Raw genomic sequence first — 51216 nt, 5'->3', positions numbered from 1 at the left:
CGACATCGGTCCGTGTGTCATTCTCGCGTCCAAATATCAAGAGTAAACGCCTTTCTCGGCGAGTTTACAAGCAATATTTACAATCTTTGCTCACCGCGACGTCCCAGCCTTCATGCAATCGCCCTAACGACCCGGGCCTTCCAGCTTGCAACAAATCGAGTTTCAGTGAATACTGTATGCAATTACAGTAGTTGCCCTCAAGCGAGTACAGCAGAGCGCGTGAACGCCCCAGCCCGAAAAATCATCCATTGCGATTGCGACTGCTTCTACGCGGCCGTCGAAATGCGCGACAATCCCGCCCTGCGCGAGGTGGCGCTGGCGGTCGGCGGCCGCCCCGACCAGCGCGGCGTGGTGGCGACCTGCAACTACGAAGCGCGGCGCTACGGCATCCACTCCGCCATGGCCACCGCCCAGGCCCTCAAGCTGTGCCCGGACCTGGTCGTGATTCCCCCGGCCATGGAAAAATACCGCATCGCCTCGCGCCAGATCCTGGCCATCTATGGCGACTACACCGACCTGATCGAGCCGCTGTCGCTCGACGAAGCCTATCTCGACGTCACCGACTCGCCCCACTGCAAAGGCAGCGCCACCCTGATCGCGCAGGAAATCCGCAAACGCATCTTCGCCACCGTCGGCATCACCGCCTCGGCCGGGGTGGCGCCCAACAAGTTCGTGGCCAAGATCGCCAGCGACTGGAACAAGCCCGACGGCCTGTGCCTGGTGCGTCCGGACGAGGTCGACGCTTTCGTGGCCGCCTTGCCGGTCAAAAAACTGCATGGGGTCGGCAAGGTCACCGCCGCCAAGCTCAACAATCTGGGCGCGCATACTTGCGCCGACCTGCGCAGCTGGACCATGCTCGAACTGCAACATTACTTCGGCAGCTTCGGCACCCGCCTGCATGACTTGTGCCGGGGCATCGACAAGCGCGCCGTGTGCAACGAGCGCGAGCGCAAGTCGGTCAGCGTCGAAGAAACCTACACGCCGGACGTGCCCGACTTGCCGGCCTGTATCGCCCTGCTGCCGGAGTTGTTTGACAACCTCAATGCCCGCATCGCCCGCGCCGGGGCCCTGAAAAGCGTGCAAAAGTTGTTCGTCAAACTCAAATTTTCCGATTTTCACCAGACCACCGTGGAATGTGTTGGCACCGCGCCACATGTGGGGCAATACGCCAAACTGCTGGAAACCGGCTACGCGCGCGGCATGCAGCCTGTACGCTTGCTGGGTGTCGGCGTGCGCCTGGGCGAGGCCGAAAACCTCGAACAGTTAAGCCTGTTCGCCGATGCGGACGTGTAAAATGTCGTTCCCTTCGCACAGATGATTTGTCGCGGACGACGCAAGTCCTGTCAAAAAAGCATTGTCGCCCCCGCGCAGGCGGGGGTCCATGGCACCTGTGCGCAGCGGTGCTATGGATTCCCGCCTGCGCGGGAACGACGGTTTGAAGTTCGACGGCGGCTCGACAGCGCTGACGTCAACGACATTCGCTCAATGAACAGGCCGTTACGCAGGAAGTGAAAGCGCTGTTGCGCGCCTTCCTGCTTCACCCCGCTGTAAATACTGACTCAAACAAGGTAAAGCATAATGTGGTTCAAGAATCTTCAGATTTACCGTCTTCCCGCACCGTGGGCATTCACTCCCGAGCAACTCGAAGCGGCGCTGGCGCCCATGAGTTTTGTTCCGGCCACCAGCAACGAATTGCTGCGCCAAGGCTGGGATTCGCCGCGCAACAACGGCATGCTGGTTCACACCGTCAACAAGCAGATGCTGATCCTGCTGGGCACCGAAAAGAAGCTGCTGCCATCGTCGGTGATCAACCAGGTGGCCAAGGCCAAGGCGGCCGAGCTGGAAGAAGCCCAGGGCTTTGCCCCAGGCAAGAAAGCCATGAAGGAACTCAAGGAGCGCGTGGCCGATGAATTGCTGCCGCGCGCCTTCAGCATCCGCAGCAACACCTTTACCTGGATCGATCCGGTCAATGGCTGGCTGGTGGTCGATGCCGCCAGCCCGGCCAAGGCCGACGAAGTCATCAAGCTGCTGCTGAAAGCGGTCGACCGCATGCCGCTCGAAAGCCTGCGCGTGCAGCGTTCGCCGGTCGCCGTCATGACGGCCTGGCTGGAAAGCGACGAAGCGCCGGTGGGGTTCACGATCGACCAGGATACCGAGCTGCGCGCCACCGGCGAGAGCAAGGCCGCCGTACGATACGTGAAACATGCGCTGGAAGTGGACGATATCCGCCGTCACATCGCGGCAGGCAAGCAATGCACGCGCCTGGCGATGACGTGGGACGACAAGATTTCGTTCGTGCTGACCGAGTCGCTGGCGATCAAGGGCATCAAGCCGCTCGACGTGATCAAGGAAAGCGACACCAGCACCCGTAACGATGAAGAGCGCTTCGACAACGACATGATGCTCATGACCGGCGAACTGGCCAAGATGATGAGCGAAGTGGTGGAAGCGCTGGGTGGGGAAGCGAAGGCGTAACGGTGTTTTGACGGGCTGCCTCGGCGGCCTGTTCTGGCTCCGATGCCGCCCGACCTATCCGCTTTTGCCGCGACATTCAAAACCGTCATTCCCGCCAAGGGGGCCGCCGAGGCCGGGAATGACGGTTTGTATGTAGCGCAAATATTTGCTTGAGTCGTAGCGGCCCCAGATAGCACGCTCGGACGCCGTTGTCCCAACCGAGGTTACAGCGGCTGAAACACCCCCGCCGCGCGATTCTTGGTCACGTTATCCCACGTGAAAATCTGCCCGTTCATCGCCACATACACACCCGGCGGCAGGATTTGCGCGGCGGCGCTTGCGCAGCCGAGGTTGAACAGCGCATCCGAATTCGCAATTTCGTACGGAATCATTGCACCAGTCAACACAATGCTTTTACCGAGCGCGGCGGCGCCGAGCACGGCCGCCGTTTCCGGCATCGTATCGGTGCCGTGTACGATCACAATCGCCTTCTCCGGCGCCGCCTGGCAACTGGCCAGCACGCGCGCGCGGTCGGCGTCCTGCATGTCGAGCGAGTCGAGCAGGGGAAGCTGCTCCAGTTCAACGGGAACCGTCATGCGCGTGCGCGCCAGCACCGCAGGCAGATGGCTTTCCGCAAAGCCGAGCTTACCGGTCAGTTCATCATAATGTTTATCGAAGGTGCCGCCGGTGGCGATGATGCGCAAGCTCATAGTGATCTGGAATTCGTAAAGAGAAGGTGCCGTATGATAACGTGTAGCGTTGGCCTTGTGCGCGCAAAGCAAAACGCGCAACTTGCCGGTGCGTTAGAATCGTTGTCTGCGCATGAGTCCACTCATTTTTTGTCCTTCAAGAAGCCATGAAAGCCCTTGCCCCAGGAACCGTTATTTTCCATCGCCATCGTGGCTATGGCGTCATTACGCACGTCAACCTGCTGACCGGCTGGATCTGCGCGCGCTTCGGCAGCGAAGCGCGCACGCTCGACCTGAATCTGTCGACCGACGACGTGCAGCATGCCGATGGCGAAGCGATCCTGTTCCGGCGCGCCCCGCCCGACCGCATGCCGCACGCGCGCCTGATGGCGATGGTGCGCGCATTGCACCAGGCCGGTTACGAAAAACTCTATCTCTACTCCTGGCCCAAGCCCTCGGGCCTGCACTGGCGCTGGCATTTGTTCACCGCCCAGCGCGACTGGATGCAACGCCCCTGGCGCGAGGGCTGGTACGGCTCGGGCGCCGATTACAACGTCAACCCGGTGATGGGCTGGGGCGATTCGCCTGGCGCCACCACCGATGAACTGGTCACCGCGCTGGCGCGCTTCGACCCGCAAGGCCTGGCGCAGGCGCTCGGACGCGACGAAGACCACACGGCGTGGTTCGAAGGGGCGTGCAAACTCCTGCTGCCAGGCTATATGTACAGCCTGAACGCGGAGCGCCCCGGCGCCGGCGGCTTGCAGGAAGCGCCACCCGTGCCGGTCATACCGGTGCGCGCCAGCCTGCCGGCCTACGACGGACCGGCACTCGGCTGGCCGCCCGGCTGGGCCGGCCTGTGGACGCGCGCGCATGTGATGCCGGCGCCGCCGATCGATATCACCGGCGAGCGCAAGCTGCGCGAGACGTCGTAGCGGGCGGCAGTTGGTGACACCGGCTCAGACCCCTCCCTGCGGCGAGACCGGTGACACCGGGGGCAGACCCCTCCCTTCGGCGAGACCGGTGACACCGGGGTCAGACCCCCAACGGAAAAACCGGGGTCTGACCCCTGCGGCGAGACCGGTGACACCGGGGTCAGACCCCCAACGGAAAAACCGGGGTCTGACCCCTTGCGGCGAGACCGGTGACACCGGGGTCAGACCCCTTGCAACGCTTCCGGGTTCAAAATATTGGATGGCGCGCCGTTGGCGAAGTTCAGCACATTGTCGAACGCGGCCTGGAAGTACAACTCGTAACTGTCCTTTTCCACGTAGCCGATGTGCGGTGTCGCCAGCACGGTCGGTATGCGCAGCAGCGGCGCGTCCGCCGCCAGCGGCTCGCTGGTGAACACGTCGATGGCCGCATTGCCCGGCCGCCCCAGCCGCAGCGCCGCTTCCAGCGCGTCGCTTGCCACCAGCTCGGCGCGGCTGGTGTTGACGAACAGCGCATCGGGCTTCATGCGCGCCAGGTCCGCAGCCGTGACGATGCCACGGGTGCCGTCGGCCAGCCGCAAATGCAGGCTCAACACGTCGGCGCGTTCGAACAACTCCTCGCGGGTGGACGCCGCCTCGAACCCATCGGCCACCGCCGCCGCGCGGCTGGCCTCGCCACCCCAGACCAGCACCCGCATGCCGAACGCCTTGCCGTAGCCGGCGATCATGCGCCCGATCTTGCCGTAGCTCCAGATCGCCAGGGTGCGTCCCTTGAGCGTACGCCCGACGCCGTTCAGCAGCGGGTTGACCGAAGCCGTCTGCCATAGTCCGTCCTTCAGATTATTCGCGTAGGGCACGATCTTGCGGCTGGCCGCCATGATCAGCGTCCAGGTCAGCTCGGCCGGCGCCACCGGCGAGCCGACCCCTTCGGCAATGGCCACGCCGCGCGCCGTTGCGGCGGCCACATCCACATGCCCGGCCAGCTTGCCGGTCTGCGAAATAAGCTTGAGGTTCGGCAGTTTTTCCAGCAATCCTGCCGGAAACGCCGTGCGCTCCCGGATCAGCACCAGCGCCTCGAACGGCGCCAGGCGGATGCCTAATTGCCCCGTACCACGGGCTGAACTGTTAAATATTTTGACATCGTGGCCGTCGAGCAGCTTGAAGCAGTCGAGTTGACGCACCGCGTCCTGATAATCATCGAGAATAGCTATTTTCATGGGAGATGGCAGAAGTTCAATAAATCTTCGTAGGTAAATAACACGATCCAGAATAATCGAAATAGCCTACTACATTGCTCAACTATTATTCCTACATTTTTGACGTTTGAGCATTTAAAACAGCTAATAGCGGGTGTACAATCGCCCCTCATTTCGGGATTTGGCCCCGGCTGCGGACCCTGATTTCCGCCCTGTCAAGTCCCCCGCACTACCGTTCCACCAGCCTCGCCGTCATCCGAGGTTGTCGACATGACCGCCGTATCGCCGAACCTTTCTTAGGGAATGGATTCTCGAGCGCAAGCTGAAACGCTGACGACGATCCTGCCGTGCCGGGACAAGAAAGAATTCTTATTGGCATTGGAGGTACTATGAATCAGCCCCTTATGGGTGGCGTTGCAACACTCAACGTCCCAGCTTACATCAAACATCAAAAGCTCATCAATTGGGTCAGCGAAATTGCTGCCCTGACCAAGCCGGCGCGCATCTATTGGTGCGACGGCTCGCAAGAGGAGTACGACCGCCTGTGCGCCGAGATGGTGGCCGCCGGCACGATGACAAAGCTGAACCCGGAAAAGCGCCCGAATTCCTATCTGGCGTGTTCGGATCCAACCGACGTGGCGCGCGTGGAAGACCGCACCTACATTTGCTCGGCTACCAAAGAGCAGGCCGGCCCGACCAACAACTGGATGGCCCCTGCGGAAATGCGCACCACCCTGAGCGGCCTGTTCGACGGCTGCATGGCCGGCCGCACCCTGTACGTGGTGCCGTTCTCGATGGGGCCGCTGGGTTCGCCGATCGCCCACATCGGCGTCGAACTGTCCGACTCGCCTTACGTGGCGGTCAACATGCGCATCATGACGCGCATGGGCAAGGCGGTCTATGAGGTGCTGGGCGCGGACGGCGAGTTCGTTCCGTGCGTACACACCGTCGGCGCACCGCTGGCGGCCGGCCAGAAAGACGTGGCATGGCCATGCAATGCGACCAAATACATCGTTCACTATCCTGAAACCCGCGAAATCTGGTCCTACGGTTCCGGCTACGGCGGCAACGCGCTGCTGGGCAAGAAGTGCTTCGCGTTGCGCATTGCCTCGAACATGGGCCACCAGGAAGCCCAGGCCGGCGGCACCGGCTGGCTGGCCGAACACATGCTGATCCTCGGCGTCGAATCGCCCGAAGGCAAAAAGCACTATGTCGCGGCGGCCTTCCCATCGGCCTGCGGCAAGACCAACTTCGCCATGCTGATTCCGCCAGCGAGCTTCGGCGGCTGGAAAGTGACCACCATCGGCGACGACATCGCCTGGATCAAGCCGGGCGCCGATGGCCGCCTGTACGCGATCAATCCGGAAGCCGGCTACTTCGGCGTGGCGCCGGGCACCAACACCCGCACCAACTCGAACTGCATGGCCTCGATGACCGAGAACACCATCTTCACCAACGTCGCGCTGACCGACGATGGCGACGTCTGGTGGGAAGGCCTGACCAAGGAAGCGCCGGCGCACCTGATCGACTGGCAGGGCAAGGACTGGACCCCGGCCTCGGGCGCCAAGGCCGCGCATCCGAATGCGCGCTTCACGGTGGCCGCGACCCAGAATCCGGTCATCGATGCGGCCTGGGACGATCCGGCGGGCGTGCCGATTTCGGCCTTCATCTTCGGTGGCCGCCGTTCGACCACGGTGCCGCTGGTGACCGAAGCGCGCAACTGGGTCGAAGGCGTGTACATGGCCGCGACCATGGGTTCCGAGACCACCGCCGCCGCCGCCGGCCAGATGGGCATCGTGCGGCGCGATCCGTTCGCGATGCTGCCGTTCATCGGCTACAACATGAGCGACTACTTCCAGCACTGGCTGGGCATGGGCAAGAAGATCGAAGCCATGAACCCGGCCGCGCTGCCGAAGATCTACTGCGTGAACTGGTTCCGTACCGATGCCGAAGGCAAGTTCGTCTGGCCTGGCTTCGGCGACAATATGCGCGTGCTCAAGTGGATGCTGGAACGCATCGAAGGCAAAGCGGGCGGCACCGAGAACGTGTTCGGCACCACGCCGGAGTTCACCGACCTGAACTGGGACGGCATCGACTTCACGCAGGAGCAGTTCGACACCATCACCTCGATCGACAAGGACGCCTTCAACGAAGAGCTCAAGCTGCACAACGAGCTGTTCGAGAAGCTGGCCTATCATCTGCCGCAAGAATTGGTGGAGACCAAAGCCACGCTCGAGAAGCGCCTGGCTGCATAACCGGCTGAGAACCCGGCATCGACCCCGGCTCAGACCGGATGAAAAAAGCGCGTCTTCGGACGCGCTTTTTTTCGTCCGCACGCCACCCCGGTGTCCGCCACCCCACCCCGGTGTCAGGTCTGACATTCGGACACGACCTCGGCTATTCGCCACCCCGGTGTCAGGTCTGACATTCGGACACGACCTCGGCTATTCGCCAAGCGATGCCATTTTTACAGCACAGCTCGTGTCCGAATGTCAGACCTGACACCAGTTGGGTTGACAACAAGCCGGTCCGCACGCTTGACTGCCGGCGCGCTACGGTTGCAGGCAATTTATCCTATAATTTTCCCATTATCAATCCCAGAGCCGATGCGCTCGACATCGCCGGCCCATCGCCCGGAGTCCGCCAGCATGGCAGCAGCGCCCCAGTACCTGAAACCGACTCCCGCCTGGGAAGAGCACGAAAAACCCACCATGCCGGGTTCGGCGTCGATGCCCTGGCATCCGCCTCATATCCGCTTTGCCTACGCTTGCGTGGCGCTGCTGGTCGGCATTACCGGCGGCCTGGGCAATGCACTGGTGTCGGCCAACCTGCCGGCCATCCAGGGCACCCTGGGCCTCACGCCAGCCGAAGCGGCCTGGCTGCCGGCCGCCTACATCATGGTCAACGTGACCTCGAACCTGATGGTGTTCAAGTTCCGCCAGCAGTTCGGCCTGCGCCTGTTCGCCGAGATCGGCCTGTCGCTGTACGCCTTCGTCACCCTGCTGCACCTGCTGGTGGGCGGCTTCGAGATGGCCATCCTGGTGCGCGCCGTCAGCGGCCTGGCCGCCGCCACCACCAGCACCCTCGCCATGCTCTACATGCTGCAGGCCGCGCCCAAAAAATATACCGGCAAGATGCTGGTGCTCGGGGTGGGCATCGCGCAGATCGCCACGCCGCTAGCCTGGCTGATGTCGCCGGCCTTGCTCGACATGGGCCAGTGGCACAACCTGTATCTGTTCGAAGCCGGCCTGGCCCTGTGTTCGCTGGCCGCGGTGGTGGTGCTCAAGCTGCCGCCGGGGATCCACATCAAGGTGATCGAGCCGCTCGATTTCATCACCTTTGCGCTGGTCGCGCCGGCCGTGGCCATGATCGTGGCGGTGCTGGCGCAGGGCTTCACGCGCTGGTGGTTCGATACGCCCTGGCTGGCCTACCTCCTGATCGCCGCCGTGCTGCTGTTGACGGTGGCGCTGTTCATCGAGCACCACCGCGTCAATCCGCTGATCCAGACGCGCTGGCTGATGATGGGGCCCACCATCCGCTTCATGATCGGGGCGTTCCTGATCCGCTTCTTGACGTCCGAGCAGACCTACGGCGCGGTCGGCCTGCTGCGCACCCTGGGCATGGGACCGGACCAGATGCAGCCGCTGTTCGCGGTGATTTTGGCCGGCACCATCTGCGGCATGGTGGCCAGTTCCATCACCTTCAGCCCCAAGACCGTGATTCCGCAAATACTGTTTTCGATCCTGCTGTTCGGCGTGGCCGCCTGGCTCGATTACGGCCGCACCAGCCTCGATCGTCCGCACGACTTTTTTGTCAGCCAGTTCCTGGTGGCGCTGGGCGCCGGCATGTTCATGGGGCCGATGATCATGATCGGCATCATGCAGGCGCTCAAATTCGGCGCCGACCATGTGGTGACCTTTGTCGTCATGCTGGCGATGACGCAAAGCCTGGGCGGCTTTACCGGCGCCGCCGCGCTCAGTACCTACCAGCTGCACCGCGAGCATGTGCATTCGACCGAGATCAACGCCCAGCTCAACCCGGCCGATCCGGTCGTCGCCCAGCGCCTGCGCCTGCAGCAGCAGGTCTACCAGGGCGTCAACACCGATCCCGCCCTGCGCGCCGCCCAGGGCGTGGGCCAGCTGGCCCAGATCAGCCGGCGCGAGGCCAACGTCCTCGCCTTCAACGATGTCTTCGCCCTGAGCGGCGTGATCGCCATCCTTTTCCTCGGCTGGTCGCTGTTTGTCGCCGTGCGCCTCGCGCGCCGCCAAAAGCGCGAAGCCGCAGCCTTACTCAACCAGGCACCTGCCAGATAAAAATATGAGCAATCCACTTCCTCCTTCGCGCAGCGAACCCGCTGTCGACGACACCCCAGACGAAGCCAATCCACCGGTGCCGGGCGACTCCAGCAACACCGCCGCCCCGATCCCGCCGGCCGCCGTGCCGGTGGCTCCCGCGGTACCCGACGCGCCACCCAAGTACATCAAGCCCAAGCTGTGGAGCGTGGTGCTGATGGCCGTCGTCGCGCTGGTCGGCATTGTGCTGATCATGTGGGCATGGCGCCTCGGCCCCTTCAACAGCACCCTGGTCCAGACCGACAACGGCTACGTGCGCGGCCAGATCACGGTGCTTGCGCCGCAGGTCAATGGCTACGTGGCCGAAGTCCTGGTCAAGGACTTCCAGTTCGTCAAGGCCGGCCAGCCGCTGCTGCGCATCGACGAGCGCATTTACAAGGCGCGCGTGGAACAGGCCGAGGCCCAGCGCGACGGCGCCATCGCCGCGCTCGATAACTTCACCCAGACCCAGGCCCAGAACCGCGCCCGTGGCGGCGCCGCCCGCGCCACCCTGGTGGCGGTGCAGGCCGAGCGCAATCGCGCCGCGGCCGAACTGGGACGGGTCGAGGAACTGGCGGCCAAGGGATCGGTGTCGCTCAATGAGCGCGACCGCGTGCGCATGACGACCCAGCTGGCCGGCGCCAATGTGTTGAAAGCCAAGGCCGATATCGCGATTGCCGAAGAAACCGTCAAGGCCACCACCGTCTCGCGCGGCGGTCTCGAAGCGCAGGTCAAGAACGCCGAAGCGCAACTGGCGCTGGCCAAAATCGATTTATCGAATACAGTGGTCAAGGCCCCGCGCGACGGCCAGGTGAGCGAAGCGTCGGTGCGCCTGGGCCAGTACGTCACGGCCGGCTCGCAGCTGCTGTTCCTGGTGCCCGACAGCATGTGGATCGTGGCGAACTTCAAGGAAAACCAGACCTGGAAAATGCGCATCGGGCAGCGCGCCACGTTCACCGTGGACGCCTTCAACGGCGCTGCATTGACGGGCCATATCGAACAGATCGCGCCGGCCACAGGCTCGGAATTTTCCGTGCTGCGCGCCGATAACGCCAGCGGCAACTTCACCAAGGTGGTCCAGCGCCTGCCGGTGCGCATCGCCATCGATCCGGGCCAGGAGCTGGCCAGGCGCCTGCGGCCCGGCATGTCGGTGATCGTCAAGGTCGATACCGTCGGCGCGGCGGAGCAGCAGCCGTGAGGCGCCGCGTCTTCCTTGTTGCAGGCATGGCCTGCGGCCTGACTGCCTGCGTGCCGGCCCTGCGTCCCGCGCCGCCGCTGTCGAAAGTGACCGTGCCCGAGGCCTGGCGCGACGGCCCGGCCGGGCCAGCCGCGGTCGATGCGCAATGGTGGCGCGCCTTTGGCGACCCGACCCTGAGCGCGCTGGTGGAAGCGGCGCTGGCGCACAACACCAACGTGCTGGCCGCCGTGGCCCGGGTCGACCAGGCGCGCGCGCTCGTCGCCGTGGCCGATGCGGCGGCGCTGCCGGCCGTGAACGCGGTGCTGGGCGCCGCATCGGCGCGCGCCCCGGCCGGTGCGGGGCTGGTCAATTCGCGCTCGCTGCAACCGGAACTGCAGGCGAGCTGGGAACTCGACCTGTTCGGACGCCTGCGCGACCAGTCGCGCGCGGCGTCGCTGCAATACCAGGCCAGCCAGGCCGAACGCGATGGCGTGGCGCTGTCGGTGGCGGCCGGCACGGCGCAGGCCTACGTGGGTTTGCTGGCGCTGGACGCCCAGCTGCAGATCACCAAAGGGACGGCGGCCTCGCGCGCGGAAGCGCTGCGGCTCGCATCCGACCAGGCGCGCGTGGGCTACACCTCGCAGCTGCAACTGACCCAGGCGCAGAACGAAAACGAAACGGTGCTGCAAGCGATTCCCGAACTGGAACTGGCCATCCGGCGCCAGGAAAACAGCCTGCGCGTGCTGGTGGGCGAGCTGCCCGGCGCGGTGCTGCGCGAACGCCGCTTCCAGGACTTGCCGGTGCTGCCGGCGCCTGCGTCGATTCCGTCAAGCTTGCTGGCGCGCCGGCCCGACGTGGCGCAAAGCCAGTTGCTGCTGGCCGCGAGCGATGCCAGCCTGGCGGTGCGACGCGCCGATTTTTTGCCGCATGTGACCATCAGCGCCAAGTTCGGCAGCCTGTTGACCAATGGGCGCGATTACGATCCGGTGACCTTGTGGAGCCTGGGCGGCAGCGTGCTGGCGCCGGTCTTGTCGAGCGGGCGCTTGAACGCGCAGGTGGACGCGGCCACCGCGCAGCGCGACCAGGCGGCGTTTGCCTATCGCGGCGTGGTGCTGACGGCTTTCAGCGAAGTCGAAAACGCCCTGGCCGGCGTGACGCGCCTGCAAACCCAGATGGCGCACGCGCAAAAGCGCCGCGACATCCTCACGCGCACGCTGGACTTTGCCAAGGACCGCTACCAGGCCGGCTACGCCTCGTATCTGGAAGTGCTCGATGCGCAGCGCAATCTGTACCAGGTCGAACTCAATGCGGTGACCCTGCGCCAGAACCAGGTGAACAATATGGTGGCGCTATACCGCGCGCTGGGCGGCGGCTGGAGCGCCGGAGCGCAGTAACCGTGGTGCGAGCGCAGCCTGGATGCGCCCGGCCTGCCGGCGGTGTTCGGCGACGAGCCGGCGCCGGCTTGATCACGCCCTGTTCAGGCGGCGTCGCCTGACAGCGGCGCGTCTTCGCGCTTGGCGCCCGGGAAGGCGTCGTACACGCGGCGGTGAAAGGCATACGAGCAGGTGTCGTCGCGCACATCGTACTCGCTTACCCACTTCAACAGGTAGGGCAGCATGTTGTCCTGTTCTTCCTTGGACGCGTACTTGTGCGGCTCCCACGGCCTCTGCGCGTTGTTGGCCAGGCAGGCGTCCCGGCCCGGATTGATGAACACCAGTTGCGTGCAGAACGGCAGCGCCTGTTCGATCAGGTCTCCGTAGCAGCCTTCCACCACCCAGTCGGGATGGCTGCGCACGAAGGCGAACAGGTCGGCCAGCACTGCGTAGGACGGCCGCGCCACCGCCACCTCGCCCGGCACCCAGAAAATGGTGTCGAGATCGAGGTGCATCAACTGGTACTGCGCGGCCAGCTGGCGCGCGCGCGACGACTTGCCCGATCCCGAATTGCCCATGATCAGAACCCGCATCGCAGTTCCTTTACGCCAGCAGCGGCACCAGGTATTTGCCGGTGACGCTCTCCGGATTGGCCGCCACGTCTTCCGGCGTGCCGGCGGCGACGATCCTGCCGCCGCCCGCGCCGCCTTCGGGACCGAGGTCGACGATCCAGTCGGCGGTCTTGACCACGTCGAGATTGTGCTCGATGATGACCAGCGTATTGCCCTGGTCGCGCAGGCGGTGGATCACCTTGAGCAGCAGGTCGATATCGTGGAAGTGCAGGCCGGTGGTCGGCTCGTCCAGGATGTACAGGGTGCGCCCGGTGTCGCGCTTGGACAGCTCCAGCGACAGCTTGACGCGCTGCGCTTCGCCGCCCGACAGGGTGGTCGCGCTCTGGCCGAGGCGGATGTAGCCCAGGCCCACGTCGAGCAGGGTTTGCAGCTTGCGCGCGATCAGCGGCACCGGCTTGAAGAATTCGTGCGCCTCTTCCACCGTCATGCCCAGCACTTCGGTGATGTTCTTGCCCTTGTACTGCACTTCCAGCGTTTCGCGGTTATAGCGCTTGCCGTGGCAGACATCGCACGGCACGTACACGTCCGGCAGGAAGTGCATCTCGACCTTGATCACGCCATCGCCCTGGCACGCTTCGCAGCGCCCGCCCTTGACGTTGAACGAGAAGCGCCCGGCGCTGTAGCCGCGCTCCTTGGCCGCCGGGACGCCCGAGAACAGGTCGCGGATCGGCGTGAACAAGCCGGTGTAGGTGGCCGGGTTCGAGCGCGGCGTGCGCCCGATCGGGGCCTGGTCGACCGAGATGACCTTGTCGAAGTGTTCCAGGCCGCTGATGGAGTCGTGCGGCGCCGGTTCCGTCTGCGAGCCATACAGGTGGCGCGACAGGGCCGGGTACAAGGTGTCGTTCACCAGCGACGACTTGCCCGAACCGGACACGCCGGTCACGCAGGTCATCAGGCCGACCGGCAGCTTGAGCGTGACCTTTTTCAGGTTGTTGCCGGTGGCGCCGGTGATCACCACCTGCTTGTTGGCGTCGGCCACGTGGCGCTTCTTGGGCACCGCGATCTTGAGCGAGCCATTCAGGTAGCGCGCGGTCAGCGATTTTTTGTTCTTGAGGATGTCCTTGAGCGTGCCTTCGGCGATGATCTCGCCGCCATGCACGCCGGCGCCCGGCCCCATGTCGACGATGTAGTCGGCGGTGCGGATCGCGTCTTCGTCATGCTCGACCACGAGCACGCTGTTGCCGATGTCGCGCAGGTGCTTGAGCGTTTCGATCAGGCGGTCGTTGTCGCGCTGGTGCAGGCCGATCGACGGTTCGTCGAGCACGTACATCACGCCGGTCAGGCCCGAACCGATCTGCGAGGCCAGGCGGATGCGCTGCGCTTCGCCGCCCGAGAGGGTATCGGCGCTGCGGTCGAGCGAGAGGTAATCGAGGCCCACGTTGTTGAGGAACTTGAGGCGCGAGACGATCTCCTTGACCACGCGGTCGGCGATCTCTTTCTTGGCGCCCTTGAGCGTGAGCTTCTCGAAGAACTCCAGGCATTCGCGCAGCGGTTTGCGCGCGACCTCGTAAATGGCGCGCTGCTGCTTGCCGGTGCCGACCTTGACGTGGCGCGCCTCCACGCGCAGGCGCGCGCCTTCGCACGACGGGCACTGCTTCTCGTTGATGAACTTCGCCAGCTCCTCCTTGACGGCCATCGAATCGGTTTCGCGATAGCGCCGCTGCAGGTTGGTGATCACGCCTTCGAACGTATGCTCGCGGATGACGGTGCGACCGCGCTCGTTCACGTAGGTGAACGGAATCGAGGTCTTGCCGGAGCCGTACAACACCGCCTGCTGCGACGCCAGGTCGAGCTGCTCGAACGGCATGTCGATATCGAACTCGTAGTGCGCCGCCAGGTTCGACAGCATCTGGAAGTAGAACTGGTTGCGCCGGTCCCAGCCCTTCACCGCGCCCGAGGCGAGCGACAGGTTGGGGAAGGCGACGATGCGGCGCGGGTCGAAAAATTCGATGTGACCGAGGCCGTCGCATTCGGGGCAGGCGCCCATCGGATTATTGAACGAGAACAGGCGCGGCTCGAGCTCCTGCAGCGAGTAGCCGCAGGTGTTGCAGGCAAACTTGTTGGAGTAGACGTGTTCCTGGGCTGTTTCCATTTCGAGCACCACGGCGCGCCCGTCGGCCAGGCGCAGCGCGGTCTCGAAGCTCTCGGCCACGCGCTGCTTGATCTCGGCGTTCACCTTGACCCGGTCGATGACCACGTCGATGGTGTGCTTCTCGGTTTTTTTCAGTTTGGGCAGGTCGTCGATCTCGTAGATCTTGGCGTCGTGGGTGCCGCTCTGGATGCGAAAGCGCACGAAGCCCTGCGCCTGCATCGACTCGAACAGGTCGCTGTGCTCGCCCTTGCGGTTGGCCACCACGGGCGCCAGGATCATCAGCTTGGTATCTTCGGGCATGGCCAGCACCGCGTCGACCATCTGCGAGACCGTCTGCGCGGCCAGCGCGTGGTCCGGGTGGTTGATGCAGTAAGGCGTGCCGACGCGCGCGTACAACAGGCGCAGGTAATCGTGGATCTCGGTGACCGTGCCGACGGTGGAGCGTGGATTGTGCGAGGTGGCCTTCTGCTCGATCGAGATGGCCGGCGACAGGCCTTCGATCAGATCGACATCGGGCTTTTCCATCAACTGCAGGAACTGGCGCGCGTAGGCCGACAGCGATTCGACATAGCGGCGCTGCCCCTCGGCGTACAAGGTGTCGAACGCCAGCGACGACTTGCCCGAGCCGGACAAGCCGGTGATCACAATGAGCTTGTTGCGTGGCAGGTCGAGATTGATGTTCTTCAGGTTGTGCGTACGTGCGCCGCGAATGCGGATCTGTTCCATGTGTTGTGTGCCTTAAACGGGTCAGCTCATACTATAGCTGTGTTTCGAAAGCGACGTCTGCGGGGACGATTGCCGCGTCCACAGGTGCGCCAGGGGCGTATTGAGTTTGCTCAGGGATTTTGCAGCGTTTTACTGTGTTCTACTGTACATAATACCAGTATTCATGCCGCCGGCAAACGGATGACGAGTCGGCAAGGCTTGAACTCCGCGCCGGTTTTGTTGTCTGACTTGACAAGTTGTGGTGTCAGGCGGCTGGACGGGGAGGGTGCGCGTGCGGGTTAGAATAGACATTTGGCATCCCGGCTGACATATAATCCTCGTCTGGCAAAAAATCATCGCGCCGCGGGACGCACGCCGCAGCAGTTCAACAGGAGTAATACATGGCATCAGTCAATAAAGTCATCATCGTCGGCAACTTGGGGCGCGATCCGGAAATCCGCTACATGCCCAGCGGTGACGCCATCGCCAACATCGCCGTCGCGACCTCGTACAAGTCGAAGGACCGCAACACCGGCGAGCAAAAAGAGCTGACCGAGTGGCACCGCATTTCGTTCTTCGGCCGCCTGGCCGAAATCGTCGGCCAGTACCTGAAAAAAGGCTCCTCGGTCTACGTCGAAGGTCGCCTGCAGACCCGTAAATACACCGACAAGGACGGCGTCGAGAAGTACGCGACCGAAATCGTCGCCGAACAGATGCAGATGCTGGGCGGACGCCAGGGCATGGGCGGCGACGCCGGCGGCGGCATGGACGATGGCGGCGGCTACGATGCGCAGCCGCAGCAGAGCCGTCCGGCGCCACAGCGCCCGGCCCCGCCTGCGCCGGCGGCCCGTCCGGCGCCGAAGCCGGCGCCGAATTTCTCGGACATGGATGACGACATTCCATTTTGAGACCGGTGACGCTCTTTTGATGAAAAAGCCCCTGTAACGAATGGACGTTACAGGGGCTTTTTTTCATGTGCGGGTTGTTCCTGCCAGCGCTGCAGCCTGGGCATGGGCATGGGCATTGCGCGCCTCTGCATTTGGCGCCGCCCGACTGCATTTCGCGCCGGTATCCGGTGATTCGTCGCATAACTTTCCTCCGCGCTCCTGTCGCTGGCAAAGTGGCACCAACTTAAGCAACTTTGCGGAGCCTACCATGCTGATTCAGATCCTGACCCACACCCCATGCTACGTTTGGGCCATTCTGGCCATGCTGGTGTATCGCGGCGTCATCGCCATGCGCGACCGCGAGATGGCGATCCGCAAGCTGTTCATCATTCCCGTCATCATGCTGGCATTGTCGTTGCAGGACATCGTGGCAAAGTTCGGTGCCACTTTCCTCCCGCTGTGCGCCTGGGCTGGCGCCACGGTTGCGCTGACCTTGCTCGTTGCGAAGTTCAGCAGCGCAGGGGCGAGCGCTGGCGCCACGCCCGGCAGCATGCGCGTTCACGGCAGTGCGATGCCGCTGGTGATGATGATGGCGATTTTCTTCACCAAGTACGTCACGGCGGTGACGCTGGTGATGCATCCTGGCGCCAGCCACAATGCCTTGTTCTCGACCTTGGTGTGCGCCTTGTTCGGCGTCTTTAACGGCTATTTCCTGGGCAGCCTGGCAGGCAAGCTGGTGATCTGGCAATCGGTGCGCGCATCGGCCAAGGGCAGCAACTACTTGACGGCCGCAGCCTGAATGGCGGGCATGTCACGACGGATAACTGCGCCATGACCCGCTGGGGTTCTGTTGGTGAAAAAGCCCTGTCACTATCTCAAGTGACAGGGCTTGTCGACTTCTGGCGCAGCTTAGCGCGCCTGCTTGCGGCGCCGTGCGATACCAATCCCGGCAATACCCAGGCCGAGCAAGGCCAGCGAGCCTGGTTCCGGCACAGTGTTGGTCGGCAGCGCGGTCAGGCCGGCATTGTAGTAAAAGGTGCCGCTCATGAGCGCGCCGCCATCGCAAGACTGGTTGAACGACGCGTCGAACATATCGATGGCGCCGGACTTGAAGCTCAACTGCTTGACGGTGAAACTGCCTTTGACCTTGTTGCATCCCCTGTGGTTGTAGCTCACGTCCAGGCCGGGATGGCCCGGCGAAGCGAACGATGCCCGCTCCGCATTCGTATACGTGACCCCGGCCTGCAAGGGAACACCCAGTGCCTCACTCGAAAAATCCAGCATGGCGTATTTGGTTTCAGGTTTGTCAAACATGAACAAAAAACGCAGGAAGTCGGTCTCAGGAGCAGCGGCCGTACCGCTATTGTTGAAGAAGCTAGCCTTGTCAAAGACGAGCAGCGGATCGTTGGACGAATACACATTGTCAACCAGCTTTCCTGCGCTGATATAGTCCCCTGGTGTCGCCGCCATGGTGAGGTGGGCCACCGAGGCCTGGCTCGATGCGGCCAGCAGGGTCGATGCGATGAGGAGGGCTTTGCCAATCTTGAATTTCATTACGCTTGTTCCGATGAGATAAGTAATCATCTGTACAAGCAAATTTCATGCCATTCACACAAGCAATAAATATGTTGTTAAAAATCAATAAGTTGCGATATGGATAAATTGATGGCCGTGTCACATCTTCCTGGCAGTGTAAAGTTTTCCGACACTGCCGCTGCGCACGTCGCGACAGCCGTTTTTTGACGCGGCGCGCTATCGTGTACCTACTTTCCCACTTCGGACAAGGGCCCTCCCATGCATGCGCTCACGCTCCACTACCACCCCCACCCCCACCCCCTGTCATCCTGCTGCCACAAGGTCTTGATCGCGCTCGACGTGCTGGGCATCGAGGCCGACAAACGGCTGCTCAACCTGGGCGACCCCGACGGGCGCGCCGCGCGCGCCGTGGCAAAGGCGCGCGATGACCTGGCGTCGGCCTACGCGTTCATCGAGCGCCAGCTGGCAGGCCGCACCTGGGTCGCCGGCGACGCTTTCAGCATGGCCGACTGCGCTGCCGCGCCAGCCTTGTTCTATGCCGTGGCGTACCTGCCGCTGCCGCCGCGGCATGGGCAGCTGGCGGCCTATGTCGAACGCTTGATGGCACACCCCTCGGTCGCGCTCACCATCGAGCAGGCACGGCCCTACTTCAAGTTTTTTCCAGGGCGCCGCGGCTTGTCGCGCAGCTACTTCGACCCGGCCGCCGCCTGAGGAGGACGCTGGGCGCGGGGTGACGACGGCGCGATGCGCTTACGGGACGGGAGCGCTTGCCGGCGCTTGCAACAACCAGCCTTTTGCCGGTTGCGACTTGAAATCCCTGAACGTGCCTTTTTCGGCCTCGGTAAGTACACCCAGGACGGCGCCGGTCAGGGCGCCCGCGACCAGGCCAGCGCCGCTGTTCAGCGGCGTGAAGGCCAAGGTCGTCTTCGCGCCCGACATCTCGTCCGGGCGCGGCGCGAGCGGCGCAACTGTCGAAAAATCGGGCCTGTCGTCCGGGTGGAAGACCGTCAAGGGCCGATTTGTTCCGATAATGTGGAACACGGTCGCTTCATTGCCCGGCTTTTTCGGCAGCAGGATGCCGCACTCCCACGCGCTGCCGGCCAGGGCGTCTTCCTTGCGCGGCCGGCCAGCCAGATACACGCACATGGGGGGACCGACGAAGTAGCTTCCTGCCTCATCCTCGAATTTTCCAACATACGTTCCGGGCACGAGTGTGACATCCCAAAACCCCAGCTTCCATTTCACCTCCTCCTTGACCTGCAACACCTGCTCGTTGGCGGGCCGCCGCAATGTTTCCGGCCTGGCGGCGCAACCCGCAACGAGCAGGGCGGTGAACAAAGCCAGTGCTGCGCCGGGACGATTTTTTCGGGGGAACATGGGGTGAGGTACTTTCACATGCCAAAACGATGGGACGGCGGTCATTCTACGATCGCCCGCGCTCGACATCCATTCATGCCCGGTCCGCCCACGCCAGCGGCAACTCGACGATCGCCGCCGCGCCGACCGCCACCAGGCTGGCGCGCGACCTGTCATGGTAGCGCGGCGTAAAACCGGGCAGCGCGGCGATGTGTACGCGCGCCGCCAGGTCCCATACGGTGCTGCCGGTATCGGCCGCGATGACCAGGCGCCGGCCGTCGCTGAACAGATCGGACACGCGCAGGTTCTCGTCGAGCGCCATCGGCCAGGGCGAGCCGGCAGGCGGCGCCGTCTCCACGCTCGCATCGACGATGCGCACGCCCGGGCCTTTCCCCCTTTCCTCGAATTCGTCGAAGACCCACTCGCCGGTGCCCCACAGCGCGACGTGGCGCTCGCTGATCCAGCAGGCGGGCGTGTTCCAGTCGTCGCGCTGGGCGTCTTCCACCATCGAGGCGCCATCGTCGCTTTCCCACGGATTGACGCCGAGCCAGTCGGCCACGCACCAGGTCCGCATTTTCGCCACCGGCGCCCAGATCCATCCATCATCGAGCAGGCGGCTGCCGTCCGGGCTGGGCCGGAGTTGTCCATGGAAGTAGTCGAGGCAATGTTCAGGGGAGCCCTTGCCAGCCTCAAAGCCTGCAATGACGCGTTCGGTCAGCGATTTTCCGCTCGCCGCATCGGCAACGTCGAGGCGGTTCCAGGCGCTGCGGTGGACGATCACGTTGCGCCCTTGATGGCGCAGGAAGCACGCACTGAAGGGCACCTGTTCGGGGTGGTAGTCGCCGCAGTCCAGCCGCATCGTGATGGCGCCGGACTGCGTCTCCAGCACGATCCCGTGCCGGCCGCCGTCGACCACCACGGCCGCATGCGCGCCGTCCGCAGCCGCGTGCAGGCGCAGGCCCGGCTGGAGGCGGGCCGTAGGGACCGGCACTGCCGGAACGTCCACCCGGCACAGTTCAACGCTGGTTCCGTGCGCGAGATCGACCCCGTGCAGCGCGCCGTCCGTGGTCAGCACCAGCACCTGGCCGTAGGGCGCTTGCACCGGGCAGGCATCCACGATGGGCGGGCCGGGCCATGCGAGCGAGCGCAGCGGATAAGCCGCGCCATGTGCCGCCTGCAACAAGCTTTCATTGATCGTGAAATGCATGAAAAAGGCCGATGAAGCCGCAAGAATGGGCAAACTGATCACGTTGCAATAATGAAACAGAAATCGCAAAAATGCAATAATTAGCGGGCGTATTGACGAGCTATATGGGATACTTGTTGCGTTTTTAACTACACAATATCCGTGAGTCATCATGAAGAAACCGTTTCTTACCTTACTCGTCACCTTTGTCGGGTTCTTTGCCGCGTTCGTCTCGATGAACATCAAGAAGATCGATACCCACAGCGCGATCGCCAAGGCGCCGGTATTCGTGCTGGCCACGCCGGATGGCATCACCAAGAAAACCAAGAAGCTCAGCACCAGCTATCAGGTCAATTACACGTATGTCGTCGATGGCGCCACCTACAAGATCGACACGGACTGGGTCAAGACGGTTGAGCAAGCCGAAAAGATGGCGTCCGAGCCGGTGCAGGTCGCATTTGCCGCCGGCAAGCCGGACAATGGCATTTTCAAGACTGAATACGATACGCATGATCGCAGCGAAAGTGTCTGGGGCGCAATTTTGATGGCGGCCGGCATGGGCCTGGTGGCTGCGGCCGGATTTACCCTGGTTTTGCTCTGGAAATTCCCCTGGCTGCGGCGCTGATGCGCGCCAGCGGCGGCCCCCGCCGCCGTCAATAAAAAACCAGCCTCGCGGGGCTGGTTTTTTTGCGCCGGCGGCAAGCTCATGCCACCGCGCGCAAGGGCCGCAAGGCCGCCATGATTTCGCCGGCCAGGCACGCCACCGCCGGGGTATCGCTGCTGCGGCCCCGGATCAGCACCACCTCGAGCGGCTCGAGCGGCGGCAAGCCTTCTGCGTCGCCCAGGCGCGCCAGGTGCGGCGGGATGCTGCACTCGGCCAGCGCGGCCACCGCCAGGCCCGCATCGACCATCGCCACGATGCCCAGCAGGCTCGGGCTGCTGTACCTTGCCCCATACGGCCTGGCGCTTTTTTCCAGCGCGGCCAGGGTGTGCTCGCGCGCCACGCAGCCCTTGTCGAACAGCGCCACCGGCAGCGGCGATTTTTTCCACACCGCATGCCGTTGCGAGCCGACCCAGACCAACTCTTCACGCCGGATCAAGGTCCCTTCCAGGTCGTCGGCGCGGGTCACCAGCGCCAGGTCGATCTGCCCTTTTTGCAGCAGCGGCTTGAGCAGCGTGCTTTGCAGGCACACCAGCTCGATCTCGACATTGGCGAACAGCTTGGTGAAGCGCTCCAGCACCGGCGGCAGCAGGGACGCCACGTAGTCGTCCGGCGCGCCCAGCACCACGCGCCCGACCACTTCCTGGGTGCGCAGCGCGGCCAGCGCCTGCGCCTCGAGCGCCAGCATCTGGCGCGCGTACGGCAGCAGGCGCTCGCCGGCCGCCGTCAGTTCGATGCGCCGCGTGTGGCGCGCAAAGAGCGCCTGGCCGAGCGTTTCTTCGAGCTTCATGATCTGCATGCTCACCGCCGCCTGCGAACGATGCACGGCCTCGGCCGCGCCGATGAAACTCATGTTGTCGGACGCGGCAACGAAGGTGCGCAGCTGGTTCAGGTTCAGGTCGGAAGTCATGGTTTTGATTATCGAATGAATTTCATCAAATAAATCAGCTTGTTTGATGTGTGGCGCTGTCCGATCATAGCCTGAAACCACGCACAGGAGAGCATCCATGTCCCATCCCGCCGTCTCGTTCGCCGCCGCCATGATCATGCTTGGCACGCTCGGTATTTTCTTCCACCAAGCCGCCCTGGCGCCGGTGGCGACCGTGTTTTTTCGCTGCGCCTTCGGCGCCATCATCCTGCTGGCGTACTGCGCTTGCAAAGGCTTGCTCACGAAAAAGAATGTCTCGCTCAACAACCTGGCACTGGCGCTCGGCAGCGGCGTCCTGATGTGCCTGAACTGGGTGATGTTCTTCGAAGCCATCGCCCGCATCGGCATTTCCATGACCACCATCGTGTACCACGTGCAGCCGTTCCTGGTGCTGATCTTCGCTTCGCTGCTGCTCAAGGAACGGGTCGGCGCCAGCAATGTCGGCTGGGTCGCGCTGGGATTCGCCGGCCTGGTGCTGGCATGCGGCCTGACAAGCGCGATGACGCCCGCTTCCGCCTACCTGGCCGGCATCGCCTTCACGCTCGGCGCCGCCATCGCCTACGCCGGGGTGACGCTCACCACGCGCGCCATCCGCGGCATGCCGCCCCAGCTCACGGCCCTGACCCACTGCCTTACCGGCGCCGTGCTGACCGCCGGGTTTGCCGGCATGCCGGCCGGCGGCATTGCTGCGGCCCAGTGGGGCTGGCTGGCCGGGCTGGGCCTGATCCCGACCGCGCTCGCCTACGTGATGGTGTACGGCGCCACCCCGCGCATGCGGACCGCCGCCATCGCCGTGCTCACCTTTTTGTATCCGGCCTGCGCGCTGCTGCTCGACTACCTGGTCTACGGGCATGCGCTCGGCGCCTTGCAACTGGCCGGCTTCGGGCTGATCGCCTGCGCCACGCTCGGCGTCAACCTGGAATGGCAGTTGTTTCCTGCCGTGAAGGGGGCATGATGCATCCCTACCGCACCCGGCGCGCGCAGCTGATCGCGCAGATGCACCAGCATGGCGGCGGCGTGGCCGTCATTCCCACCGCGCCCGAAGTCATGCGCAACAACGATGTCGAGTATCCGTTCCGGCACGACAGCTATGTCCATTACCTGTCCGGCGTGACCGAACCGGAAGCGGTGATCGTATTGGTCGCCGGGGCGCAGTTGCGCGCCATCCTGTTTTGGCGCGACCAGGACCCGGCGCAGGCAATCTGGCATGGCGTGCGCCATAGCCCGCAGCAAGCCGGCGCGCATTTCGGCTTCGACCAGGCGTTTCCGATCGCCGCGCTCGACGAGCAGATGCCGGCCCTGCTGGCCAACGCACCGGCCCTGTTCGCCGGTATGGGCCGCAACGCCGCCTTCGACGAGCGCCTGCACGGATGGCTGCGCGGCGTGCGCCAGGCGGGACGCGCCGGCGCGCATCCATGACGTCCACATGCTGCTCGACGAGATGCGGCTGCTCAAGGATGACGGCGAACTCGGCCTCATGCGGCGCGCCGCCGCCGTCTCGGCCGGCGCCCACCTGCGCGCGATGCGCATGGCCCGCCCCGGACTGGCCGAGTACCAGGTCGAAGCCGAGCTGCTGTACGAATTCCACCGCCAGGGCGCGGCCGCGCCGGCCTACCCGTCGATCGTGGCGGCGGGCGCGAACGCCTGCGTGCTGCACCACAATCCGGGCCGCACCGTGTTGCGGGATGGCGAGCTGCTGCTGATCGATGCCGGTTGCGAGCTGGACAGTTACGCGGCCGACATCACGCGCACCTTCCCCGTCAGCGGGCGGTTTTCGCCGGCGCAAAGGCGGATCTACCAGATCGTGCTCGATGCGCAACTGGCCGCCATCGCCGCCGTGCGTCCCGGCGCCCATGTCATGGCGCCGCACGAGGCCGCGCTGCGCATCCTGGCCCAGGGCATGCTCGATACCGGACTGTTGCAGGCCGACCGTGCCGGTACGCTGGACGACGTCATCGGCAGCGGCGCCTGGCGCCAGTTTTTCATGTGCAAAACCAGCCACTGGCTCGACATCGACGTGCATGACGTCGGCAGCTACCGCGAGCCTGGCGCCGACGCCTGGCGCATCCTGCAGCCCGGCATGACGCTCACCGTCGAACCGGGCCTGTACATCCGGCCGGGGCCGGGCGTGCCGGAGCCGTACTGGCACATCGGCATCCGCATCGAGGATGATGTGGCGGTGCTGCCGGCGGGCCGGGAAGTGATGAGCGCCGGCGTGCCCAAGGCGCTGCATGAACTCGAAGCGCTGCTGCGTTGACAATGCCGCACTCTGGTTTTGCTTGCTGCGCAGTTTGCCAGGCGGCCGAAGCGATCGACGACGCCCTCATCGCGGCGCGGCATTGTTGACGTCATATGGGCGGCGTGACCCGGCCGCCCAAGAGAAGCTGATGGCAATGTTTGCTAAAGAGCAAATTTATTTCGAATTTCTGTTACATTATGAGCCTGAAGAACCGTTTTCCCGTCTTAAATATGGGATCAAGTGACAATCTCTGACGGCCTGCCATCGTCAACGCAGACTGTCACAGAATCGACCGTTTAAGTGACCTTTCTCACGACTGACACCATGCACCTCCCCCGGAACACGACCCCGACCAAAGCGCGCGCTGTGGCCATGCCCAGCAACACCGTGCTGGCGCCGCTTTACGCGAACGCGAACCTGTTGGACGCCTTTGCCATTGCACTGCCTGCGCAGGCGAGCGACGACCTCGAGGTGCTGGCGCGCATCGCCTTAGAGCGCCAGGCGTGGTGGATTCGTGCGCTCCTGTGGGTCCGCGATGCGGTGATGGCGACCGTCGGCGTCACATCGTCGCGCGCCGTCGGTCTTGCCGGAGCGGCGCGTGGGCCGGTGATCGGCTTCTTGCCGCTGCTGTCAAAGAGCGCGACGGAGGTGATCCTGGGCGCGGATGACCGGCATCTCGACTTCTGCGTCACCATCCAGTTTCGCGCCGATGCGGCCCATGGTCGCGAGCTGCTCGCGGGCACGGTGGTGCATTGCCATAACAGGCTGGGACGGATCTATCTTGCGACGATTGCGCCGTTTCATCGCGTGATCATGCGGGCGAACCTGGAAAGGGCAGTCAGGGAAATGAGGACTTGAGCATGCATTGGCGATACGACGCCAGGAAACAGGACTGAGCGCGTCGCCCTGCCGGCAAGCCGCGCTACATCTGGCGGAAATGATGCAGGTAACTGCGGCTGACCGGCAGCACCTCGGTCCGTCCGCGCAGATGCACTTCGGCCGTTTCGTTCACCCCGCGCACCACTTCGCTCACGTAATGCAGATTGACGATCGCCGAACGGTGGATCTGCACGAAACGCTCCGGATCGAGTTCATCGCCGAGTTCGCGGATACTCTTGCGTATCAAGGCCTCGCCGTCGGTCCACACGACCGAGGTGTACTTGCCCTGCGCGCGCATGAAGGCCACCTGCTCCACCGGAATCAAGCGCACGCGGCTGCCGACCGAGGCCTTGATCCACTGCAGCCAGTTGCGCGGCCCGCCGCGCTGGCGCAGCTCGCTGGCCATGCGCTCGAGCACGGCGTCGAAGGCCGGGCCGGCGGCGGGCGCCGTTTCCAGCCGCGCCTGCAAGCGCCGCACCGTGTCGGCCAGGCGCGCCGCATCGACCGGCTTGACCAGGTAATCGATCGCGCCCTGCTCGAAGGCCTGCACCGCGTACTGCTCGTAGGCGGTCACGAACACGATGTGCGCGCGCCGCGCCAGCGCCCGCGCCGCCTCGATCCCGTTCAGCCCCGGCATGTGTACATCCAAAAACACGATCGCCGGCGCATGCTGGTCGAACAGCTCGACCGCCTCGGCGCCGTTGCGGGCGTCGGCCACGATCTCCAGTTGCGGCCACAGCCGCGCCAATTGCGCGCGCAGGTGCTCGCGCAGCAGCGGTTCATCGTCGGCGATCAGGGCGGTGGGGTGGCTCAAGCGGCTCAAGTGGCTCATGTAGCGCTCCGTGGCGTAAAAGTGAGTTCGACGTGGACGCCGTGCGGCGTTTCTTCATGCAGGTCGAGGCGCGCGCCGGGACCGTAGAACGCTTGCAGGCGCGTGCGCACATTGGCCAGTCCCGTGCCCGGCTGGGCCGATTCCGACATGCCCTGCCCGCTGTCGCCCACCCACAGGCTGACGCGCCCGCTGGCGGCATCGGCCTTGCCGCCGACCTCGATGCGCCCGCCCTCCAGGCTCGGATCGATGCCGTGGCGCACCGCGTTTTCCACCAGGGTCAGCAGGGCCATCGCCGGAAACGGCAGGCTGTTCAGTTCCGGCGCCACCCGGACGCTGAAGCGCAAGCGGTCGGGCATGCGCATGTGCATCAGCTCCAGGTAGGCGCGCACCAGCTGCAGTTCGGTCTCGAGCGTGGCGTCGGCATCGTTCAGGCGCGGCATGGCGGCCTTGAGGTAGGCGATCAGGTGGCGCAGCACCGGGCCGGCATTGTCGGACTTGGCCTCGACCAGCGCGGCGATATTGGCCAGCGTATTGAACAGGAAATGCGGCTCGATCTGTGCCTGCAGCAAGCGCAGGCGCGCGGCCGTCAGTTCGCGTTCGAGCGTGTCGCGCTCGCGCTCTTCGCGCAGGCGCGCGGCGCGCTCATTGGCCCTGCGTTCGACCCGTAGCGCCGCCAGCGTCGCCAGCGTGCCCACCACGACCGACAGGATGGCCAGCATGATGTAGCCGAGCACCAGCGCGCGCCGGGCCGGAATGCGCTCGCTCAGCACGAAAATCGCCAATGTGGCCACTGGCGCCACGAGTACCACCGCCAGCAGCCGCGCCAGCGCTCGCCAGCGCAAGGCGCCGCTCGCCGTGTACGTCAGCAGCAAGAGCGCGCCGATGAACCCGATGCGCAGCAGCACCGACAGGAAAGGGCCGGACGACAAGGCCGACAGCACCCACGACAGCTGCAGCGTGATGAGCAGCGCCACCAGCGCCTGGCGCAGGGTCGGCAGGGCTGGATGGCGCGCGGGCGGGCAGCGGAGCGGCGGGGTGGTCATCCCGTCACAATAACCGTTCGGCGCGCGTCGTTCAAGGCCGGAAAACCGCCGCCCGTCGCGCCATTCGCCGCGCCGGGTCGCCAGCGCCGCCGCCTGCTTCTACTGTGCGGGTACAGACCATCACACCACAAGGAGCATCCCATGATCATGTACACTGCCGCCGGCCAGCCGCGCACCGCGCCGCTTGAGGCGGGTACACCCGGGCGGCGCGCTACCAGCGCCGGCGCGCTGGCGTGGTCGGCGCGCCTGTGGTTCGGCGTGGCCGTGGCCGGGCAACTGCTGTTTGCCTGGTACGTCGCCGTTTTCTACGGCGGCGCGCTGGTGCGTGGCGAGCTGGCGCAATGGAACAAGGTCATGCCGCGCGGGTATGTCGCCGGCGACACGGCCGGCAATGCCGCCATTGGCGTGCATGTCCTCGTGACGGTGCTGATCACCATCGGCGGCGCCCTCCAACTGCTGACGCCGCTGCGGCGACTGGCGCCGGCGTTTCACCGCTGGAACGGGCGCGTCTACGTGCTGCTGGCGGTGGGGTCGAGCCTGATCGGCCTGTACATGGTGTGGTGTCGCGGCGCGGCAGGCGGCCTGGCGCAGCACGTGGGCATCAGCGGCAATGCCGTGCTGATCGTGCTGTGCGCGGCGCTGGCCGTGCATCATGCGCGCGCCGGCCGCATCGCACCGCACCGGCGCTGGGCGCTGCGCCTGTTCCTGGCGGTCAGTGGCGTGTGGTTCTTCCGGATCGGCCTGATGGCATGGATCGTCGCCAACCGCGGGCCGGCCGGATTCGATCCGGAGACCTTCCAGGGGCCGTTCCTGAGCTTCCTGTCGTTTGCCCAATACCTGCTGCCGCTGGCGGTGCTGGAGCTGTATGCGCGGGCGCAGGCGAGCGGGCGGAGGGCAGCGCGCATCGCGATGGCCGCCGCCATGCTGGTGCTGAGCGTAGCGACGGCGGCCGGCGTGGCGGCGGCGGCGATGATCCTGTGGCTGCCGCACCTGTGAGGCGCGTGGCGGCGGCTGAGTCAGCCGGGGAAGGCCTCGGCCGTCGTACACACGGCCAGGGTGCTGCCGGCGGTCACCGGCAATCCTGCCCACACCCAGTTGTGATGGGCGATGATGGCCGGCGCCGCCAGGTGCGGGCGGTCGGCGGTGGTATGCGCGTCCGCCAGGGCCACCACCTGCAGGGGGCGCGAGGCTGCCGCGCGCACGGCGGTATCGATGCAGAACTCGGAGGCGAAGCCGCAGATATACAAGGTGGAGGTCGCGCTGGCTGCAAGCTGGTCGGCCAGGTCGGTCGCGGCGAAGGCATCGGCGGCCAGCTTTTGCACGGTGCCGTCGGTGGCGGCCTGTTGCAGCGCCGGGATCACTTGCCACGGCGGCGAGCCGAGCGGGGCATCCGCATTCACATGCTGGACGAAGATCACCTTGCCGCCCTGCGCACGGACGTGTTTGGCGGCATGATTGATGCGCTCGACTACGCCCTCGGTGTCGTGGCACGGGCTGGCCGGATTGTCAAGCCACGCGTTTTGCATATCGATGATCAGTAGCGTTTTCATAAAACCTTTGGAACAGTGATGAGAGAAGCATCAGTGTTACCCAGAGTCCCGGTCAGATAAACTGGCGCCGGCTTCGCAGATTCCAAACCGCCAATTACGAATACGCCGACACGCCGATCAGCATCCCCCTACAACCGGGGTCAGAGCTTTAATTGGAAACAAAAGTTCACCCGGAACGAAAGCGGTCTACAAGAACGGTCATACCGCGCTAAACGCGCCAGTTTCAGTGAAAATGGCTTAAAACCAAGCTCCGGTACCTGTCAGGCAGCAAAAAGTTGCAAGTTAAAGCTCTGACCCCGGTTGGGGGAGGGCGTCGGCGAGTTGGCTGCCGAACGGCGTACGCGACCATTGCTGGCGGTTGCCGATCACGTACAGGCGCCGCTTGGCGCGCGTGGCGGCGACGTTGATGATGTTCGGCTTGCCCGCCGCCCATTGACGCGCGCCGTCGCTGTTGCCGCCCAGGACCAGCAGCACCGTCTCGCTTTCCTTGCCCTGAAAGGTGTGCACCGTGCCGACGTGCCCTTGCAGCCATGCGCCGACAGCGTCGTCGCCCGCCTCGCCCGCCCATTCGTCCACGCGCGCTTTCAACAAGGCGGTCAGCCCTTGCGCCACCGACTTGAACGGGGTAATCAGGAACAGGTCCGGCAAGCCGTGCGCTTTGCCAACCCAGCCTTCGCTGGCGTAGCGCACCACGATATCGGCCGCGAGCGCGCCTTCGCGCCCGTTGTAGTGCTCGTCGAATTCGCCCGCGCCGATATCGTGCCAGCACGAGGGGCCGAGCAGCGGCCGGCTGGCCGTGGCCTGTTCTTCCTCGGCGCGCGCCGGGCCGTAGACCATCTTGCCGTTGTAGGCAATCTGGTTCGACAGCGAAAACATCGGGTCGGCGCAGCGCCGGTGTACGCGCAGCGGCGCACCCACCCACAGGTCGCTGCCGTCGTACTGCACCACGTTGGCGCCGAAGCGGTTGCCGCGGTCGGCCAGGTGCTGCGCCGAGTAGGCCGTCAACTGGTGCCCGGGCGGCGCCCCGTGGTACGACAGGATGCCGTAGTCGAGCTGCTTGTCCATCGTGATCACCGGTTCGACTTGCAGCGGGTCGCCCACGATCAGCGCGCGCTTGGCACGCCAGATGGCGCCGAGCGCGTGCGATGGCACCGCCTGCCCGGCTTCGTCCACCAGCAGCAGGCCGATCTCGCCTTCGCCCAGGTCGGCAAAGCAGCGCGACACCGACGCGAAGGTGCTCGAGACCACCGGCACCGCCAGGAAGAAGCTGGCCCACAGGTGGCGCGCCATGGCCGGCAGGTGCGGCTTGATGTGGCTTTCCTGCGCCAGCATGGACAAGGCCAGGCGGAAGTTGGTCTCGAACGGTTTGCCGGCGTGCTTGAGGAACGCCTTGTGCAGGTGCATCGCGGCGATGAACACGTCGGCCCGCGCGGCATGGTAGGCGGCGTTGCTGCGCGGGAGGGACTTTTGTTGTTGTTCGACCGGCAGCGCGGCGAACGCGGCCGGATCGAACGCGGCCTCGCCCAGGCTGGCCGCGAGCGCGTCGACCCGTTCGGCCACCGTGTGCAGCGCTTGCGCGCGGTTGTCGGCGTCGCGCCGGGCCGATTCCCAGCCGGCGGCGCAGGTGCTGGCGCTGCTGTTCGCTTCAAGGCGCGCCAGGGCCAGGCGCGCGCGTTCGCTGCGCAGGTGGTCGTATTCCTCCGACAGCGCTTGCTGGCGCGCCACGAAGGCGGCGTAGCGCGCCTTGCCGAACAAGCGCGCCAGCAACTGGCGCCAGGCGGGCCATTCGCTCGCGTGCAGTTCGCGTTCGCGCAGGTTGGTGGCGAGGGCGGCGGCGTTGCCGGCCGCTTGGGTGTCGAGCGCTGTCAGCGCCGCGCCCGCTTGCGCGTTGCGCCGGCCGGCGAGGTCGGCGGCGGCGTCGGCGGCGGCGCACAGGGATTCGGCCGCCTTGCGTTCCGGCAGCGCGCTGTCGTACGCGAGGATCGCCGCCTGCATCGCGTCGACCCTGGCCACGGCGCTGTTGAAGTGTGCGCGCGCCGCTTCCCAGTTGAGCGAGGCGCCGGCGCCGGCCAGTTGCTTGGCCAGTCCCAGTTCCTTGAAAAAGCCCAGGCGGTTGGCGACCAGGTTGCGGTTGGATTTTTTGCCGAGCGGGACCGAAATCAGGCCCCAGCAGCGGATTTTGCCGTGCTCTTTATCGTCGTCTTCCGCTGCTTCCTCGCTGTCGGCCTCGCCCGCCTCGCCCGGCATTTTTTTCTTTTCTTCGTTGAGGATCGATTCGGCGCTGGCGCCAAAGTAGTCGAACGGTTCGCCGTTCATCAGCAGCGGCTGCGGCGCGACTTTCTTGATGCTGGGCAGGTCGAGCGTGATGTTTTCGACCGCCTTGTTGTTGGCGCTGGCAACCACGATGCCGGTGTCGAGCAGGCGGTCGTCGAGGTGGTAGCTATTGCCCTTGAGCGTGACGCCATTGCTGTTGGCGGGATACGCGATCTGGTGCTGGCTGCGCGAAAACGCCGCTTCCGGATGGGCGAATTCCGCCAAGATCCTGGCGCGCTCGACCACGCGGGCGGCGATCACGTCCATCAGCAGGGTGGTCTTGCCGGTGCCGGGCGGGCCGTTGACCGAAAAAATGCCGCCCTCGGCCAGGGTTTCCAGGCCGATGTTGACGGCCACCTGCTGCATCAGGAACAGCGGGAAGGGGCTCGGCCAGCGTCCCGCCGGAAAGCGGCGCGGGTCGAGCGCGGCGTTGACCGGGCCCGGGCGCGTGATGTCGCGCCGGGCGCCGTCGCGCCGGGCGGCGCTGCGCTGGTGGCCGTCGAGGTAAGCCTGGATCTGGGGCGAGCCGGGGCCGCTCTCGGCGTCCTGGCGCAGGCGTTCGAGGTCGTCGAGGTAGAAGGAGTTGATCGGGTCCATCTCCGGCTCGCGCGACAATTTCTTGCCGCGCCGGTCGATCAGCGCGACTTCGTGCGTACACAGTTGCGCGCGGGCCAGCAGGGAGCGCGGTTTCCAGTCCAGCTCGGTGAGGAGGTGGTCGGTGACCTGGGCGAACCAGTCGGCGTTGGCCACGCCATGCTTGCCCATGGCCAGTTCGTGCAGCTTGTTTTGCAGGCCGAACAGGGTGCTGCTGTAGCCGATCGGGGCCTTGTTTTTCTTTTCGGCAAAGGCGACCGCGAACGCGCCCAACTGCAAGGTGTCGACGTCGGGCCGGCCATCCGAGCCGATTTCTATCGCGCAAAGAAAGGTGTTGCCCCTGGCCGGGCGCAAGTGGTTGCCGCTGAATGTGTCCGGGCTCGACTCGAGCGGGAACAGCGCGGCCAGTTCGGTTTCCAGCACGCTTTTTTCGACCAGGCCGAACCAGACGAAATACTTGTGCTGGCCATGCACGGCGTCGGCGGCCAGGCTGCCATGCGGCGCGGGCAGCCACGGCAGCGGCTCGTCGTAGCGCTTGAAAAACGCCGGCCGCTTGCCTGCCTTGGGAATGTCCGGGTACATGAGTGCTTCGACATCGAACCAATAGCGAAGCGTGTTGACATACTGTGCAGGCATAGGATTTTTCCGGGAGTGTGGCCGGGCGATGACAGCGCGGGCCGGCCAGCTTGCATGACCGCGCTGGCGATCATTTGACAAGGCGGAATTGTAACTTCACTCGCGGCAAAAAAGCCTTGATTTCACAATCGCGGGCGCAGCGGCCATTGCGGGCGGCGCCGCGCATCCCGGCCGATGCGCGGCGCCGCCCGCAAGCGCTAGCCGGCGTAGTCGACCGGGTCGCCGGCCAGCGGCGCGGGCTCGCCGCTGGGGCCGGCGCTGGCCTGGTCGACCATGTGCGCGTAGCCGCTGAAGTCGGCGACTTCGAAGCCGAACGGCAGGCGCGCGGCCGCCTTGTCGTAGTTGACGTAGGGACGCACGGCCTGGGCCAGTTCGTCGCGGCCCCAGCCCATGTCGATGGCATGGGCGATCAGGCGGCCCTGTTTTTTGGCGATCGGGGCCGGGCTGCCCCACAGCGCCGGGGCGCCGGTGAACCACAGGCCGGGGTAGCGCGCGTGCAGCACGTTGCCGACCAGCTGCTGCTGCGGCTCGCTGCCTTCGGCCAGGATTTCCTGGCTGCGGTAGCCGGTGCAGCAGACGATCACGTCGGCCTCGCAACTGCTGCCGTCGACGAAATAGACCGTGCGCTGGTCGACCTGCGCCAGCGCCGGGCGCAAGGGTACCATGCCGCTGCGCACCGGTCCGAGCATGCTGTCGCTGACGGTGATGCGCTGGCGCCCGACGTCGATTTCGTGACTGGAAGGATCGACCGCGTGGCCGATCGCGCCGTGCTCGCGGCAGGCGTCCCACAGCCGCGCCTGATAGCTGTGGCGGAAGGTTTCCTTCAACGCCCGCGTGGCGACGTCGATCGGGCTGCCGTGCAGCAGGCGCGGCACCAGCCAGGTGGGACTGCGGCCCGACAGCACCAGTTGCTGCGCCACCGGAAACAGCCTGGCGGCGCATGCCATCGCGGTATTGCCCAGGCCGACGATGAGCACGCGCTGGCCGACGAAGCGGCTCAGGTCGCGCACGTCGGACGAATGGATGATGCGCCCGGCAAAGTTGGCGCCGCCGGCGATCAGGGGCAACTGCGGTGTGTGGTACAGCCCGCCGGCATACACCACGTGTTCGAAGTGGCGCAGCAGCGGCGCGGCGGCCTGGCTGGCGCTGGCGATCAGCAGGTCGGCCCCGCCGTCATACAGCGAGGGCGTCACGCACAGCACCTTGGTCGAGGTGAAGATACGCGAGGCCAGGCCCTGGCGCTTGATGGTGTCGAGGCATTGTTCGGTGTACGCGGCCCAGCTGGCGGCGCCCGCATGCGACAGCGGCAGTTGCGCGGCGGCGCTCTGGACCAGGTCCGGATACAGCGCCGACAGCGGATCCTTGCCCCATATTCCGCCCGGCTCGGAACGCGCTTCGAACAGCACCGGATCCAGGCCGCGTTGCAGCATTTCGGCGGCGGCCGCCATGCCGCTGCTGCCGGCGCCGATGATGGCGATGCGCGGCCGGCTCATCACGCCGCCGGCCACGCGCGCGGCCAGGTCGGCAAAGGTGGGCAGGGCGGCGCTCATCGGCACCCCCCTGCGCGCCGCGCGGCAGGCGGCGCCGCAAGCGGGGTGGCAAGCGGGGTGGCAAGCGGAGGGGCGTCGCACGGTGCTAACGCCAATTGCCGGGCTCGGCACATTACATCGACAGATTCGATTATGGACATCGTATTCATCACTCGCAGGACGGATCAATGAAAGCGGCAAGCGGTTTGCGCATGCCGGGAACGCGGTGTTAATGCCGGATCCGGCATTTTTTTTCGAAATATTGTTATTTCGTCGGGGCGATTAAAAACGATTTGACATCGGAGTGTCAATCAATATTGCAGCGCTATTACCAACGGTAATTTGTGTCGCATAAGAAACTGCTATAAGTGATTGAATTTAAACGGCTTTGGTTTTCGCTTCTATTTCGTGCTGTTGTTGTTGCGCCAATTGGGATCTTGAAAATTTGCGCATCGGCGCGAAGCCGCGAAGGAAGCAGTTGCAGCGCTGGCGAGGCGCCCGGATTAATTAATTGAACATTAATTGTTATGGTAAAAAGACCATAATTGTCATCCTCGCGTCATAATCATCTGCCTGTTTATTGTGCTGATCCAGATTACATCAGCGGAAGCGGAATGAAAAAACCGCAGCGCTATGCCAAAAGGCACATTTAATGGTTGTATTGACGCATATTCGACATGATATTGATCTGAATCATACTGGAGAAGAAAAAGTGATCCCGTTTGCATAAAACAGACGGGGGAGCACCCGTTCCCGGCGCTAAAAATCCTCATCGGAAACTTGTTAATCGATTGCAAGCTATGATGAATGATCCCTTGCACATCCTTATCGAGGAGTCATTCAATGCTTGAGGCAATCCGCGTTCCCGACATCGTCCCGCTCGAACACATCCTGCCGGATGAACCCTTATTGATGATGGGCGCCGGTCCGGTGCCGATTCCGCCGGCCGTGGCGGCCGCCAATTCGATCGTCATCAACCACCTGGGCGACACCATGAACCAGGTCATCGCGCAGGTGAAGGAGATGGGGCGCTACGTGTTCCAGACCCGTTCCTCGCATGTGATGGGCGTCGGCGGGCCGGGCTCGGCGGCGATGGAAATGGCGATCGCCAACCTGGTCCATCCGGGCGACAAGGTCTTATGCATCTGCAACGGCTACTTCAGCAAGCGCATGGCCGAGATGGTCAGCCGGGTGCGCGGCGAGCCGACCTTGCTGCACATCGAGAACAACGAAAGCGCCAGCGTCGAGCTGGTGCAGCGTACCCTGGCCAAGGGCGACTACGCGGCCATCACCCTGGTGCAGGGCGAGACCTCGAACACGGTCTGCAACCACAGCCTGGGCAGCATCGCCCGCATGGCGCACGAGCATGGCTGCCTGGTGATCGTCGACGCCGTCTGCACGTTCAGCACGATGGCGCTCGACATGGATGCCTGGCAAGTCGACGCCGTCATTACCGGCGGCCAGAAGGGGCTGTCCTCGATTCCGGGCGTGTCCCTGCTGGCGTTTTCGGAACATGCCTGGGCCAAAAAGATTGCCACGCGCACCCACCAGCCGTTTCACTGGTGCCTCGACGCGCAGCTGGCCGACCAGTTCTGGAACCAGAAATCGTATCACTACACCGCGCCCGTGTCCGGCATCCTGGCGCTGCACGAAGCGCTGCGCCTGGTGTGCGCCGAAACCTTGCCGCGCCGCTTCGCGCGCCACCAGCAATGTTCGGAAGCGCTGCAGGCCGACATCGAAGCGCTCGGGCTGGACTTGCTGGTGCCCAGGCAGCACCGGCTCAATTCGGTGATCGGCATCGTCACGCCCGATCACGTCTCGTCCGACGTGGTGCGCGCGCACATGTCGCGCGTACACAAGGTCGAAATTTCCGGCGCCTTCGGCCTGAACATCTTGCGGATCGGCCAGATGGGCGAGCAAAGCCGCGCGCACAACCTGTTCCGCACCTTGCACGCCTTCGGTTCGAGCATGCAGGCCGGCGGCGCCAGCCTCGACCTGCCGGCCGGCATGGCCGAACTGGAGCGCTCGCTGTCGCGCCACGCGATCGCGCAACCGGCATAGCAAGGCTGCCAGACTGGCGTACACCTGCGCCGGCGTGCGCCCGGCATTGAAAGGAGACATTGACGACGCTTAAACCGGCACACGGAACTTCGCGCACGCCGCACCACTCCAAGCTGTACACGGTTGCGCTGGCATCCGGGTGTTTTTCCCAAGGAGTTTGCGATGCTCGAGCATGTCGACGCCGTATCGTTGGTGCAGTGGCACGACGCCAGGCTGGCCGACGCCCGCTTGCCTGCGCCGGCGAACACGCGCTTGTGGCGCTGGATCGAGTCCAATCACCGTCACAACTGCCTGCTGTGGGATGAAGAAGACCGCGCCCGCCGCACCGATGCCGGCAGCGCCGCCATTGCCGCCAGCAAGCGCCTGATCGACCAGCACAAGCAGTAGCGCAACGATGCGGTCGAATTCATCGACGAAGCCTTGCTTGCGCAGCTGGACGGCATCGCGCTGCACATCAGGGCTGCGCAATCCATGCTGTAAAAATGCGGTATGCTGCCTGCAGTCCACAACATCCACAAGGTTGGCCGCATGCTGCAAATGCCCTCATCGTTTACGCCGCTGATTACGGCGCAATCCCATCCTGACCCGCTCACGTTTGTGTTCCACGGCAGCCGCCTGTTGCTGCGCGAAGCGGATCTGGCGGTGCCTTCCGCAGACGAGCTGGTCCGGCTGGCCCTGGCGGGTACACCCCATCCGGTTGGCCTGTTGGGAGGGCGTTATTGCCAGACATTCTGGTGCGACAATGAGGAGCTGGCCTTGCCGGGTTACGCCTGGCGCAGCATGCGCTCGCTGTTCGGCGCGCTCGATGACGACTTGCTCAGTGTGGCGGGCCGTGCCAGCCAGATTGCCGAATGGGCGCGCACGCACCGTTTCTGCGGCGCCTGCGCCCAGCCGATGCAGCTCAAAGCGGGCGAGCGCTGCTATGTATGCAGCGCCTGCGGGATGATGGCGTATCCGCGCATTTCCCCGGCGATGATGGTGCTGATCCGCAAGGGCGACCATGTCTTGCTGGCATTGCATACAGCATCGGCCGCCAAGCGCTTCACGCCGCTGGCCGGTTTCCTCGAAGCGGGGGAATCGGTGGAAGAAGCGGTGCATCGCGAAGTGTTCGAAGAAGTCGGTTTGCGGGTCCACAACCTGCACTATTTTTCGAGCCAGTCGTGGCCGTTCCCGCATTCCCTGATGATTGCCTTCACCGCCGATTATCTCGACGGCGAGATCCGGGTCGACCCGAGCGAAATCATCGAAGCGCGCTGGTTCGGGCCGCATGACGAATGGCCCGAAAAGGTGCCGCATTTTTCCGTCTCCACCATCCTGGTCGACGCCCACCGCCCGGCCTGACAAGCCCAGGCAGCGGGGCGGGTGCCGGCCCTATGGCTTCGGCCCGGTGCCGCGTATCTGGACCGTGCGCTTCATCAGGTCGAACCAGAACGGGGCGCCGAACAAGGCCGTCGAGGCGGTCAGCGCCCAGCCGGCGATACGGAGCGCGAACTGCCGGTCCATGACCGGCGGAAATTGTTCCCAGCCAATCGGCAAGGCCCACAGCATCTGCAGCGCCTGCGGGTTCAGCGTGGCCGGGGCCGCGCCGATCTGGGCCGCCAGCGAGGGGTGCGCCCACAGCGTGCGGAACAGGTGGATGCTGTCGATGTTGAACAGCGCCGCCAGCAGCAGCGACAGCAACACGCTGATCATCATCGAACGCCGTTTGTAGACGCCCGACACGCGTTCCATCGCGCTGTCGAACCAGCTTTCCACCGAGGCCTGGAAACGCGTCATGTCGCCCCCGGCGCGCTGGTAGATGCTCTGCAGCGCACGCTTGATTTGCGGGTCCGGGAGGGCGTCGATGTCGCGCCCGAGCTGGTCGTAGTCGCCCGGAATCGACTGCACCGCGTCGATCAGGGCAATCGCGAAATGCTCGGGCTTGATGTAGGACGGCTTGGCGCCGATGTGTTCTTGCCCCGGCCGGGCCGGGTTGCCGTGCGGATTGACCAGCGCGTGCGCGTACAGGGTGCGCGCCAGGGCGCTGAAATCCGGATCGTTGAGCATGCTCTTGATGCCTTCGAGCAGCCCGCGTGCGCGCAGTTTCAGCGCCGACGCCAGCGCTTCCTGCACCGTGCTGACAATCAATGCCACTGTCGCGTAGCAAAAGGTCAGGCCAACCGCCACTTCCAGGACTGTGCTGCCGAACATAGATCCTCCCGATGAGTTTGCAAGGGGTTTGCTATCTCCGACGCTAGCCCAAAGGCGAGCTGCACGGCACAGCTTTGCTCAACAAAACGGGGCGCTGTAGCGCGCCTGCCACGCTCAACGGGGGAACAGTCCGCCGAGCGCATCCTTGACGCGGTCTTTCAGTTTTTCCTTGCCGCCAGCCGGGATGCCGGCGCCTGCCTTTTGCGCCGCTTCGCTGCCGAGCGCGGCCACATCGACTTGCCACGTCATCTGCGCCAGCGGGCCGCTGAGCGCGACCGGCACCGTCAGAGCGCCCAGGGTGCCGATCGCGGGACTGTCCTGGCCGCCGGGGCCCGGTATCACCGTGCAACGCAAGCGCGCATCGATGGTGGCATGCGCGAGGTCGAGCTGGCCTTCGCCGCCAATGCGCAGCAGCGCGGTGCTCGCAGTCAAATCGGTATTCTGGGCAACGCCGCGCTCGATCCGGAAACTCGCGCTCAGTTCGCCAAAGCCGGTCGATTCCGCCTCGCTGCCCACGCCGGCGGCCGCCTTGGCCTCGCGCACCAGCCGGCCCAGGTCGATGCCGGCGATGACGCCGTCGCGCAGGTGCAGCGCCGCCGTGCCAGCGAGTGCTTCGCGCAGGGCCGTGCTGCTGGCGCCGCGCGTGTTCAGGTCGAGCTTGACATCGCCACGGCCGCTCAGTGGCGTCTTGCCGGTGGCATCAAGCAACAGGGGACCGAGCGAGATGCCGCGCAAGTCTTGCACCAGCGCCATGCGCGGCGTGCTGGCGTCGTCCGAGAAATCGATGCTCAGCGCGCCAGTGCCGTTGCCGCCGTACAGCGTGGCCGAGAGCGGCTTGATGCTGGTCTTGCCTGCGTCGGCCAGCAACACCGCATGCACGTTCGCGGCGCGCAGGCCGCCCACGGTCAGCTCGCCCACTTGCAAGGTGCCGCTGGCGCGCAGCCGGGCCAGCGCCGACAGGTCGATGGGCTGGTCCGGCGCGCTGCTGCCTGCCGTGTCGCCAGCCGTCGCGCCAAGCGGCGCGGTAGCCGAGGCCGCCTCCACCGTGCCCGTGCGTGCGCGGTAGCGCGCCAGGTCGACCCGGTCGATATCGATGTCGAGCTGCAGCAGGCCGCCGCGCAGCGCGCCTTTGCCGCTCACGCTGCTGTCGTCGATCTTGCCTTTGAGCGCGGCGGCGATCGCTTCCTTGCCGAAGTCGATCTCGATGCTGCCTTTCAATTTGGCGCGCGACTCGATACCGGCCCGGCTGGACAGGTCGAGATTGGCGTCGAGCTCGGTCATCGCCACCCGGCGCGTGTCGCGGTCGAGCGAAAAGCCGCTTTCGAAAATGAGCACGGTGTTGAGCGCCGGCTTGTCGACGCCGATATTGGCCGACAGCGCCACCCGGCTCGGCACCCCGTGCGCGATCGGCCCGGAATCGATGTTCAGGCGCGCGATGTCGACCACGCGCCCGGCCTTGCGGTCGTCGAAGCGCAGGTGGGCGTTGTCGACCCGGATGCTGTCGACCGCGAAGCGCACCTTGGCCGGGCCGGCGCCGGCATTGCCGGCCGCGCCCGCCTGCTGGCCGGGATGTTTGACGCGTGCGGCGGTCAGGTCGTCGATATTCATGCTGCCATCGGTCTGGCGCACCAGGGTGGCGCGCATGCCGCGCAGTTCGATGCGGTCGACCACGACTTCCTGGCGCAGCAGCAGCGGCAGCAGCGCGAACGACAGGCGTACGCTGTCGAGTGCGGCGAATTCGCCCTTGCCTCCCAGTTCCGACAGGCTCGCCTTGCCCAGGTTCACGCCCAGGCGCGGATACAGCGCCAGCCGGATATCGCCGCCGATGGTCAGCGTGCGCCGGGTCTTTTCGTGTACCCGCTCGACGATGGCGCTCTTGTAGGCGTTCGGGTCGAAGCGCGCCGCCACGATGCCCACGGCGCTGCCCAGCACCAGCACGGTGGCGCCCAGCGCGATGACGGCGATCCTGATGCGTGCTTGCATGGCGAAACTCGGAGGCTGGAAAGGCGTCGAGTGTAGCACCGGGCAAGCCCGATGGCATGCCCCTGTTTTCGATATACTTTCGCCATTTTCAACACTCCCGGAACCGGAATATGGCGAACGACGCTAACGCGCAGGCAACCACCGTCATCGGCTGGCATCACGATGCCGACGCCGCTTTTGCCGAGGCGCGCGCCACGGCCAGGCCGGTGTTCCTGTATTGGGGAGCCATGTGGTGTCCGCCCTGCAACCGGCTCAAGGCGTCGGTGTTGTCGCAGCCCGGCTTTGGCTCGCTGGGGACTGCGTTCGTCCCCCTGCATCTTGATGGCGATGCTGCCGGCGCGCAGCGCGCCGCCGATCGTCTGCAACTGCGCAGCTATCCGACCCTGGTGCTGTACCGCCCCGACGGCGCTGAAATCACGCGCCTGCCATGCGAACTGACAGGGCCGCGCTTCCTTCACCTGCTGCAACTGGCGCTGGCGGCGCCGTTGACCGCGTCGGAATCGCTGCAGGCCGCCCTGTCGGGCCAGCGCGCGCTGGCGGCCGACGCATGGCGCCTGCTGGCGTGGTATTGCTGGGATACCGACGAAGACCGGTTGCTGGCCGGCCGCGACCTGGCCGCCACCTTGGCCATCTTGCGCGCGGCTTGCGACGAGCCCGCATCGGCACTGCGCCTGGCATGGCACGCGCTGCACGCGGCGGTCGCGGCCAAGGCCGCGCCGGACCAGTACCAGGCCAGCGCCATGCTGCTGCGTACGCTGGCCGACCCGCAAGCGGTGCTGGTGCAGGTCGACCTGGTGACCGGCTACGCGGTCGAGCTGGTGCGCGGCTTGACCGCGCCGCAGTCGGCGCCGCGCCTGGCATTGACGGCGGCATGGTCGGACGCGCTGGAGCAGCTGGCATCATCCGACGCCCTGAGCCCGGACGATCAACTGTCCGCCTTGCGCGTACGGGTGCGCATGGCGCGCCTCGGCAGCCCTGTTGCCGGGCTGGACGCGGCATCGCTCAACGTGCGTATCGGCATGGCCCTGGCCAGCGCCAATGACCACGTGCGGCGCCATCAGATCCTCAACACCGCAGCCGGCCTGCTGGTCGATGCCGGCCTGCCGGACGAGGCCGAGGGCCTGCTGCTGGCGGCCGTGGCTTGCTCGCTGGCGCCGTTCTACTTCATGCACACGCTGGCGAGTGTCGCCAAAAAACGCGGCGACACTGTAGCCATGCTCGACTGGTACCAGCGCGCCTGGGAACAGTCCAGCGGCCCCGCCACGCGCCTGCAATGGGGCGCCACCTTCCTGCTGGCGCTGCTCGAGGCCACACCGGCCGAGGCGGGCCGCATCGGCGCCGTCGCCGCCGCGCTGCTGCCCGGGCTGGAAGGCATGCTCGACGCCAACTGTGGCCGCAACGGCGCCCAGCTCACACGCATGTTGAGCAAGCTGACCGGCTGGAATGGTGCCAGCGAGCAAGTCGAAATGTTAAAAAAGTCCTTGTCGGCGCACGTCAAGGAATAAATTTAGGGAACCTGTTCCAGATCAGACCCTCAAATGATATTTGAGGTGAAAGACGATGGCACGACCCGAGTTCGCGAGCGACGTTTCGCGCGAAGAGTTTGAAGCGGTACGCGGCATGCTGGAAGCGGCGCGCCGCAAGACGCGTCCGCGCAAGCACGATTTGTACGATGTGTTTTGCGCAATGTTGTACTTGCTGGAAACTGGCAGCGCCTGGCGCGGCGTGCCGGAGGGCTTCCCGCCCTGGCGCACGGTGCATGAATATTTTACCCAGTGGACGGCGCGCCGGCCCGGTGAACCGATGTTGCTGGAAGTCGCGCTCGAGCAGGCCGGCCGCCCGGCCACCGTCGCGGCCCTGCACAAGGTACTGGGACGCCGTTAGCCTGGCGCCGGTTCGGCCCCCGCAGCAGCCGCAGGCGCCGCTGCGGCTGCCTTTTCGAACGTCACTGTTTTTTCATCGATGAAAAAGGTGCCGACCGGCTGCCCCAGCGCAGTCGGCTTCGGCTCGGCCAGCTGGGTGCAGGTGAGCGTATCGATCTGGATCAACTCGCCGCTCGAGCGCACCGAATACACATCGTCGCCGTTCGAGAACAGTTCGACCGACACCTCCTCGAGCGGTACGCTTTCCATCGGAAACGCGCGCTGGCATTCCGGCATGTGCGAGGCCACCAAGGTGAGTGTCATCTGCTTTTTCCAGAAGTATTCCTGCTCGGCGCGCACGGTGATCACGTGCTCGTTGCTGCTCTCGGTAATGTAGTAGGTGGCCGAGCCCTTGATGCAGCCGGCCAGCAGCAAGGGCGTCAGTACAATCGCGAACCTGCGCATGATCGCTTTCCTGTGGAGTAATGCCAGCAAGTATAGATCAGAACTCGGTGCCCATGGTCAACGACAGGCCCGCGCGGCGCGGCCTCGGCAACGTGCTTTTGAACTCCGGCGAACGGCGCGACACGCGCAGTTGCAGGAACCAGGGGCCGTGCCGCCCGCTGCGCGTGTAAGGGAAATTGAAGCGCATGCCGGCGCTCAGGGCGCGTACAAAATTGCGCCGGCCCGCCATGGCGTCGTCGCCGGCATGGCGGTCGTTCAGGAAGGCATGTTGCTCGCGCATGCGCGCTTCCAGGCTGCCGAACGCGGCGCATTGCAGCCACGGCACCACGCAGGTCGGGGACGAGGACGAGGACAAGGAGCTGGTGGCGAACGGCGGCAAGGGCGTGTCCAGGGCGCTCCGTGCCAGCAGGCGCGCCATTTCCAGCGGCGCGGCGGAGGCCCCGTCGTGCCCCAGCATGATCGTCAGGCCGCCCACCGCGTAGTTGCTGTCGTTGCCGTTAGCCATGCCCCACCAGGCGCTGGAGGACAGGCGCAGCGCGCGTCCGAGTCCGACTGCGGCCGGCTTCGTGATGCGGGCCGCCGCGCCGGTGTAATAGCGCGGCGGCTCGGTCAGCCAGGCGCTGTCGGCGATGCCGAAGCGGGCCGGGTCGTCCGGGAAGCGCGGCTGCGCCATCGCAGCGCCGCAGGAAAGGGTGAGCGTGGCCGCCAGCCACGCTAAAGATGCACTGGGTAAAGTAGCCATGACCGTCACCGCCTCGTTGAAAAATACTACGGAGGAGTTCGATTTTAGGCGCGCCGCGCCGGCCCGGTTTGGCATGGCGCAGGTGCGCCGCGATGGCCTGCCGACACAGTAAGATTAGTGCCGCTTGTGCTTCCAGAAGCGATCGAGCAGCGGCTTGACGCTGGTGCCATGCACGACGATCGAGAGCATGATGACAACCACCGTAATCTGGATCAGCTCGCGCGTAAGCGAGGCCGGCAGGCCGTGGTTGAGGGCATACATCAGGTAATACAGCGAGCCGATGCCGCGCACGCCGAACCAGGCGGTAATGCCGCGGATGCGCAGCGAGCTGTCCGAGCCGGCCAGGCCGATCATCACGCTCAGCGGCCTTGCCACGGCGAACAGGAACAGGGCCGTGCCGACGCTGCGCCAGTTCCAGTCGTGCAGCGACACCATGCCGCCCAGTAGCAGCACCAGGGTCAGTTCCGACAGGCGTTCCAGATGCTCCTTGAACACCAGCGACTCGGCGCTGACGGTCAGCGGCACCTCGACCGGCGGCGCCTCGGCGCTTGGCGCTCCGGCGCCCGGATCTTCCCTGGCTTTTTCGGGCACCAGCAAGCCCTGGCGGTCCTTGTGGGCGCCGGACAACACCAGTTCCGTCTGGCGCAAGGCCACGCCGGCGAAAAACACGGCCAGGAACCCCCAGGCCACGAACACCACGCTCAGGCCGTAGACGACGCCGATCAAGCCCAGGCCGACCAGGTCGTCGAGCACTTCGTGCTTGGGGTCTTTGCCGCGCAGCATCCATCCGATGCGGCCCAGCGCCGCCCCGCCCAGGGTGCCGATGGCGATCGCGGCCAGCGTGGCCCAGAGCACGTCGACCAGCACCCAGCGCCAGCCGAAGTCGCCCAGTTCATGCGCGCCGAGCAGGCCCAGGCCCAGCATCACGAAGGGGAAGGCCGAGCCATCGTTCATGCCCGCTTCGCAGGTGAGGGTAAAGCGCAGCCGGTCGCGGTCGTCCGGATGGCGCACCTGGACGTCGGTCGCCAGCACCGGGTCGGTGGGCGCGAGGATGGCGCCGAGCAGCACGCCCGCGCCCAGCGGCAAGTCCAGCACGTAGTAGCAAAAGGCGGCAATCAGGCCCACGCTCAGGCTCATCGAGACCCAGGCCAGGCGGATTGCCGGCATCCAGCGCTGGCGCGAGATCGGCACCGGCATCTTGACCCCGGCCGAGAACAGCGAGACCAGCACGGCGATTTCGGTGAGGGTTTCGAGCAGGTGCGCTTGCTCGACCGGGCTGAAGGTGAAGATGCCCAGCACCATCGGCCCGAGCCCGAGCCCCACGCCCAGATAGACGATGGCCGACGTGAATGGCAGGCGTGAAATGCTGGTGGCCATCAGGCCCCGCGCCAGCATCAGGCAGCCGATCAGGATGAACCAGTGGGTAGTCGTCATGAGAAGCTTCGGCGCGAGGATGGGAGTGGGCCGATTCTACAGAAGACAACTGTTTCCCTGCACGCTGTTGCCGTACGGATCGAAGCTCCCGTGGCGTGCGCCCGCCAACAAAAAAGCCGGGACAATTTCCCCGGCCGCTCCCCCGGCGCGCAGGCTGCCAGCGCGGCACCAGGCGGGTTGCCTGGCGCGTCGCCTAGCGCTGGTAGGCGCCGATATCGATCGGCGCGTCCTTGTCGCGCGGCTTGCCGGCGATGTCGGCCGCAGCCGCGTGCTCGCCGGTACCGTGGCCGACCCCGGGCGAGCCGGCGCGCAGGCGGAAGTCGGGCAGCGCGCCTTTGCCGTAGCGCATGAACTCGGGCGCTTGCGCCACCGTGCCCAGGTGCTTGAGGCCATTGTTCAATTGCCAGTCGGCGGCGGCGTTCAGGTACACCAGGTTGTTACGGTAGCTGTTATGCGGGCCGGTCGATCCCTGTTCCGAAATGCCGTATTTGTTGTCGTACACGATGTTGTTGTGGACGTTGGTGAAATCGTTCGGCCCCTTGATGTAATAGGCGTCGCCGCCGCCGACCAGGATGCCCGTCATCGAGCGCGCGATCGTGTTGTGGCTGACGATGACGTTGGTGGCGTCGTGCCACATCTGGATGGCCGCGCCGCCGATGGTAAACAGCACGTTGTTGGTGACGCTGCCGGTGGTGCTCATGTTGATGCCCTGCACGAAGCGACAGTCGGTCGGGCCGATGTCATGCACGGTATTGCCGCTGACCGTGCTCAGGCGGCCCTTGTAGTAGCTGTCGACGCTGATCCCGGCCGCGCCGGCGCTGGTGCAGGGCACGTCCTGGCCGACGTGATGCACGTGGTTGTTGCGGATCTGCGAGTCCGAGCCGGCGTTGTAGATGCCGTAGGTCCAGCGCACGCCGCCGTGGGCGTTGCGCCCGTCGACCTGGAAGCCGACGATGTCGACGAAGTCGCCACGGTTTTCCCAGGCCATCTTGGTGAGCGAGCCGCGCGGCGGCACCAGGCGGGCGCCGCCGCGCATGGTGGAGATGTACGAAATGCGCCGTCCGGCGCTGCCGCTCATGGTGGTGCGAAAGCCGCCCGCGTAGGTGCCCGGCGCCACATGCACGGTCGTGCCGGGCAGGGCGACCCTGGAGGCGCGCACGATGGTTTCGAAGGGCTGGGTCGCGGTGCCGGGATTGGCATCGGAACCGTTGCTGGCGACGTAGTAGTGGTAACTGGCGCCCTGCGCGGCAACGCTATCGGCAGAGGCGCTGGCCGCTGCAAGCGGCAGGGCCAGGCCGACGAGCAGCGCCGCCGGCAGAAGTGGGTGGTGGGGCCTGGATCGGTTCATCAACAAAGTCCTTTTTGCCGGATCGTGCTGGGAGGTGGAGGCGGATGCCGGAATCGAACCGGCTTCCCCAGCTTTGCAGGCTGGTGCATTGCCATTTTGCTACTCCGCCATGAAGCTAGTGTCCACCCGCGCCGGTCCGCGCTGTGCCGACTGGATCAAACAAACTGTTTGTACGGCGCCCAAAGAAAAGCGGCCCGCGCGGGGCCGTTTTTGCTGTGGCAGCCAAAGAAAAGCGGCCCGCGCGGGGCCGCTTTTGCTGTGGCAGCCAAAGAAAAGCGGCCCGCGCGGGGCCGCTTTTGCTGGAGTGAACGCTGCCGCTTACTGCGCGACCGCCTGGTCGTCGGCGCCGGTCGCGCCGCCTTCGGCACGGTGGTAATTGTTGATCACATAGCGGCTGGCGAGGTTGGCCACGCGGGTGAGCATCAGGTTGTCATGCACACCGAGGGTAAAGCCGGCCGACATGGCGCCGGCGCGCTGGAAGAATTCGGGATTGGCAATTTTTCGGCCCTTGTTGTCGGTGATGTTCAGGCGCAGCAGCACGCCGGAACTGCCGGCCAGCGGCCCCAGGAACACGCGCTTGGCGCCGCGCTTGAAGCTCATCTGTTCGATGACGGGCTGGATCACCAGGGTGCGGCCGTTGGCCTTGCGCGCGTTCCATTCCAGCAGCGAGGCCGACAGGTCTTTTTGAATATTCGCCTCGATCTTGTTCAGCCCATCCGGATCGGCCCTGGCATCGGGTCCGAACACCACCGGCCGCACGTCGATCCGGCCGAACCCCGAAAACGCTTCGGAGGGCGGCGGATTATTGGTCGAAGAAGCCTTGATTTTGGTGGCGCCGCAGCCTTGCAGCAATACCGCACCAAACAGGCATGAAGCAAACAGCACTGCTTTGGAGGTAATGTTCATGTAATTCCTTCGTGTCGTCGTTTGTATAAGGGGCCGGCAGGTGCGGACAGTGGCGATAATATAGTAAATCGATCAGCATTCACGAATAAATAACTTCCCGGCGGAAACACAACACAGGCTGGAACAAGCCGGGCCGGGGCCCGTCTTGCCTAGTGTAAGCGACACCATGAAGGGCGGGAATCAGGTATATTTCATTTTTACCGATAGCTATCAGAATCGTCAGCGGAAGATAGCGGCGGGACTGCGCCAGACGTGTATTGAGCGCCCCTGGCTTGAATGTCCGGGGCCGGCGCCATACCTGGAAACCATGATCGTGCTTGATGCCCCAGTCCCCGCCGATGAAAGCGCGCGCATGGCCGCACTGTGCGGCCTGAATATCCTCGACACGCCGCCCGAAGAGCGCTTCGACCGCATCACGCGTACCGCCCAGCGCACGTTCGGCTGCCCGATCGCGCTGGTTACCCTGGTCGACAGCGAGCGTCAGTGGTTCAAATCGCGGCGCGGTCTCGAGGTGCCTGAAACGCCGCGCAATATCTCGTTCTGCGGCCACGCGATCCTGCGCGATTTTCCCTTCATAATTCCCGACGCGGCCCTCGACCCGCGCTTTGCCGATAATCCGCTGGTGCTCGGCCCTCCGCATATCCGTTTTTATGCCGGCATTCCCCTGCGCGCCGCCAATGGCGCCTTGGTCGGCACCCTGTGCCTGATCGACCAGGTCTCGCGCAGCTTTTCCGACGACGATCTGGCCACCCTGTGCGACCTGGCGCAATGGGCCGAACTTGAACTGAATGTATGCACCATCAAGCAGGCCACCCGGATCAGCCGCGAAAAGGAAGCGCGCCTGCAAGCCATCGTGGAACACGCGGGCGACGCCATCATCACCATCGACGATCACGGCCTGGTCGAAACTTTCAATCCCGAGGCGCAGCGCCTGTTCGCTTACCGGGCCGACCAGATGATCGGCGCGCCATTCAATGTGTTAATCGCGCGGCATTACCGCGCCGCCGCCGGCGCTTATGCGTACGCACTGGCGCGCGACGGCATCGGCGAGGGCGTGCGCATCAACCGCCAGGTTGTCGGGCAGCGCAGCGACGGCACGCGTTTTCCGGCCAACCTGGTGGTCAGCGAAATGCATATCGACGGGCGCCGCGCTTTTACCGGCCTGGTCCGCGATATTTCGGCGCGGCGCCGCAATGCCGATGAAATGAAACGCCTGAACCGGCGCCTGGCGGAAACGCTCAGCCTGCAGCAGGCGATTTTGAACAGCAATAACTACGCCATCATTTACGTGAATGCGCATGGCCAGGTCATCATGTTCAACGATGGCGCCCAGCGCATGCTCGGTTATTCCGAAGCCGAGATGCGCACCCAGGCTTCGCTGCTGGTGCTGCACGACCCGGCCGAGCTGGAAGCGCGCGTGCATGCGCTCTCGCTCGAACTGGGGCGCCCGATCCGCCCCGGCCCCGAGATGTTCATCGCCAAGGCGCGCGCGGGCATTCCCGATGAAACGCAATGGACCTATATCCGCAAGGATGGCAGCCGGCTGCCGGTGCTGCTGTCGATTTCCGCCGTCTGGGACGATGAACACGCGCTGGCGGGCTTTGTCGGCATCGCGCAGGACATCAGCGAACGCAAGAAAATGGAAAACATGAAGAATGAATTCATTTCCACGGTCTCGCATGAACTGAGAACCCCGATGACCTCCATCAAAGGTTCGCTCGGCCTGCTGGCCGGCGGCGCGGCGGGAGAAATACCGGTGCGCGCCAAGGTCCTGCTCGATATCGCCAGCAAGAATTGCGACCGCCTGGTGCGCCTGATTAACGACATTCTCGATGTCGAGAAAATCGAATCCGGGAACATGCGTTTCGAACCGGTGGTGCAGCCCTTGCGGCCGCTGGTGGAGCAAGCCATCGCCGCCACCCACGCCTTCGCCTCGCCCTTTCGCGTCAGTTTCGACCTGCGCTCCGATAACGGCGAATTGATGGTCGCCGCCGATTCCGACCGGCTGATCCAGGTGATCGTCAACCTGCTGTCGAACGCCGCCAAATTCGCGCCCGCCGGCGGCGTGGTCGAGGTGCGCTTGCTGCGCCTGCCCGGCTATGCGCGCCTGTCGGTGACCGACCACGGCCCCGGTATTCCGGTCGGGTTCCGCGAGCGCATTTTCCAGAAATTTGCCCAGGCCGATGCGTCGGACAGCCGTCCGAAAGGCGGCACCGGCCTCGGCCTGAATATCTCGAAAGCGATTATCGAGCGGCATCGCGGGCGCATTGATTTCGTCAGCGAATGCGGCGTGCGCACCGAATTTTTCTTTGACCTGCCGCTCGCGGCGCTGGCGCCATCAACGCCTTTTTCCAGGACGCCCCTTTCATGACCGACCTTTCCCTTGTCCTGTACGTCGAAGACGATCCCGATATCCAGACCGTGGCCCAGATGGCGCTGGAGATGGTCGGCGGCTTTACTTTGCGTACCTGCAGCTCCGGGCGCGAAGCGCTGCTGGCGGCGGCCGAATGCCAGCCGGACCTGCTTTTGCTGGACGTCATGATGCCGGGGATGGATGGCATGGCGACCCTGGCCGAACTGCGCAAGCTGCCCGGCACCAGCGCCACCCCGGTCATTTTCATGACGGCCAAGGTGCAGGCCAGCGAAGTGGCGCATTACCGCTCGCTGGGCGCCATCGGCGTGATCGCCAAGCCGTTCGATCCGATGCAATTGCCAGTGCAGGTGCGCGCATTGTGGGACGAGGCCATGGGATGAGCGCGCCAACCGACCTGCAAGCGAAGCTGGCCTTGCTGGCGCAGGGATTTCGCACGCGCCTGCCGGCCCGTTTCGCGCAGATGAATGCGGCGTATGCGCTGTGCCAGGGCGATTTGACCGACAGAACGCACTGGGAGGAGCTGTACCGCTTGTTGCACTCGCTGGGCGGCGCGGCCGGCACGTTCGGCGCGGCCGAGATGGGGCTGGCGGCGCGCCGCATCGAAAAAAAAATCAAAACGATGCTTGCCCAAACCGATTGGAGCATCGAGAATCTGAATGATATCGGCGCCGACCTGGCAGCCCTTGCGCACATGATGCCGCCCGCGCCGGCCGCGTGAAGACATCGCAGGCACGAAGAGGACATCATGGATACATCGACGATCTACAGCAAGACTTCCAAAGGCATGACGGAGCTGAAAAACGGGTGCAAGAACCTGTCGCGCGATCCGGCCCGCGTGCTATCGATGATTAACGGACGTTCCAGCGTACACGATTTTCTCGCGCTCGGCGGGATGCCGCTCGTCAAGCTCGTCAGCGAACTCGACGCGCTCGCCAAACAGGGCCTGATCCGCGTGTTCGGCGGCGCGCAGCACACCCTGCCCGCCGCCCGGCAGCAGCTAGCCTTGCACGAGGATGGATTCGCGTTTTCGGACATCCTGCCGACCCTCGACGTGACCGAGCTGAGCCCGCAAGAAAGCGTGGAAGCCTGGGCCCAGGCGCGGCGCGGCGCCACGGAGTTGAAAAATACCGGGTTCTATTCTTACGGGAACAAGGCGCAAATAGGCGCGAGCAAACATGCGCTGACCGCCCTGGTGGTGGAAGATGATGATGAACTGTCGGAATTGCTGGTGGTGTTGCTGAGCGAGAAGGGCTTTACCGTGCATGCGGTCGGCGACATGAACGATGCGCTGGCGGTGATGCACACCGCGATGGCGCCCGATCTGGTGCTGCTCGACATCGTCTTGCCCGGGCTCCCCGGCAAGGATGGCTTCGACCTGCTGGCCGCGATCCGCCGCAACGAGGGCTGGGCCAAGGCGCCGGTGGTGATGGTGACCTCGGAGGTATCCGACGACCAGGTCATGAAAGGCTTGAAGACCGGCGCCGATGCCTACATTTTCAAACCCTTCAAATGGGAAACGCTGTATTCCTGCATCCAGAGCGTGGTCGGGATCTGAGGCGGGCGCGCAGGGCCGGCTTGCCGCCCCGGCCTTGTCCTTCATTGCAGTGAGCGCGCAAGACGTCGCATCGCATTTCATCCGCATCGTTGATCTCCTCCCCGGCCCGTCTTTGTCCCCTTGCGCACATAGCGCCCGCTGCGATTCATCGCCAGCCAGAAAGAAAGCTTGCGTGTTGGCTAGCGAGCGCTCAGAAAATGCCTACACAGCTAGCCTGAATTTTGCACAAAAAAGGGCAAGAATGCCGTAAGTGATTGATAGAATGGGAGTTATCTAAAAACCTACCCTATCAGCACGAACACACCTTGCCCGACATGAATTCTACCCTAGAGCAGCTCCGTTTTGCATCCATTCCCGCTCATAGCGTTCGCGCCGATTTCGCCGGCGGCGGCTTGTCGTCCGACCTCGGTCCGGTTTTGCTACGTGGTGTCGACCTCCAGATTGGATTGACCAAGCGCCTCGCCGCAGCCTTGCCTGACCGCCGTCATCAGAGCTATGTCGACCATTCTTATCACGATATTTTGACGCAACGTATCTACCAAATCGGCT

44 protein-coding genes, 1 tRNA gene and 2 pseudogenes are annotated in these 51216 nt (G+C 64.8%); 26 read left to right on the top strand and 21 right to left on the bottom strand.

Annotated features, from left to right (window positions below; genetic code table 11):
* The first annotated feature begins 219 nt into the window (after window positions 1–219).
* Together dinB and F1735_RS18135 are read left to right on the top strand one after the other, a co-directional pair.
* The gene (dinB, locus tag F1735_RS18140) at window positions 220–1293 is read left to right on the top strand and encodes a DNA polymerase IV (protein WP_167238239.1); all 1074 of its coding nucleotides are present in this window, start codon (window positions 220–222) and stop codon (window positions 1291–1293) included.
* A gap of 285 nt (window positions 1294–1578) precedes the next feature.
* Entirely contained in the window at window positions 1579–2475 is an 897-nt protein-coding gene (locus tag F1735_RS18135) for a recombination-associated protein RdgC (RefSeq protein WP_167238238.1), read from the top strand.
* A 203-nt stretch (window positions 2476–2678) separates the two neighbouring features.
* On the opposite strand, the gene F1735_RS18130 is transcribed toward F1735_RS18135, so the two are convergent.
* A complete protein-coding gene (locus F1735_RS18130) occupies window positions 2679–3164 on the bottom strand; it encodes an asparaginase domain-containing protein (RefSeq protein WP_126074765.1) in 486 nt (161 codons plus the stop codon).
* 146 nt (window positions 3165–3310) lie between these two features.
* On the opposite strand from F1735_RS18130, the gene F1735_RS18125 reads away from it, so the two are divergent.
* On the top strand, window positions 3311–4075 hold the full coding sequence (locus tag F1735_RS18125) for an L-asparaginase (RefSeq protein ID WP_167238237.1): 765 nt from the start codon (window positions 3311–3313) through the stop codon (window positions 4073–4075).
* Between the two features lie 221 nt (window positions 4076–4296).
* Here F1735_RS18125 and F1735_RS18120 read toward each other — a convergent pair whose 3' ends face one another.
* Window positions 4297–5289, bottom strand: a complete 993-nt coding sequence (locus tag F1735_RS18120; RefSeq protein WP_167238236.1) for a D-2-hydroxyacid dehydrogenase family protein — start codon at window positions 5287–5289, stop codon at window positions 4297–4299.
* Window positions 5290–5657: 368 nt separating this feature from the next.
* On the opposite strand from F1735_RS18120, the gene F1735_RS18115 reads away from it, so the two are divergent.
* The 4 genes from F1735_RS18115 to F1735_RS18100 all read left to right on the top strand — a co-directional run bounded on the left by F1735_RS18115 (window position 5658) and on the right by F1735_RS18100 (window position 12170).
* Complete coding sequence (locus F1735_RS18115; protein ID WP_167238235.1) at window positions 5658–7523, top strand: phosphoenolpyruvate carboxykinase (GTP); 1866 nt, start codon at window positions 5658–5660, stop codon at window positions 7521–7523.
* A gap of 351 nt (window positions 7524–7874) precedes the next feature.
* Window positions 7875–9581 carry an MFS transporter gene (locus F1735_RS18110; protein WP_222853020.1) on the top strand — a complete coding sequence of 569 codons (1707 nt, stop codon included), beginning with the start codon at window positions 7875–7877 and terminating at the stop codon, window positions 9579–9581.
* 4 nt (window positions 9582–9585) lie between these two features.
* Window positions 9586–10797, top strand: a complete 1212-nt coding sequence (locus F1735_RS18105; protein ID WP_167238234.1) for an HlyD family secretion protein — start codon at window positions 9586–9588, stop codon at window positions 10795–10797.
* Window positions 10794–12170: an efflux transporter outer membrane subunit gene (locus tag F1735_RS18100; protein ID WP_373888542.1), complete on the top strand. Its 1377-nt coding sequence runs from the start codon at window positions 10794–10796 to the stop codon at window positions 12168–12170. Before F1735_RS18105 ends, F1735_RS18100 begins: the two co-directional genes overlap by 4 nt.
* Window positions 12171–12253: 83 nt before the next feature.
* Here F1735_RS18100 and F1735_RS18095 read toward each other — a convergent pair whose 3' ends face one another.
* Together F1735_RS18095 and uvrA are read right to left on the bottom strand one after the other, a co-directional pair.
* On the bottom strand, window positions 12254–12742 hold the full coding sequence (locus F1735_RS18095; RefSeq protein WP_167238233.1) for a shikimate kinase: 489 nt from the start codon (window positions 12740–12742) through the stop codon (window positions 12254–12256).
* A gap of 10 nt (window positions 12743–12752) precedes the next feature.
* Window positions 12753–15599, bottom strand: coding sequence for an excinuclease ABC subunit UvrA (gene uvrA / locus F1735_RS18090; RefSeq protein WP_167238232.1), 2847 nt, complete (start codon window positions 15597–15599; stop codon window positions 12753–12755).
* A gap of 380 nt (window positions 15600–15979) precedes the next feature.
* Here uvrA and ssb point away from each other — a divergent pair, with 380 nt between their 5' ends.
* Together ssb and F1735_RS18080 are read left to right on the top strand one after the other, a co-directional pair.
* Window positions 15980–16486 carry a single-stranded DNA-binding protein gene (gene ssb / locus F1735_RS18085; protein ID WP_167238231.1) on the top strand — a complete coding sequence of 169 codons (507 nt, stop codon included), beginning with the start codon at window positions 15980–15982 and terminating at the stop codon, window positions 16484–16486.
* 247 nt (window positions 16487–16733) lie between these two features.
* Window positions 16734–17264: a DUF6622 family protein gene (locus tag F1735_RS18080; protein WP_167238230.1), complete on the top strand. Its 531-nt coding sequence runs from the start codon at window positions 16734–16736 to the stop codon at window positions 17262–17264.
* Between the two features lie 110 nt (window positions 17265–17374).
* On the opposite strand, the gene F1735_RS35735 is transcribed toward F1735_RS18080, so the two are convergent.
* Complete coding sequence (locus F1735_RS35735; RefSeq protein ID WP_229505839.1) at window positions 17375–18061, bottom strand: PEP-CTERM sorting domain-containing protein; 687 nt, start codon at window positions 18059–18061, stop codon at window positions 17375–17377.
* Window positions 18062–18259: 198 nt separating this feature from the next.
* On the opposite strand from F1735_RS35735, the gene F1735_RS18070 reads away from it, so the two are divergent.
* Window positions 18260–18712, top strand: coding sequence for a glutathione S-transferase (locus F1735_RS18070; RefSeq protein WP_167238229.1), 453 nt, complete (start codon window positions 18260–18262; stop codon window positions 18710–18712).
* 39 nt (window positions 18713–18751) lie between these two features.
* Here F1735_RS18070 and F1735_RS18065 read toward each other — a convergent pair whose 3' ends face one another.
* Entirely contained in the window at window positions 18752–19423 is a 672-nt protein-coding gene (locus tag F1735_RS18065; RefSeq protein ID WP_167238228.1) for a hypothetical protein, read from the bottom strand.
* Between the two features lie 28 nt (window positions 19424–19451).
* Window positions 19452–20564: a hypothetical protein gene (locus tag F1735_RS18060; protein ID WP_167238227.1), complete on the bottom strand. Its 1113-nt coding sequence runs from the start codon at window positions 20562–20564 to the stop codon at window positions 19452–19454.
* A gap of 151 nt (window positions 20565–20715) precedes the next feature.
* On the opposite strand from F1735_RS18060, the gene F1735_RS18055 reads away from it, so the two are divergent.
* Window positions 20716–21168 carry a hypothetical protein gene (locus tag F1735_RS18055; protein WP_167238226.1) on the top strand — a complete coding sequence of 151 codons (453 nt, stop codon included), beginning with the start codon at window positions 20716–20718 and terminating at the stop codon, window positions 21166–21168.
* Window positions 21169–21247: 79 nt separating this feature from the next.
* Here the strand turns inward: F1735_RS18055 and F1735_RS18050 are convergent, their stop codons facing one another.
* Window positions 21248–22114 carry a LysR family transcriptional regulator gene (locus tag F1735_RS18050; protein WP_167238225.1) on the bottom strand — a complete coding sequence of 289 codons (867 nt, stop codon included), beginning with the start codon at window positions 22112–22114 and terminating at the stop codon, window positions 21248–21250.
* A gap of 97 nt (window positions 22115–22211) precedes the next feature.
* Here F1735_RS18050 and F1735_RS35525 point away from each other — a divergent pair, with 97 nt between their 5' ends.
* The 4 genes and pseudogenes from F1735_RS35525 (at window position 22212) to F1735_RS18035 (ending at window position 25229) form a co-directional block, all read left to right on the top strand.
* A complete protein-coding gene (locus F1735_RS35525; protein ID WP_187364283.1) occupies window positions 22212–23087 on the top strand; it encodes a DMT family transporter in 876 nt (291 codons plus the stop codon).
* A pseudogene (locus F1735_RS18045) lies at window positions 23087–24389 on the top strand (aminopeptidase P N-terminal domain-containing protein). The gene F1735_RS35525 and the pseudogene F1735_RS18045 overlap by 1 nt, the downstream one beginning before the upstream one ends.
* Entirely contained in the window at window positions 24364–24615 is a 252-nt protein-coding gene (locus tag F1735_RS18040) for a hypothetical protein (protein ID WP_167238224.1), read from the top strand. Before F1735_RS18045 ends, F1735_RS18040 begins: the two are co-directional and overlap by 26 nt.
* Window positions 24616–24743: 128 nt before the next feature.
* Window positions 24744–25229, top strand: a complete 486-nt coding sequence (locus tag F1735_RS18035; RefSeq protein WP_187364284.1) for a DUF2867 domain-containing protein — start codon at window positions 24744–24746, stop codon at window positions 25227–25229.
* A gap of 64 nt (window positions 25230–25293) precedes the next feature.
* Here F1735_RS18035 and F1735_RS18030 read toward each other — a convergent pair whose 3' ends face one another.
* Both F1735_RS18030 and F1735_RS18025 read right to left on the bottom strand, forming a co-directional pair.
* Window positions 25294–26082: a LytR/AlgR family response regulator transcription factor gene (locus F1735_RS18030; RefSeq protein ID WP_167238222.1), complete on the bottom strand. Its 789-nt coding sequence runs from the start codon at window positions 26080–26082 to the stop codon at window positions 25294–25296.
* The gene (locus F1735_RS18025) at window positions 26079–27125 is read right to left on the bottom strand and encodes a sensor histidine kinase (RefSeq protein WP_167238221.1); all 1047 of its coding nucleotides are present in this window, start codon (window positions 27123–27125) and stop codon (window positions 26079–26081) included. The genes F1735_RS18030 and F1735_RS18025 overlap by 4 nt, the downstream gene beginning before the upstream one ends.
* A gap of 141 nt (window positions 27126–27266) precedes the next feature.
* On the opposite strand from F1735_RS18025, the gene F1735_RS18020 reads away from it, so the two are divergent.
* On the top strand, window positions 27267–28121 hold the full coding sequence (locus tag F1735_RS18020) for a DUF2306 domain-containing protein (RefSeq protein ID WP_222853019.1): 855 nt from the start codon (window positions 27267–27269) through the stop codon (window positions 28119–28121).
* 20 nt (window positions 28122–28141) lie between these two features.
* Here F1735_RS18020 and F1735_RS18015 read toward each other — a convergent pair whose 3' ends face one another.
* The 3 genes from F1735_RS18015 to F1735_RS18005 form a co-directional block, all read right to left on the bottom strand.
* Complete coding sequence (locus tag F1735_RS18015) at window positions 28142–28675, bottom strand: isochorismatase family protein (RefSeq protein ID WP_167238220.1); 534 nt, start codon at window positions 28673–28675, stop codon at window positions 28142–28144.
* A 282-nt stretch (window positions 28676–28957) separates the two neighbouring features.
* Window positions 28958–32218 (bottom strand): DEAD/DEAH box helicase, encoded by a 3261-nt coding sequence (locus F1735_RS18010; protein WP_167238219.1) that lies wholly within the window; start codon window positions 32216–32218, stop codon window positions 28958–28960.
* Between the two features lie 197 nt (window positions 32219–32415).
* On the bottom strand, window positions 32416–33849 hold the full coding sequence (locus F1735_RS18005) for an FAD-dependent oxidoreductase (protein ID WP_167238218.1): 1434 nt from the start codon (window positions 33847–33849) through the stop codon (window positions 32416–32418).
* A gap of 741 nt (window positions 33850–34590) precedes the next feature.
* Here F1735_RS18005 and F1735_RS18000 point away from each other — a divergent pair.
* From F1735_RS18000 to nudC, 3 genes are all read left to right on the top strand, one after another.
* A complete protein-coding gene (locus F1735_RS18000) occupies window positions 34591–35808 on the top strand; it encodes a pyridoxal-phosphate-dependent aminotransferase family protein (protein WP_167238217.1) in 1218 nt (405 codons plus the stop codon).
* 162 nt (window positions 35809–35970) lie between these two features.
* On the top strand, window positions 35971–36195 hold the full coding sequence (locus tag F1735_RS17995; RefSeq protein WP_167238216.1) for a DUF4254 domain-containing protein: 225 nt from the start codon (window positions 35971–35973) through the stop codon (window positions 36193–36195).
* A 141-nt stretch (window positions 36196–36336) separates the two neighbouring features.
* Window positions 36337–37149, top strand: coding sequence for an NAD(+) diphosphatase (nudC, locus tag F1735_RS17990; protein WP_167238240.1), 813 nt, complete (start codon window positions 36337–36339; stop codon window positions 37147–37149).
* Window positions 37150–37179: 30 nt separating this feature from the next.
* On the opposite strand, the gene F1735_RS17985 is transcribed toward nudC, so the two are convergent.
* Both F1735_RS17985 and F1735_RS17980 read right to left on the bottom strand, forming a co-directional pair.
* Window positions 37180–37998, bottom strand: a complete 819-nt coding sequence (locus F1735_RS17985) for a hypothetical protein (protein ID WP_167238215.1) — start codon at window positions 37996–37998, stop codon at window positions 37180–37182.
* Between the two features lie 114 nt (window positions 37999–38112).
* The gene (locus tag F1735_RS17980; protein WP_167238214.1) at window positions 38113–39981 is read right to left on the bottom strand and encodes an AsmA family protein; all 1869 of its coding nucleotides are present in this window, start codon (window positions 39979–39981) and stop codon (window positions 38113–38115) included.
* Between the two features lie 110 nt (window positions 39982–40091).
* Here F1735_RS17980 and F1735_RS17975 point away from each other — a divergent pair, with 110 nt between their 5' ends.
* Both F1735_RS17975 and F1735_RS17970 read left to right on the top strand, forming a co-directional pair.
* The gene (locus F1735_RS17975) at window positions 40092–41486 is read left to right on the top strand and encodes a thioredoxin family protein (protein ID WP_167238213.1); all 1395 of its coding nucleotides are present in this window, start codon (window positions 40092–40094) and stop codon (window positions 41484–41486) included.
* A 55-nt stretch (window positions 41487–41541) separates the two neighbouring features.
* Window positions 41542–41817: pseudogene (locus F1735_RS17970) on the top strand (transposase); the annotation flags it as partial.
* Window positions 41818–41861: 44 nt separating this feature from the next.
* On the opposite strand, the gene F1735_RS17965 reads toward F1735_RS17970, so the two are convergent.
* From F1735_RS17965 to F1735_RS17940, 6 genes are all read right to left on the bottom strand, one after another.
* Window positions 41862–42308 (bottom strand): hypothetical protein, encoded by a 447-nt coding sequence (locus tag F1735_RS17965; protein WP_167238211.1) that lies wholly within the window; start codon window positions 42306–42308, stop codon window positions 41862–41864.
* 37 nt (window positions 42309–42345) lie between these two features.
* Complete coding sequence (locus tag F1735_RS17960) at window positions 42346–43050, bottom strand: hypothetical protein (RefSeq protein WP_167238210.1); 705 nt, start codon at window positions 43048–43050, stop codon at window positions 42346–42348.
* Between the two features lie 114 nt (window positions 43051–43164).
* Window positions 43165–44484, bottom strand: coding sequence for a cation:proton antiporter (locus F1735_RS17955; RefSeq protein ID WP_167238209.1), 1320 nt, complete (start codon window positions 44482–44484; stop codon window positions 43165–43167).
* 193 nt (window positions 44485–44677) lie between these two features.
* A complete protein-coding gene (locus tag F1735_RS17950) occupies window positions 44678–45832 on the bottom strand; it encodes a DUF1565 domain-containing protein (RefSeq protein ID WP_167238208.1) in 1155 nt (384 codons plus the stop codon).
* Between the two features lie 35 nt (window positions 45833–45867).
* Window positions 45868–45941: transfer RNA gene (locus F1735_RS17945), tRNA-Cys, on the bottom strand.
* 209 nt (window positions 45942–46150) lie between these two features.
* Window positions 46151–46738, bottom strand: coding sequence for a hypothetical protein (locus F1735_RS17940; RefSeq protein ID WP_167238207.1), 588 nt, complete (start codon window positions 46736–46738; stop codon window positions 46151–46153).
* Window positions 46739–47051: 313 nt separating this feature from the next.
* Here F1735_RS17940 and F1735_RS17935 point away from each other — a divergent pair, with 313 nt between their 5' ends.
* The 5 genes from F1735_RS17935 to F1735_RS17915 all read left to right on the top strand — a co-directional run.
* Complete coding sequence (locus tag F1735_RS17935; protein ID WP_167238206.1) at window positions 47052–49109, top strand: PAS domain S-box protein; 2058 nt, start codon at window positions 47052–47054, stop codon at window positions 49107–49109.
* Window positions 49106–49492 (top strand): response regulator, encoded by a 387-nt coding sequence (locus F1735_RS17930; protein ID WP_167222315.1) that lies wholly within the window; start codon window positions 49106–49108, stop codon window positions 49490–49492. The genes F1735_RS17935 and F1735_RS17930 overlap by 4 nt, the downstream gene beginning before the upstream one ends.
* On the top strand, window positions 49489–49830 hold the full coding sequence (locus tag F1735_RS17925; RefSeq protein WP_167238205.1) for an Hpt domain-containing protein: 342 nt from the start codon (window positions 49489–49491) through the stop codon (window positions 49828–49830). Before F1735_RS17930 ends, F1735_RS17925 begins: the two co-directional genes overlap by 4 nt.
* A gap of 27 nt (window positions 49831–49857) precedes the next feature.
* Window positions 49858–50667 (top strand): response regulator, encoded by an 810-nt coding sequence (locus F1735_RS17920; protein ID WP_167238204.1) that lies wholly within the window; start codon window positions 49858–49860, stop codon window positions 50665–50667.
* A 314-nt stretch (window positions 50668–50981) separates the two neighbouring features.
* On the top strand, window positions 50982–51216 hold a 235-nt coding region (locus tag F1735_RS17915), incomplete at its 3' end, for a transposase (RefSeq protein ID WP_222853017.1).

Origin of the sequence: Massilia genomosp. 1 (genome assembly GCF_011682185.1) — a bacterium.
Classification (GTDB): Bacteria; Pseudomonadota; Gammaproteobacteria; order Burkholderiales; family Burkholderiaceae_D; genus Telluria_A; species Telluria_A rubra.
This window is presented reverse-complemented; position numbering and strand designations above follow the sequence as displayed.

Coding starts and splice junctions, on each gene's coding strand:
- F1735_RS18105 (WP_167238234.1), top strand. CDS start 9,586: ATGAGCAATCCACTTCCTCCTTCGCGCAGCGAACCCGCTGTCGACGAC.
- F1735_RS18135 (WP_167238238.1), top strand. CDS start 1,579: ATGTGGTTCAAGAATCTTCAGATTTACCGTCTTCCCGCACCGTGGGCA.
- F1735_RS18095 (WP_167238233.1), bottom strand. CDS start 12,742: ATGCGGGTTCTGATCATGGGCAATTCGGGATCGGGCAAGTCGTCGCGC.
- uvrA (WP_167238232.1), bottom strand. CDS start 15,599: ATGGAACAGATCCGCATTCGCGGCGCACGTACGCACAACCTGAAGAAC.
- F1735_RS18010 (WP_167238219.1), bottom strand. CDS start 32,218: ATGCCTGCACAGTATGTCAACACGCTTCGCTATTGGTTCGATGTCGAA.
- F1735_RS18015 (WP_167238220.1), bottom strand. CDS start 28,675: ATGAAAACGCTACTGATCATCGATATGCAAAACGCGTGGCTTGACAAT.
- F1735_RS17920 (WP_167238204.1), top strand. CDS start 49,858: ATGGATACATCGACGATCTACAGCAAGACTTCCAAAGGCATGACGGAG.
- F1735_RS17985 (WP_167238215.1), bottom strand. CDS start 37,998: ATGTTCGGCAGCACAGTCCTGGAAGTGGCGGTTGGCCTGACCTTTTGC.
- F1735_RS18115 (WP_167238235.1), top strand. CDS start 5,658: ATGAATCAGCCCCTTATGGGTGGCGTTGCAACACTCAACGTCCCAGCT.
- F1735_RS18070 (WP_167238229.1), top strand. CDS start 18,260: ATGCATGCGCTCACGCTCCACTACCACCCCCACCCCCACCCCCTGTCA.
- F1735_RS18025 (WP_167238221.1), bottom strand. CDS start 27,125: ATGACCACCCCGCCGCTCCGCTGCCCGCCCGCGCGCCATCCAGCCCTG.
- ssb (WP_167238231.1), top strand. CDS start 15,980: ATGGCATCAGTCAATAAAGTCATCATCGTCGGCAACTTGGGGCGCGAT.
- F1735_RS18050 (WP_167238225.1), bottom strand. CDS start 22,114: ATGACTTCCGACCTGAACCTGAACCAGCTGCGCACCTTCGTTGCCGCG.
- F1735_RS17940 (WP_167238207.1), bottom strand. CDS start 46,738: ATGAACATTACCTCCAAAGCAGTGCTGTTTGCTTCATGCCTGTTTGGT.
- F1735_RS17925 (WP_167238205.1), top strand. CDS start 49,489: ATGAGCGCGCCAACCGACCTGCAAGCGAAGCTGGCCTTGCTGGCGCAG.
- F1735_RS35525 (WP_187364283.1), top strand. CDS start 22,212: ATGTCCCATCCCGCCGTCTCGTTCGCCGCCGCCATGATCATGCTTGGC.
- F1735_RS18110 (WP_222853020.1), top strand. CDS start 7,875: ATGCGCTCGACATCGCCGGCCCATCGCCCGGAGTCCGCCAGCATGGCA.
- F1735_RS17965 (WP_167238211.1), bottom strand. CDS start 42,308: ATGCGCAGGTTCGCGATTGTACTGACGCCCTTGCTGCTGGCCGGCTGC.
- F1735_RS18060 (WP_167238227.1), bottom strand. CDS start 20,564: ATGCATTTCACGATCAATGAAAGCTTGTTGCAGGCGGCACATGGCGCG.
- F1735_RS18000 (WP_167238217.1), top strand. CDS start 34,591: ATGCTTGAGGCAATCCGCGTTCCCGACATCGTCCCGCTCGAACACATC.
- F1735_RS18020 (WP_222853019.1), top strand. CDS start 27,267: ATGATCATGTACACTGCCGCCGGCCAGCCGCGCACCGCGCCGCTTGAG.
- F1735_RS18080 (WP_167238230.1), top strand. CDS start 16,734: ATGCTGATTCAGATCCTGACCCACACCCCATGCTACGTTTGGGCCATT.
- F1735_RS17955 (WP_167238209.1), bottom strand. CDS start 44,484: ATGACGACTACCCACTGGTTCATCCTGATCGGCTGCCTGATGCTGGCG.
- F1735_RS18125 (WP_167238237.1), top strand. CDS start 3,311: ATGAAAGCCCTTGCCCCAGGAACCGTTATTTTCCATCGCCATCGTGGC.
- F1735_RS18055 (WP_167238226.1), top strand. CDS start 20,716: ATGAAGAAACCGTTTCTTACCTTACTCGTCACCTTTGTCGGGTTCTTT.
- nudC (WP_167238240.1), top strand. CDS start 36,337: ATGCTGCAAATGCCCTCATCGTTTACGCCGCTGATTACGGCGCAATCC.
- F1735_RS18040 (WP_167238224.1), top strand. CDS start 24,364: ATGAACTCGAAGCGCTGCTGCGTTGACAATGCCGCACTCTGGTTTTGC.
- F1735_RS17930 (WP_167222315.1), top strand. CDS start 49,106: ATGACCGACCTTTCCCTTGTCCTGTACGTCGAAGACGATCCCGATATC.
- F1735_RS18130 (WP_126074765.1), bottom strand. CDS start 3,164: ATGAGCTTGCGCATCATCGCCACCGGCGGCACCTTCGATAAACATTAT.
- F1735_RS17995 (WP_167238216.1), top strand. CDS start 35,971: ATGCTCGAGCATGTCGACGCCGTATCGTTGGTGCAGTGGCACGACGCC.
- F1735_RS17950 (WP_167238208.1), bottom strand. CDS start 45,832: ATGAACCGATCCAGGCCCCACCACCCACTTCTGCCGGCGGCGCTGCTC.
- F1735_RS17975 (WP_167238213.1), top strand. CDS start 40,092: ATGGCGAACGACGCTAACGCGCAGGCAACCACCGTCATCGGCTGGCAT.
- F1735_RS17960 (WP_167238210.1), bottom strand. CDS start 43,050: ATGGCTACTTTACCCAGTGCATCTTTAGCGTGGCTGGCGGCCACGCTC.
- F1735_RS18065 (WP_167238228.1), bottom strand. CDS start 19,423: ATGACCGCCGTCCCATCGTTTTGGCATGTGAAAGTACCTCACCCCATG.
- F1735_RS18120 (WP_167238236.1), bottom strand. CDS start 5,289: ATGAAAATAGCTATTCTCGATGATTATCAGGACGCGGTGCGTCAACTC.
- F1735_RS17980 (WP_167238214.1), bottom strand. CDS start 39,981: ATGCAAGCACGCATCAGGATCGCCGTCATCGCGCTGGGCGCCACCGTG.
- F1735_RS18030 (WP_167238222.1), bottom strand. CDS start 26,082: ATGAGCCACTTGAGCCGCTTGAGCCACCCCACCGCCCTGATCGCCGAC.
- F1735_RS18035 (WP_187364284.1), top strand. CDS start 24,744: ATGCCCAGCAACACCGTGCTGGCGCCGCTTTACGCGAACGCGAACCTG.